Raw genomic sequence first — 57,671 nt, forward strand, 5'->3', positions numbered from 1 at the left:
GACGACAACGCCCGTGCGCTGCTGCTGACGGTCCTGCTCGAAGAACTCGGTCAGGAAAGTCCGGAAGTCCGCCGCGTCGCGACGACTTCGGCGGCGTTCCTCCAGGCGGCGTTCGACCGGGACCGAAGCCGGTTTCGAAACTTCATGAGTTTCGAACGGCGGTGGATGGAAGACGTCGGTTCGGAGGATTCGCACGGGCGGGCGCTGTGGGCTCTCGGAGCGTGCGTCGGACGGTCGAAACATGCCGACCTTCCCGACTGGGCCGCCTCGCTCTTCGAGCTCGCGTTACCCCCCATCGCGGAGATGACCTCCCCGCGCGCGTGGGCGTTCGGCCTGCTTGCGCTGCATGAATACGGACGTCGCTTCGGCGGGAATCGATTGGCCGGCGATGCCCGCGCGAGCCTGTCGGCACAGCTCCTCGATCTTTTCCGGCGAGCCTCATCCGCAGAATGGCCTTGGTTCGAAGAGGTGCTTTCGTACGACAATGCGCGACTTCCGCAGGCGCTCATCGCCACCGCCCGCGACAGCGACGACGCCGAGCTGCTGACGATCGGACTGGCCTCGCTCGAATGGCTCGTCAGCGTTCAGCGGGCGCCGCAGGGCCACTTCCGGGCGATCGGCTCGAACGGCTTCTATCGCCAGGGGGAAGAGCCCGCCCGCTTCGATCAGCAGCCGATCGAAGCCTGCGCGACGGTCGCCGCCTGTCTCGAAGCTTACCGGGCGACTGAAGACCGACGCTGGCTCGAAGAAGCTCGCTCGGCGTTCGAGTGGTTCCTCGGTCGCAACGATCTGGGCGTCGATCTCTACGATCCGACGACGGGAGGATGCTGCGACGGCCTCCACGAGGATCGCGTCAGCCGCAACCAGGGAGCGGAGTCGACTTTGGCGTTCCTGCTCTCGCTGGCCGAGATGAACCTGACCGAAAGCTCTCTCGCGGGTTTCGGTCGGGCGCGGTAGGTTGCCGTTTCCGGTTTCGACGTATCGAGGGATCGCACATGTCTGCCACGATGGCGAAAGCTGCCTGCATGAACGTCAAACGAACCGGAATCGTCCTCAAGCCGAACAACTCCCGGGTGGTTATCCGGCCGTTCGAGCCGACGAGCGAACAGCGCTTCGAGAAGATCATCGCCCGCGTCGGATCGCTTTCCGAAGACGAAGTTGAAGTCCAACTGGAAGGCGTGATGCGGGAATTCCGCGGCCGGCATCAGCGGACGCGCGAGTTCTTTCTGCGCCGCTTCGACCAGGTCCGCAAATACCTGCTGACCGATCATTCGCTCAGCGAGAGCCGTCGCCTGCTGATCGGTTCGTACTTCACTCAGGAATACGCCCTCGAATCGGCGGCGCTGTTCAACCCGTCGATGGTCTGGCACCCCGATCAGTCGGGCCTGCCGGCGGGGTCGCGCAGGTTCGTCATCAGCCTGCGGGCGACCGGCGAAGGACACATCTCGTCGATCGGGTTCCGCACGGGCGTCATCGACGTCGCGAACCAGATCCGGATGGACGAGCCGAGCCGGTTCGTGACCGCGCCCGACCTCGTGCCGAACGCGCTCTACGAAAAGGTTCTGTTCCATCGCAAGCTGGTCGAACTGGCGGTCAACGGCCCTCTGACGGAACAGATCCTCGCCGCGCTCGGGGAACACTTCACGCTCGGGGAACTGGAACAGACGCTGAAGAACGTGCTGCGTCACAATCGGTCGCGACAGCGGGAGTTCGAGCCGATCGCGCACACGATGGTGATGCTGGCGAAATCCAACTATGAGATCCGCTTCTCTCCCGATCTGAACTTCTCCGAGCGGATCATCTTCCCTTCGTCGCCCAGCGAAACGAACGGCATCGAGGATGCCCGGTTCGTCCAGTTCACGCACGACGACGGTCGCGTCTGCTACTACGCCACCTACACGGCGTACGACGGACGGGTGATCCTGCCGCAGATGCTGGAGACCGAAGACTTTCTCCATTTCAGCGTCGATACGCTGAACGGGCCGGAAGTCCGCAACAAGGGATTCGCCCTTTTTCCTCGGATGGTCAACGGCCAGTACGCGATGCTCTCGCGGCAGGACAACGAGAACATCTTCCTGATGTACTCCGACATGCCGCACTTCTGGTACACGAAGGAACTCGTCGCAAAGCCCACGTACCCGTGGGAGTACGTGCAACTCGGCAATTGCGGATCGCCGATCGAACTTCCGGAAGGCTGGCTCGTCCTGACGCACGGCGTCGGGCCGATGCGGAAATACGCGATCGGAGCGTTCCTGCTCGATCTCGAGGATCCCTCGCGCGTGATCGGACGCTTGCCCGTTCCGCTGCTCGAACCGGACGCCAACGAACGCGAAGGCTACGTGCCGAACGTCGTTTACAGTTGCGGAGCGGCCCTGCACGGGGACTCGCTCGTCATCCCGTACGCGATGTCGGACTACGCGAGCACGTTCGCGACGGTCGAACTCGACGAAGTTCTAGGCGCGATGGTACCTGCCTGATCAGCGTCGCGACGTCTAACGCTCCGCTTCGACGAGCGAATCGAGCAGCGCCCGCTGCGAAAACTCGGCGACCGCCGTACAAGCGTCGGCGGCGCCGTAATAGACGAGCAACGAGTCGCCGTTCCGGATCAGCCCGGTCGGGAAGACGACGTTCGGCACGAAGCCCGAAAGCTCGAAATCGGCTTCCGGTACGAGAAACGGCGCCTGCGATCGCGCCAGAATCTTCGTCGGATCCTGGGCGTCCAGCAGCATGGCGCCGCCGTAATAGGTCCCGACTTCGCCGGGCGCCGTCGGCTGTCGATTGCCGTGGTACAGGGCCAGCCAGCCGTCGCGAACCGGCACCGGCGGACATCCTCCGCCGACGCGTCCCGACTGCCAGTCGCTCCCCGTCATCGCCAGAGGAGCATGCGCTCCCCAGTGGATCAGATCGGGCGACCGGGCGATCCACATCTCCGGTCGCGTGAAGGGCGTTCCGCAGACCGGCCGATGCATGGCCGCGTAGGCCCCGCCGATCTTCTCCGGAAACAGGACCACATCCTTGTTCTCCGGACAGAAGACGATGCCATGCCGCTCGAATGTCTGGAAGTCGGTCGTCGATGCCAGCGCCGTCGCCGGACCGTGACGCGACACGGCGACGTACGTGACGTAGAACCGACCGTCTAACGGAGTGATCCGCGGATCCTCGACGCCGTACTCTTCGTACTCGGCCTGAGGCAGAAAGATCGGTTCGCCGATCTCCCGCACGCTCCGCCCGTCTCCGCAACGGACCACGCGCAGGTGCGACGTGAACGTCAGCCGAACCAGACCGTCGGCTTTTCGTTTCACGACGCGAGCGTCGATCGGTTCCAGGCTGTTCTCGGGCGTCCAGTCCACCGTCGCGTCGCCCGCCTCGGTCCAGCGAGGCAAACCGATGAAGCCGCTTCGTCGCTCGCGCGGTCGCTCGACGACGCGCACGAGCAGCAGGACTTCGCCGTTCACTCGCACGGCGCCGGGATTGAACACGCCGACGACTTCGAAGTCGTCTCGGGAGGGCGAAACGTCTTCGGGTCGCAGGAGGAGCCTGGTAAACAGTCGCGCGGTCATCGGCCCGCCGTTTCGCGATGCGCCAGCGCGTCGGCTGCGCATGCCATCGCCAGCGAGTCGCGTCCGTTGATCTCGCTCACGATCCGTACGTGATTTCGATCGCGGATCCAGGCGGCCTGGTCCTCCATCATCGAACGCAGCAGCCGACCGTAGAGGGGCGACTTCGCCTGGCCGTCGCCGTAGGAAAGTTCGACGGTCTGGTACGCGTCGATCTCCTTTCCGCGCGCTCGACAAGCGCGGTCCTTTCCGCCGTAGGATGCCGCGACGTCCAGCCGTGCCCCGGGGAACATGTCGCATAGCTCGCGAGTCTGGCGTTCGTCGACGAGCGCATGAATCCGAACGCGCGTCGGAACCCAGTCGAACAGCGTCACGTCGCCGCGCTCGAACACCAGCCTCAGCTCCTGGCGGTCCATGCGTCCGGCCTGCTGGAAACCGTGATAGAAGTCCGCCAGCGCTCCGCTCTCGTAGCGGACCGTGGCGTGTACAGCTTCCTCGATCTCGGTCCCGGGCCGCACGCCGACCTGCGCCGCGACCACGTTCCCTTGCCCGAGCCAGCCGCTGAACAAGTCGAAGAAATGAACGCCGTGCTCGACGAAGATGCCCCCGCTGGCGCTTCGATCCCAGAACCAGTGCTCCGGCGGAAGATTCTCGTCCGACGCGAGATTCAGGAAGCTGCCGTGCAGCGGTTCTCCGAGCGTTCGGGCGGCGATCAGTCGCGAAACGGCGCCGAACATCGGGTTGTACCGCTGCATCAGATTCGCGACGAGCAGCCGGTCGCGACGTCGCGCGACGGCGATCAGCTCGTCCGCCTGCTCGACGGTGAGCGCGAGCGGCTTCTCCACGATCACGTGCTTGCCCGCTTCCAGCACCGCGAGCGCCTGCGGGTAATGGAGAAACGGCGGCGTCGCGATATAGACCAGGTCGATGTCGTCGCGCTCGAGAAGGTCTTCCGCCTTCTCCGCATTTTCGACGCCGAAGCGCTCAGCCGCCGCCAGAGCCGCGGGACGATGCGTCGCGGCCATGCCCGCCATTCGCACGCCGGCGACCTGGGTGAAGTGCTGCAGGGCGAACAATCCGAATCCGCCGCAGCCGATCACTCCCAGCCGAATCGGTTCAACTTCCATGCGATAGCCTTAATGAGCGTAAATGCTCGAGAGAGCGGTCTTGTCAGCGGTCGCCGCGAGGTTGCGGCAGGGGCGGACGGCTTCCGCGGAGACCTACCCATTGCGGATTGCGACGCTTCGCAGACGATGGGCGCGCTGCTTCACGCGTCAAGAGAAGGACTGAATGGAATCGCACGACGACATCGCTATCTGCATCGCCGGCGTCGTGCGAATCATTCCGCCGCCCGGAGTCGAGAACCTAGATCGCGTAGCCGACGAACGGTCGCGAGAGCGCTACCTGAAGTGCGTGGACCTGTTCGTCGACCTGGTGTGGGGGAGGCTGGAGAACCGCGACGAAGCAGAAGCGGTTGAAACAGGAATCCGCCACTACTACGGAACGCCGCCGCTAGACTGGCCCGGCTCCGCAGCGTCTGAAGTTAGCGACCCTTACTCTCAAGTCGATCTGCTCCTGGCGGAGATCGTCGAACGGTCGCGGATCTTACGGGCTTGAACGACTGAAGCGTTTTGCACGCTGCGGGCGAGTCGACAGGGACGTGAGGTCGAGCGGACGGGTCGTCGAAAACCCGTTTGCCTCTCAATCCTCGAATCGATATTCGGTTCCTGCTCGCTTTTGAGCTTCGTACCACTCGAGCAGCGATCCCTGCAACCTGCCTTGCAGGTGCAGGTTGTAAGCCGCTCTCCGAAGTTGCCGCTCTGCGGTATCGATTCCTTTGAAATACGCGGCGAAGTCGTTGTCGCTCGGATACGGGGCGCTGCGGGGCACGTCCTGCGACATCTCCTTGATGAACTCCCGCACCCGGTCCGTCTGCTCGCTCACGTTCCCCTCCCTCGCGACTGACTGTCGGCGCTCGGCCGAACCGCCTTGTAGCGTCGCCTTCGCCTGACCGCAAAAGAGCCCGCGAAGAGCAGACCTCTTCGAACTCTAGCAGTCTGTGCTCGCCAACGATAGGAGCAAGTCGAGGAGTCGAAGCGTTCCGACCCGTTGAGGGCACGAAACGACACGTCTCTGATCGAAGGCTCAAGGCCAGCGCTTGCACGCCAGGAAGTGCCCGCATCGCCGTCGACACTCGCCCTCGACCTTCAACGTCGCCTTCAACGTCGCCTTCGCTGTCGCCGGACGTTCGCCCGCCGACTGGTGATCGGCGTAGACGAAGTAGTCGCCTCCGCGGGCGGCGCATCCTGCGACTTGCGCCCCGCCGCGATCAGCCCCAGCGTTGGAACCGCGAAGGGCGAAGCGGTCCCCAGCGAGCGGTCGACTTTGGGCGTACGAAGTCTGCGGGCGAGGGACACGGAAGAGCTCGGATTGGAGTGCGCTTGGAACGCGTCGCGGATGCATAGGGACGTCGAGACGCCTGACGGATTCTGGACGTCAGGACCGCGATGGGAAAGGAGTCACGTTGCGGCGAACGGCGACTTCCGGTCGTCGCGCTGGCTCGAGACGGCTAACCGGATGCCGATGGCTATCGCCGTAGCCAGTGCACGACGTCCGCGTCGCCGCCAGCGTCCTGGATTCTCGTCGAGCCGCTCCCGCACGCCTTCCGCCGCGACTTGCCGAGCCGATTCCGTGTTGTTCTGCAACAGCCAAAGGTTTATCAGTACGAAAAGCGTCCTTCCGTCGCGATCGAATAGCTGACGAATCGCGAGATCCGCACGATCATCGCCCTGCGCGGCGAGGGGCTGCGGCTTGTATCAGATGGCCGTCGCTATGCTGTCTGGACGTACGACGGTCCGGCTGCATCTGGGTAACATCCCCGGGAAACCCGGGCTGGTCTCGAGCGGGCAGCTACGGGAACGACTCTAGCGCGCGAAGCCGACTTTGTTCTGCGGGTAACGCGCATCGAGATTGTTCGTCCTGCGAACTTCGTCCTGGCCTACTCGCGTACAAATCGATTGAGACGTTCCGAACCTGCGAGTGGCGAGCCCGTATGCGATCGCAGAACTGCCACTTCCTTTGCGATAGACGGGCGACCCGCTTCCCCCGTCGCCGAGAAATGCGCCAAGCACGAATGAACCGCTTTCGATGACCGAAGTCGTGCCGACTTCGTGCGTGAGAGTCAAGCCGCCGGATACCGGATACCCGGCGGTATCCAGATCCCGTTTCAGCTCCGCGTCGTCAGCTGCTTTCAGTACGAATACTCGCTTTCCGATTCGCCGATACAACGAAGCGTCCTTGAGCACGATCCATGCAACGTCTTCATTCCACGAACCGCTCCACTTGGGATTGAGCGTGTACGCGATGGGCGTTTCGTACGTGCCTCCGATCGGCGATCCGTTTCGGAGACCGAAACCGACGAGTATCGTCCGGACGGCCGGTTTTCCTGCCGGCCTTAAGACGTGTGCGTTCGTGAGGACGATGCGCGGGGCGACGAGGTAACCAGTTCCCTGAGAATTCGTGCCGTCGACGTAGGTGATATGGACGTAGCAGATTCCGGAATAGGGCCATCGCGTCGGATCAGCGACGAGTCCCGTCGGCTCGAAGCCGAGGGCGTTCGCTAAAGTTCCCCAAGGAGCGCTTGACCGCTTCCAGGCAACGTCGGCGATCTGCCGCAACGTCGAAGAAAGTCTCTGCTCGATCGGCGGAGCGGCGATCGGGACGAGGTCCGCCCCAGAGTCTTCAGGGTCGGGCTCGTCGATCAAGAGATGGCACGCGGCGATCTCAAGCGAAGAAATCAGCAAGGACTCCGCTGCTTGGGCCCTGCTCGCGATGAGCATGACTAGGAGGCAGACGGCAATCGACCCTCGAAAGCCCCTATGCATCGTGCACTCTCCGATTATCTCTACTCGACCGACCTCGCTACATCGACCCGGACCACCTGACGAGGCGCGTCGCATCGAATTGTAGCGATACCTGGCGAGTGCCCGCTACGTCATTGCCGGTACGTGGTCGGGATGGACGGCGGCCGACTGTTCGGCGGGCGGCCGTACACTCCTTGAGCAACCGAGCTGCCTACCTCCGGTACGAGATGGAGCAGCTGCACGATCGGGTTATCGCGCTCAAGGACGTCGTACCCATAGAGCCGATGAGCGGAAAGCGGTGGTGGCGGTTCTGGACCGCGTAGTCACGCGTGCTTGAATCCCGATTTGAGGCTGGCATCGCGAGTAGAAGGATGTAGAAGGGCGGGCGCTCCGCATCGTCAGGCTTCGCCGTCACTTGGCAGGAAAGCACGCGATGGACGCGTTTCGAGTCGCTCCGGGGGGAAGATCGTCTTCGAGCGAGTAGGTCTCTCGGATCGCCCCTGCGGCATCGATCCGCAGCAGGCGACCCTCTTCCCACCCCCACAGGCCTTCGCCGTTCGAGGCCGCGCCCTGCAGCGATCGATCGAGATCCGGCAGCCGCTTGCCCGTCGCATCGAACCTTACGATCCGCCCCGCACGTTTCGAGTCGCCCTCGTAACGATCGACGCCGACCCACATCTCGTCGCCGACCTCCGCCAGCCAGCGATTCAGCTCGCGACCGTCGACGTCGCGTGCATAAGAGAGTTCGAGCGACGTCTCGATCCCGTCTTCGTCGCATCGCCGAACTCGTCGGTCGGTCGATCCGCCCGATCCGTACGACTGCTCGACCGCCCACGCGACGCCGCGACGATCGATCGATAGCTCAGAGTAGCGGGAACGTCCCTCGAACGAGGTCGGGTAGTTGGCGACCTCGTTCCCGTCACGATCGGTCGCCCTGAGGCGTTCGCCTGCGAACCAGATTCGACGTCCGTCCGGTTCGAACCTCAGCGCTGTCGCTCCGCCCGGTCGAGCGCTCTTCAGCCGACCTTCGAGATCGAAGACGAGCGTCCAACCTGCGGACTCGTCGATTCCTCCGACGGCGATCAGTAGGTCTCCAGTCTGGGGATCGACGTCGCACGCGGCGATGGAAGGGACGTTCAATGCGAAGAGTTTTCGCCCGGTGCGATCGAACGCCGTGCAGGTTGCGAAGTCGCCGAGGACGTAAAAGCGGTCGCGCCGCGCGTCGACGACCGCCGTCGCCGTCGAGCGCTCGACGGGCAGTTCGCGAATCGTCTTGCCGTCGGCCCCGACGAAAACGACCTTCGGGCCGTGATCGTCGAGTCCCTTTTCGCCGGTGTAGGCGGACGACATAGATACGATCGCGGCGACCTGCATCGTCGATGCGAATCCGGCGTCGTCGACGCTCGTCCGCCACGCGACGAACGGGTCGACGTTCGTCGTTTCGCGTTCGACCTCCGCGGCGACGATTGCCTCGATCGCGGCTGCGTCCGAGCCGCGGTACCGAACGACGCCGTCCGCTCCGACGACGAAGAGGGTCGGCGAGACGAGTAGGTCGAAAGCGTCGCGGAAAGGCCCCCCCTCGCTTCTTCCGGCGATCGTCCAGTCCCACCTGTTCGCCTCAGCCATCCGCTGCGCCGCTTCGACCATCGGGTCGGTGGCGATCGAAACGATCTGTAGTTCGACATCGGTCGGCAGCTTTTTGCGCAGCTCGGCGAGGGTCCGCATCGTCGCCTCCGACGCACCGTCGCCGGGGTCCCAGAAGTTGAGAACGAATGGCCTTCCAGCGAGGTCGACGCTCGATAGAACCGTCCCGTCGGAGCCTCGGACGGCGAATGGCGGCAGCACGTCGCCCGATTTGAGGAAATCAATCCACTCGCCGCGAATCGTCCCCAGGTCCTGCGGTTCGGCGGCTGCATCGGCATCGTTGGCGTCGACGTCGAACGGGCCGTGCTCGACCTTCCCGACGTACGGACCTCGTAGGCCTCCGTCGTCCCCGACGTCGCCCTGCAGTCGAACGCTCAGTTCGTACGTTCCGGTCGGAACGTCCTCGACGCGAAACGTCCCGTCGGGCGAAATCTCGAATCCGAAGCGACGGTAGGCCGGGTCGTCATACTCCACCTTCGACGAGGCGATCATGCCGAACCCCGACCGCTCCCAAGCATGCGGCATCGGCGGATCGGGCGGCAGCACGATTCGGCCGATGACCGGGCGTCCCTCGCCGCCGAGTTGCACGCGTTTCGCTTCGCCGCTCTTTAGCTCGACTTCACGCATCTGGCGAATGGTCGACACGCCCCCGCCGCCCTGGCGAGTGCGCATGACGGACGTGTTGACCGTTCCCTTTCCTTCGGGCACCCGTTCGAACACCGCAACGCCCTTCTCGTCCGTCGTCGCGTACTGGTAGCGGCCGGAGAACCCGAAAGCAAGTTGAGGATGTCCGTGCGATTGGAACGTAAGCCGCTCAAACGCCTTCGGTTCGGCCCCTGAAAGCGCAAGGACTTCCAGCCGCGCCCAGCCTCGAAGCCGGATCGGCTCGCCCCGGCGGACATCGACCAACGACGCGATGCCGTAGCCCGCGTCGCCCTCGACCTGCAGACCGCCTTCCGCATCCGGCAACGGGGGGTATTCGATTTCGAAGCGTCCGCCCTCGTCCGTGACTGCTTTCAACTGCGTCCAGCGAATAGGAACGGTATCGGCCGGGGACTTCGCAGCGGACGGCGGAAACGTCAACTGCACCGGGATGCCTGCAACCGCTTCGCCGTCGGGACCGAGCACGCGACCCGTAATAGTCTTCGATTCGGGCGCAGGCTCCGGCTTCTCGTTCGCTGGCTTCAGGCGGACCGCAAACGTCTCGTGATGGTTCCGAGGCGGCAGCGGTTCCGAGGTCCAAGGTTCGTAGCCTTCGGCTTCGATTAGCAAGGACATAGGGTCTTCGTCGTGAGAACTCGATAGCTCGAACCGACCATCCAGGCAAAACGACGATTGCCTCGGAAACCAGCGCGAATTTCCCGACCCCCGGTCGATTAGAACGCGGAACGTCGCAACGCTTTGCGGAATGGGTTCGCCGGTCGCGTCGTCAAGGACGGTTCCGTCGACGGTCAAGGCGCGCTCCAGCTTGATTTCGTAAGCGCCGTCATTCAGCGGAAGTTCGTCGAGAGCGACATCGCCGGCAGGCACGTGTCCCTTTCCGAACACGGTGACCGCGAGACCTCGTTCCGGTGCATCGTCCCAGGTCGCCTCGCCGGCGGCGTCGGTCAGGCCCCGCCATTGGGTAAGGCCGAATCCTTCGACTGAGGAAGAATGAACGATGCCGTCCTCCAGCGGCTCGCCGTCGCCGTCGAAGACGCGAACGCGAATCGACTTGCCAGTAGTCAATCGAAACTCGATCGGGTCGAGATCGTTCGGGCCGTTCGGGATCGGCGCCGTTTGGGCCGCGTAGCCGTCCAGCGAAGCGACCAGAGCCGCATTTTCTTGATAGCGCGGCCTAAGGCCGATCATGCGGAACTTGCCGTCCTGGTCCGTCGTCGTACCTGACCCGAAAAAGCCGCGACCCTGATTCGCGGAGATTTTCACGCCCGCAAGCGGCTGGCCGGTTGCCGCGTCTCGAACGACGCCCTCGGAGGCTCGACCGCGAGGCACGACCGTCCGCTGATCCTGCGTCGATTCGAGCGCGACGAAAGAAGCGCCGGTCGCCGAATCGGGTACGTCCACCGACAGCACGCATGGCTTATCCGACTTGGGAATGCCGTCGAACTCCCATCGTCCCTCGGCATCCGTCGTTCCCTCGCCGATTCGATAATGCGAACCGGTGGAGACGGTTTCCGCCGAGGTCGCGGCGATATGGAACGAGGCGTTCGCGACGGGGGTTCCGTCGTCGAACACGACCGTTCCGCCGACTTTCGTACCGGGCTTCAAGCGGACGACGCGGCTCTTCGGGAACGACGCCCGCGGCTGGGTATCGAGGTTCACGAAATGAGGCGCAAACCCCTTCTTGTGGGCCCAAAACCTGATCGAAGCGGAAGCGGCTTCCGGGTAGTCGAAACGGACCTTGCCCTCTTCGTTCGTCGACCGCTTGCGATCCGTTGTCGCACCGCCTCGGCCGTACGTCGACATAATCAGCGCACGAACCTCCGCTCCCGCGATCGGCGAATCGTCTTTCGCGTCTAAGACCACGACTTCGAGTTCGATCGGCGGTTCGGGTTCGTCAGCGGCGACCGTGCGCGTCGTAAGGGCGACGGCGAAGCCACCGATCGCGATGACCGCTAAGCCGACGACCGACGTCGCTAGCCAGCCTCGCCTGCCGAGGGCTGCGGCGCGAACGTCGGAGGCGATCAAGCGGACTCGCTCGACCACGTCCGCTCGACGTGCCATCGCCAGTCCCGGTCCGGGCGGCGTCTCGGCGACCCGGAGCGCGATCTGTGCGAGCGATCGACCGTAGTTTCCGCGGTCTCCGAGCGTCTCGGCTGCGACCAGGTCGCTCACGCGATCGCAGGCCTGACGATGAGCGGCCGGCGCCCGCCATACCAACGGATGGGGCCAAGCGACGCAGGCCGCCAGACGGATCGCCAGATCCCACCAGGCGTCGCGACCTGCGACATGAGCGAGTTCATGCGCGAGAGCGGCTTCCCGTTCGGCGTCCGACGTCTCTTCGGCCATCGCTCTCGGCAGGAGGATCGTCGGACGAACAGGATCGTAGAGAACCGGCGACGACACGTCGGAGGACGATCGCACTTCCGGCAGCGGCACGTGCAGCCGCTCGGCGAGGCGACTTGCCGCCGCGAGCGTGACGTCGGAAGCGACTTCGGAACGAGCGACGATTCGTCGCACACGAATGGCGCCCAGCGCCAGGCGCGCTAGACCCAGCGCCGCTCCCCCGACCCAGACGAGCATAGCGAGCTGCGGCCAGTAGAACCGAGGACTGACTTCGAGCGACGGCTCCGCTTCGGGAATCGATGACGGTTCTGCCGGGAGAGGAGCCGGACTGGCAGGGCTCGGATCGTCGAAAGGAAGACGATCCGCCTCGGCCATGTCGACGATCGGTGCAGTCGAGCCTCCGGTCGACGTCGCGTACGAGGGTCGCGATTCTCTTCCTTCCTCTGAAGATTCTTCTCCTTCTCCGCTCGGCGGATCAGCCGCCGCTACGACAGGCTGAGGTTCGACGTTCGCCGAGCGCACGATCTCCCAGCGATAGAGCGGGGGAACGAATGCCGCGGCGACGAGACCGCAGGCGGCCACCGAAGCGACTCGCCATAGACCCACGCGCCACCGCGGGTTGACGGTGCGTAAGCTGAAATCGGCGAGCCATGCGCCGGTTGCCAGAATTGTCAGCTTCAGGATCAGCGTCGCGAGCCACAGCAGGGACGGTTCCATTCGTCATCCTCTCGTAATCGTGGCAAGCGCGCGTCTGAACACCCGAGCCTTCGAACGGCGTCAGCCAGAGTCTCGATCGCTCTTCCGCGCGGACTTGCGAGCACGACGGTCCACGCTCTTCTTCGTCGGGGTCGTAGCAGGCGATCCCGCTGCAGCGCGAAGCTCGGAGAGGTCGGCTTCGCTGAGGCGCTCTGTCTCGACGAGACTGAGCAGCAACTGCTTCGTCGACCCGGCGAAGAAGGAATCGACGATCTCGCCGAGCATCGCGCGGAGCGCTCGCTTTCGAGGCGTCTTCGCGGAATAGAAGTAGACCTTGCCCTCCTTCCGCCGGGCGACGTGGCCCTTCTCCACGAGAATCGTGAGGTAGGACCGCAGCGCCGGGTCCTTGATCGGCTCGCCGTAGCGCTCTCGGATCTCGGCCGGCTTCAGCTCGCCGTGCTCCCACAGCGCCTGCATGACGCGTAATTCGCCCGGAGTGAAACGCATCGCGACCGCCTCCCGCCTTCGTGATGACTGAATGTGCAGAATCTACTGCAGGTAGAGCCGCCGCCGCAAGCGAAATCCGCAGAAGATTCTGCACGTCACTTCGTCACTTCCGCCTCCTCCCGTGTAACTACTTCGTGAGCCCTCCGCTCCTGGCAGCCTTCGGTCGTCCCACGTAGGTCGCTTTGCCCTAATTGGACGCTGCACGCATCGTCGGCTACGTTGCGAAGATCACGTCTCCAGCTTCCTGAGTTCGCTTTCGTCGATGTGCCAATGGACGACGACATGTCCTCTCCGGCGAAGCGTTCGACAGATGATGTCAGGCGAGCAAGGCAACCACGCAGCGTGTTCCCACGCTTTCGCCTGCGAACGTTATTCGCAGTTGGGTTGATCTTTAGCCTCGGCCTGGCGTGGGTCGGAAAGGGTCTCTATCGGGTTCGGCAGGAGGATGCGGCAATCACGTCGCTCAGCAGACCGGGCGGCGGCGTCTATCGGAGCCTTGGCGGTCGCAGTTGCCGGCCTTCGGAGACGTCGCCCTGAGCGAAGATCTCTCGACGCTCTTCGTCATCCCGCATCCTGCTGCTGGGCGGGGGTGGCGGATAACGGTTCTCGACGCCGACACCGGCGAACTCCTGACCGCCCTCGACGGCCACTTCGCGTCGCCGGTGCAGCTGGAGTACCGTGCTGACGTACAGCGGCTCTACAGCCTCGGCGCTGACCGGAACCTCATCGAGTGGGACGTCGCCCCCGCCGGCCTGACTGCCGCGAAGGAGCGAGAGAGGAAGCGATAAGGCGACTGGAGGAGTTGAAAGGCGAGAGGCGTTCAGACCGCTCGCGATCCAGTGGTACAGGATGAGCTAAGACTATGGCTTTCTGTCATTCTCGCTTGCTGCCTTCAATCCGGTCGGGGAGACGTCCCACTCCAACAGGTGGCGATCGCGTCCCACGCTGTAGAGCCGCTGGGCGTCGCGCCAGTACTTCAGTTGCAAGACCGGAGCGAAATGGCCGTCGAGAGCCGTAACGGCAGCGCCCGTCTTCAGGTCGAGAACATGAATTCGGTCATCTGGCTCGGCATTGTCGGGATGAGCGATGACGAACGCGTGATCCAGTTCGTCATCGAAGACGGCGTCGCCGAACGAAGGGAACTTGCACGGCCAACTCGGGGACCGCTCTTCCGCTCGTCCCTGCTCCGGGTCCACGACGACGGCGGTCCACCGGGGCTCGGTAGCCGTTCCAGACCGTGCCAGGAACGCCAGCCGTCCGTCCCGTACGAACTGGGGAAAATGACCGGGGGCGGGAAGTTCGATCGCTTCGCCTAGAGCGGCTTCGCGATAACTCTAGCGCAAGCTGACGAGCTTCGGTAGGTTGGGTTCCTTCTCGAACGGAGGGATCCGATGGCCGAAGCGTATTCGAAAGAGTTCCGGCGGGACGTCCTCGCGGCGTGCGATGCGGGGGAAGGAACGAGCGCCGTCGCGAAGCGCTTCGGCGCGTGCGAAGCGTGGGTTCGACGCGTCAAGCAGGTGCGCCGCGAGTCCGGCAAGGTCGAAGCGGCCAGGACTCGCGATCGGCGCCCCGATTGGGAGCCCTACAGCGACGACATCCGAAAGTTCGTCGCCGAGAATCCGGACGCCTACCTGCGCGAGATCGCCGCGGCCCTGCCTCGCAAGTTCGTGCTCTCGACGATCTGCACGGCTCTCAAGCGGTTGGGGCTGTCGCGAAAAAAAAGACGCTCGTCGCCAGCGAGCAGGCGCGGCCCGACGTCGCCGATGCCCGCGACGCGTGGCGGAAGGGCCAGTCCAGCCTCGACCCGCGAAGCCTCGTCTTTCTCGACGAAACTTGGGCGAAAACGAACATGACGCGGACGTACGCCCGGTCCGATCGCGGGACGCGAGCGCACGGTTCCGTCCCGCACGGCCACTGGAAGACGACGACCTTTCTGGCCGGCTTGCGGTCGACCGGCCTGGTCGCGCCGCTCGTCGTCGACGGGGCGATCAACGGCGAGCTGTTCGTCGCGTACGTGCGAACGCAGCTCGCGCCGGTTCTGCGAGAGGGCGACGTCGTGATCCTGGACAACCTCTCGAGCCATAAGCGGATCGAAGCCCGCGAGGCGATCGAAGCGGTCGGCGCGCGACTCTGGTTTCTGCCGCCGTACAGTCCCGACCTCAACCCGATCGAGATGGCCTTCTCGAAGCTGAAACGGATGATTCGCGACGCCGAAGCGCGAACCGTCGAAGGCCTGTGGCGCCTCTGCGGTCGCCTCGTCGATCGCTTCCGACCCGACGAATGCAGGAACTACATCGCCCACTGCGGATACCGCTACGATTAACGCGAAAGGGCTCTAGTTCTCTCGATGCCGCGTCGACGAAGACGAGATTCTTCTCGCCGTCCCACACGGCGAGTCGATCTCCGCCCGGCGAGAAGAGGAGTTGTCTCGCCGGAAACGGCGCCGTCACCGATCCCTGAACTTCCCCCGTCGCGGCATCCCAAAGCGTGATCGACCCCTCAGGTTCGTCGCGTGCCGCGGCTATTCGGTCGCCGGTCGGCGACATGGCGATGACGGATGGAAACGGCTCCGTCCCTTGCATGACGACCGGCTCCTGGTCCCCGGCCGCGTCGAAGCGGATGATTCGACGCACGCCGGATGGATCCGTTCCGACGGCGCCGAGCCGACGGTCGCTCGCGCTCGATAGAAACTGCAAATCATCGAGAGCGTCGGGAACGACGAACCCCGCGCTCGGCGCCATCGCCGCGACGTCGATCGCCTGGATCGAGCCGTTTCCGGAATCGATCAGGGCGATCCTTCCCGACGCGACGAGAACCATCGTCGGCGGCGCCGAGTCGCGGCGTTCGAAGTCGACTCGCCTCGCGCGTCGAACGTCGGGAGGGCCGTCGAGCTTGGCGTAAAAGTCGCGGATCGCTCGGTCGTTGGACCAGTCGATGTCTCGTCGTCGCTTAAGTTCCGGGTTGCGCGAAAAGAGCGTGCGGCGCTTGAGTTCCCATGCGAGAGAAAAATCGCCGCTCAGGAAGGCGAATACCTCCGCACGGACGTGTTCGCTCGGGTCGAAGTTCGGTCGATCGGCCAGGTACCGCGCTCCTCGTGCGAGCGTTTCCGGGGGAAACTCTCCTCGAAGCAGACGGGTTCCGTTGGCGTTCGCCTGCTTGTTGATGATGAAATTGAGAGCCTTCGTCCCTTCCGCGTCGCCGTAGTAATCCATCATCTCGGCGGCGAAGGCCCCTACGTCGCCAGGGCTTCCGTACCATTGCGGCAGGAGCGTGAACGTCATTTCCCAGAGAAGGGTATCGAAGTTCCGATCCCCTTCGAGTCCGGCGTAGAACGCCTCGCGAATCTCCTCGAGATCGTATCCTGCCGAGCGTCCGATCTGCATCTGTACGACGCGTACGTAATAGTCGTTCGGGCTCCGTTTCGCGGCTTCCTTAATCGCGGCGTCGGCGCGCGGAATGAGCTCCGCGTGCACGCGCCAGCCCTCTTCGGTTACGTCGCCTGCAAGTCCGTCGCCGCGAGCGTTCCACGCGAGGGCGTAGAGCGCGCCCGCTTCGATCGTCCAGGGGAACGACGAGTCCGGAAGCGTCTGCTTCCATTTCGCGATCGCCCGCTCCATCTCGTTCGTGCCGTCCGTCGGATCGAGCGGCTCGTTCTCGATCGCCTTCAGCTTCGCATCGCCCGCGACCTGGCTGATCTCCCCCGACGCGATCGCAGCCTTAACCCGCTTCGTCTCCTCCTCGCGTACGAGAGCGTCCGCCTTGCGCAATCGGCTCGAGAGATTGTTCATCGCATCGACGAAGTAGTGCGAGCTTTGGACGTCGTACGGGCCGGAACGCCGCAGATACGCGAGCACCTCGTCCAGGTCGCGAAGAAACTTGTCGTCGATCCGACCTTCGACGATGCGATCGAGGCGAACGAGCATCGACTCGCCGTAGTCGATCGCGTACGCAGGCGCGCGCTCTTCTTCGGCGGCGCCGGAAGGACGAAACCCTTCGACGGAATTTAGGTAGGCGCAGTCCTCCTCGGTCAGTCCGGCGACGATGTCGACGCGGTTCTCGTCATCGAGAACGACGCACGCCGTGCTGATGGCCTGTACCAGCCGCCCCTGCTTCGGAGTCGGATCGCTCAGGGTGCCCTTCTGCCAGAGCCGCCGTTCCCCCAACTTCGGCGGCTCGCGCCGCCCGGCGCGCTCGTAAGCTGCCAGCAATTGCGGCACGTCGCACTCCGGTAACGGTCGACTGCCTGCCACGAACCGATCGCGAAGCTGCGGCTCGAGGAGATGAAAGACGCCGCCCTCGGGTCCCAGCTGAACGGCGGAGTAGGTGGGACGCGACAATCGACCGTCGACGCCGGGGGGACGTCTCCAAAGCAAGACGAGCGTTCTGCCGTCGTAGGCGACCGCACGATCGAGATCGGGAATGAAACCCGTTCCAGGGACGGCCTTGAACGTTTCGTACGGCTTGCCGGGTTCTTCGATCCAGATCGCCTGCCGCATTCTCCAGGCGGCGAGGAACCGCGTACGGTCGTCCATCCGGTCGTCGAAACGCTCCAGGATCTTTCGCTGCGACTCGGGAGAGAGCGCCGCGAAGTCGTACCAAAGGTCTGGCAGGACGCCTCCGGGCAGGAGGAATAGGACGGCGCGGCCGTTGAATGCGATCGGAGAGCCGTCGAACGGCTGCGTCGGGCAGGATGGGTACTCCTTCGCGTCGCCGGAGGGAGTCCAACGTTCGATCGGCGCGTCGAACTGCGGACGCGGTCGTGCATCGAGCCAGGCTCGATCCTCCGGAAAGACCTCGGTCAGAGGCAGCATCGTGAAGGCGCCGTTCCAAACGTGTCGCAGAAATACGCGTTCCGCATCCCACGCGATCGCCTCCGCCCTTTTGTTGTCGAGCGGCGGCGTCGCCCACGCGCGAACGGTCCGCCTGCCCACGTCCTTGCCGATCGCGTCGAGATCCGAAGCGCGATACACGATCTTCTCGGATAATCGCATCCGCGGCGAGACGAAGCCCTGGACGGAATTGAGGTAGGCTGCGTCCTCTTCCGATAGTCCGAGCAAAAGGTCGAGCGTCCCGTCCTCCAGCAGGACGGAGCAGGTCCGATCGTTCCGCGACAGCAGGCGACCCTCGGTCGGCCCGACGGAACGCAAGAAACGCCCCGTCCAGAGTCGTCGCTCGCCGAGCGTCGCGGATTCGCCTCGTCCCTTCGACGCGAGAGCCTTCTTCGCCAGCAGCTCCGCCGAATCGAGCGGACGACTCTCTTCGTCGGAACGGCTCTGTAGCGTTTCGAGCATGCGACGATCGACGTCAGCATCCGACGCCGCGACCGCGACGAGCCGGAAGCCTGTCAGTCGTTCGATTTCGTCGGAATCCTCCTCGCCGATAAGACGAGCAGAATCTTTTTCGAGCAGGACCGATTCGCCGTCGAAGGCTACGGCGAAGGAGTCGCCGACCTGCAGCGGCGTTCCGTCGCGCTCCTGCCAGATCGCCTGACGCGTCACGCCGGCGGCGCGAATCCAGTCGTCCGCGTCCATCTCGAGGGCGCAGCAGCCCAGGAAGATCTTCCGCGTCCGAAGGTCGACCGCCACCGAGAGGACCGGATGGACGTGAATCGAATTCTGCGGAGTGGCGCAAATGGCGGCTCGTCCATTGAAGGCGACGGGACGCAGGTCGACCATTCCGACCGGCTGGTCGTCCCAAACGTTAGCGCTCGGAAGCGGCGTGATGCGTACGACGCGCGAATCATACGAGTGCAACTCGGCACTCGCGACGTACGCATCGTCTTCCGCAGTCAGGTTCTTCCGGTCGAAGCGAAGATAGTCGCCGTCGCGAATTTGCACGAAGGCGCTGTCATCGGTTCGTGAGACGAGGCGTGCCGAGCGCGCGTCTTCTGGAAAGGACGACCAGTCCCGCCAGGAATACGATTCAGGTAATTCGTCATAGACGCTGGTCTTGGCCATACTTCCAGCGCCGATCGACTCGTACCACTTCGTATCGGCGGCCGTCCCGGCGACGACCTCGACCGTGCCGTCAGCGAGCAGAATCACGCTGCCCGTCTCGTCGCGATAGATCCAACGACCTTCGACAGGATTGCCGCTACGACCGGTCGCTCCTTCGAAGCGACGCGGCTCCCCGACCGGAGCGGAAGTCAGGCGTTCCTTCCGCGCGAGCGCCCGAAGCAGCGACGGATCGACGTCGCCTGGAATGTAGCGAGCCTCGTCGACGAACTTCTCCAGCAGGAAGTCGCGCAGCTTCAGCGCCTTCGCGTCGGCCTCCGAGACGCGCATCGTGCGAAGCGCGCCGGGGAGACCGTCTGCCGTCCGCGGATCTTTGTACGCCAGCCAGAAGCCGTCGTACGCGATCGGCAAGGCTCCTGAGGGAAGGAGGTCGTCGAACTGGCCCTTCGGCAGGATGCTCGCCGCCGACGCAGGGTCGGCCGTCCAGAGCGCTTCATGCGTCGCCGCCGCGGCGAGGATGCGTTCCTCGGGAGAGAGTTCGTCGGCGTAGAGCTCCAGGAGCTTTTTGAGCGACGCCTCGTCCAGCATCGACGGAGGATGCCGCGTGTCGGAGATCCGATCGTTGCGGACCGCGACCAGGAACTGACGACCGTTGAACGCGATGACGCGCCCGCTGAAGCCGTTGACCGGCTGCGAGGGAATTTCCTTCGCGATCTCCGTCACGCCCCATCGCAGACGGTCTCGGGCGATCGGCGGGAGGGGCAGCGAGGCAAGGTAAGCTTTGTCCTGCGCCGAGAGCGTCTCGATCGGCTTGAAGACGTACGTTCTATCGGGCGTCTCCAACACGGAGTTGGTTCGGTCCCAAAATACCGCTCGCGCCCGAAAGCCGTCTTCGAACGGCGGGCCCCAGTATCGATACGGGCGCTCGTCCGGAGCGGCCGTCAGATTGGCGCTCATCGCCGCCGTCGCCAGGAGAGACAAGGTCCTTAGAAGCCGAATCAGCTTCCACCAACGCGAACGGGTCCGGAGCGGCAGTCGGACTGGACGAGCATCGCATCCGTCGACTTCTTGTGCGTTCATACGCGATCCAGCGACCAGAGAAGAAAGACGGTCCGTTCGAGAAGATCGTGCGTCTCAGAATAAGGTCGCCGTGCCGTTACAGGGTAGCGCTTCGGCGCCAGAAAGCTGTGAAACCGCGGCCTTGGTCTCGACTCGCACTCCACCGATCGGCGCTGTCTTCGGTCGCATCGAGGCGATGGCTGAGAGCGCCCCTAGCCACTTCGTCGCCGAAGACCCATCCGACGTCGGGGACGCTGTCGGCGAATCGCTCGACGAACAGCGCTACGTCCTCCGCATCCCGCCGCTCCTACTTCAGACCGCTCAGTTCCCGATCTAGAAGAGCATGTCGCTAGCAGCCCGTTGATTTTCGCCCTGCCTGCGCTATCCTCGCGTGATCTCGACGCGGGGGAGGAATCGCGATGGGCTTGGGCAAGCGGAAGCGGGAGACGCAGGGGACGTTCTGGGTTCCGACGGACAAGCTGGGGAGCGGTCCGCGAAACGTCTTCTACGACCGTCTGAACGGGCTGCTGGCCGAGATCGAATTCGACGGACGGCTCGAAGAGGCGGCCGCTCCGTACTACGAAACGACGGGGCGAAAGAGCCTGGCGCCGGGCGTCTACTTCCGGATGCTGTTCATCGGTTACTTCGAGGGGATCGACAGCCAGCGCGGCATCGCCTGGCGCTGCGACGACAGTCGCTCGCTGGCCCGTTTCCTGGGCTTCGGTCCCGGCGAGGAGACGCCGGACCATTCGACGCTCACGCTGACGCGAAACCGGCTGCCGCTGGAGATCCATCAGCTCGCGTTCGACCTGGTTCTCGGCCTCTGCCACGAGAAGGGTCTGCTCAAGGGCAAAACGCTCGGCGTCGACGCCAGCGATCTCGAAGCGAACGCTTCGATGAAGTCGATCGTCCGCCGGGAGAACGGCGACGACTGGCAGGAGTACGTTCGCAAGCTCTACGAAGCCGAAACGGGCGTAAGCGACCCGGACGACGAGGAGCTGCGCCGCTTCGACAGGAAGCGGAAGGACAAGAAGGTCTCCAACGACGAGTGGGTCAATCCGCACGATCCCGACGCTCGGATCGGGAAGATGAAGGACGGTCGCACGCATCTCAAGTACAAGGTCGAACACGCCGTCGATCTGGAGACGGACGTGATCGTCGCGGCGGAAGTCTACGAAGGGACCGCCGGCGACTGCCGGACGATCGAAGATACCGTGAACGCCGCGCGAACGAACCTGCGCGAGGCGGGCACGGGCTGCGACGTGGAAGAGGTCGCGGCGGACAAGGGCTATCACAGCGAAGAGTCGCTCGACCGGCTGCAGCACGAGACGCACGTGCGGACGTATATTCCGCAGCCGAAGCGAGCGAAGTCTCGGAAGCGAAAACGCAAGCCGCCGAGTCGTCAGGCGGCCTATCGTCGCAATCGCCGGAACGCGCGCGGACGTCGCGGTCGCAGGCTGCAGCGTCTACGAAGCGAGAAGGTCGAGCGGACGTTCGCGCACGTGCTCGAAACGGGCGGCGGCAGGAGAACCTGGCTTCGCGGGCTGGCCAAGATCCGCAAGCGCTACCTCGTCGCCGCCGTCGCTTACAACTTGGGACGGATCCTGCGCCAACTCCTCGGCGCCGGTAAGCCGAAACAGTTCGGAGAACTGGGAGCAGCGCTTTCCGCCGCGTTTGGGCTCTCCAGCTTCGCTGATTTCGCCGTCGGATCGCATCGAGCGATCTTAAGCATCTCGGTCGCCGTCCGGCTCCCGCTCCTGATGCCTCGACGCTCAGCGACCTTTTGAACGCTCAGGCTCTCGCGAACAGGGAAATCAACGGACTGCTAGGGAAGGAGTCTTCGTTGAAGCGGCGACACGCTTTCGCTCTATTGGCAACGTTGCACCGCTCGTATTTGCTGGAATAAATCATGGTTCGTCATTCGATCACGACCTCGCTCATCCTTCTCGCTGTGCTCGCTTACCCAGCAAAGGGGGCCGAGCCAGACGCTCCGATTCGGGTCGCGGTGACAGGGCGCGTCGTCGACGGGAACGGAACAGGCGCCGTCGGCGTCGCGGTGCGCGGGATCGCCTACGACGAGACCGTGCGGGCGACAAGCGCCGAGGACGGCTCCTTCACGATTCACGTCGAACGGGATCGCGTCGGGTCGCTGGCGATCGTCGCCGACGACGGTCCAGGCGATCGGATGGGCATCTACAGCTCGCGTACTCAGACGGCGAAAGATTTCGAGATTCCGTTGGAGATTCCGCTCCTTCCGGTTCAGCGACTGAGGGCCACGGTGCTCGACAGCGAAGGGGCGGCGGCGCCCGGGGTCGAGGTCGGCGCGATGGCTGATTACGTCGGCGTCGCGAGCGGTCTTTCCGACGCCGAAGGGAAGGTCATGCTGCGGATGCCGGCGGCGGGCGTGCTGCAGTTCGTCTACGCCTGGAAGCCGCAGGTCGGCTTCGACTATCGCACGGCGGCGGGTCAGGGGAATCGTCGCGCTCGACCTGAGTGGCTGGATGCAGGCGCGGTGCAGCTACAACTCGCCGAAACGAAGTCCGTCGACGTTCACATCGTCGACGAGCAGGGAGCTCCGATCGCAGGCGCCGAGGTTCGGCCCTGGACGCTGCAGAAGCCCGACGAACCGGACTACTTCAATCTCGGATTCATCCCGCATCTCTTCGACGTAACGACCGACGAGCGGGGCGTTGCCGAGTTTCGCGGTCTCCCAAGCTGGGGTGAGGAAGGGATCACCTTCTGGCCTACCGCGAAGGGCTTCGACCGGCCGCGGATCGAGTTCGTCGCCAGCGAGCATCCCGACGGAGCGGTGACGGGAACCCTGCGGCGGCTCGTGAGCGCGAGCGGACGGGCGACCTTCGCGGACGGCAGACCCGCAGCAGGGATTGAGATCCTCGCGGTGGGCCAAGGCTACGGTTTCGACCACGAGCGTAAGACCGTCTCGACGGATGCCGAGGGCGGCTTCAGGATGGATGTCGCTCCGGAAATGCTTTACGCGCTCGGGGTGAGGGATGACGAGTGGGCGGCTCCCCTGATCGACGGCATCGTGCTCCGAAGCGGAGCGCCGGCGACGGACCTGCACTTCCAGCTCGTGCGGGCGACGCGAGTGCACGGGGTCGTCACCGTCGGTCCTGACAAGGTTCCGGCAGCAGGCATCGGGGTCAGCCTCCAGCAGACGGGGCGGTCGCTACAGGCGCTTCGCGGCGATCCATTGCCGATCCCGCCGGGCCAGCGAAATCGCTGGATCGCTCCCTCGATCGGGCGCCATGCGACGACCGACGAACAAGGCCGGTACGAGTTCTTCGTCGGCCCAGGAACTCACTCGCTGCGCGGACCGTCCCAAGTCGCCCCCCAGACGATCGAGGTGGACGGTCAAGCCGACGTCCGGGTCGATCTCGCCGCGCCCCGTCCCGAAAGAGGTCCCTTCGCCGGAACGATCGTGACGGGAGATCCTCCTCAGCCAGTGGCCGGCGCGACGATCGAGGGGATTTATCGATCGACGGCCTCCGGGGGAAGGTTCAACGCCGAAGCGGACGAGAACGGACGCTTCGCATCGGAACGCAAACTCCATCCGATGACGCTCATCGCTCGCAGCTCCGACGGCAAGCTAGCGGGAGTGGTCGAAGTCGGAGCGGAGGACCCGGAGACGACCATCGTCATCGCGCCGCTGGCGTCCGCTGAAGGTCGACTTGTCGATAAGTCGACGGGAGCGGCGATGTCGGGAAAGCAGGTGCGATGGGCAAGGCGAGTCTACATCGGCGAACGGGGGGACAGTGCCTTTCAGGACGCGTGGGGCGCGACAGAGACGACCGACGAAGCAGGTCGTTTCCGCATGGAAGGTCTCGTCGTAGGTCAGCAGTACTCGCTGAGTCTCATCGCTGACGACGGAAGCGGGCGATTCCTTCCGATCCTTCCAAGCCACACGCCCCTGACGGCGGAAGAGAAGGATCTGGGCGACGTCGCCGCGGAGCCTCTCTACGTACCGCCCACGTTCGAGGAGCGAGTCGAGAAGCAACTCGCTTCGGACAAGACGCCCGTCGAACGCTACGACGCGGCCCTAGAGAAGGCGAACTCGCTACGACAGAACGTCGTGATCGTCTTCGTCGATCGCGAGAACCCGCTGACCGATGCATGGTTTCGGCTGCGTCTGGAGGACGACAAGGTTCGTATGGCGGCCTACGCCTTCCAGGTCCTCCACGTAGACGCGAAGAGGGAAGGAGCCTCGGCGCTCGCCGACCGACTCGGCGTGACGCTGGAGAACGGCGAACTTCCGTCATGGGCCTTCCGCGATGCGGCCGACCAGGAGGTGGAGCAAGGGTCTATTCCTCGCAGTGCGGCAGCCGTGTTCGACAGAGCCGCAGTACTCAACGTGCTCGCGGCTAACGCTCCCGAACCGCTTGACGCACGTACCCTACTCAAAGACGCGCTGGCCGAGGCGAAGGCTGCGAACAAGCGAATAATCTTGCAGGAGACCGCGACATGGTGCGGTCCCTGTCACATGCTGGCGCATTACCTGGAACGGCATCGCGCCGTGTGGGAGCAAGACTACCTCTGGGTGCGGATGGACCAGCGCTGGAACGGTAGCGACGAAGTCATGAACGGCATCAAGGAAGGTCCTCGCGGAGGCATTCCCTGGTTCGCCATTCTTGACAGCGAGGGCAAAGCGCTGGCTACGTCCGACGGTCCTGACGGCAACATCGGCTTCCCGAGCGAGCCCGCCAGCATCGAGCACTTCATGTCGATGCTCTCATCCACAAAGCAGCGGATCAGCGTTGAGCAACTGGACGAGTTGCGAAAGGATCTGGAGCCGAAGGAGTAGTCTCGGTCCGCGGCCATCAATCGAGACTCTCAGGTTCCTGAACGAGCGTCGGATCGTACACGATCCGGATGTTCTGTGCGTTCATCTCGGGATTGGCGCGCGCTGGGCGGAGGATCGGCTGGCCGGGCTGGGCTTTGTACGCCATGAGCGAAATCGGCTCGTCGGGCAAGTCGGTCAGCCGAAAGCGCCCGTCCTTGTCCGTTTCGGTCCAAGGCGGCGCGCCTCGCTGGGGTCGCGCCAAGTGCATGCCTGACGCCAGGCTTGCGCTGACGGAGAAGCCTGCGATCGGGTTGCCTTCGCGATCGACGACGACTCCCGCCAAGGTTTGCCCGCTGGTCTTCAGTTCCAAGTCGGGGAGATCGATCGTCTCTCCGTCTGGGACCCCCACGGTTTGGATATGCCCCCGTCCTAGAGCCCCGTCGCGGACTTCGGCGTTGCCCTGCGGTTCGACGTGCAGTTGGTACTTGTCGCCCTTGCGGAGGCCGCTGAGTCGATACTTCCCCTCGGCGTCGGTCGCGACCTGACTGAGAAGCTCCATTCGCAGGCCTCGCTCGACTTCCTTGCCGCGATGGAGACTGACCATCGCTCCCGCGACCGGACGCCCTCTCATCACGACGCGCCCGGCTACAGCGGTTCCCGCCGCCATTTTCAGGTCGACGTTCTTCGTCAGGGTCTGATCCCAAGGGTGATCTTTCGTCGGCAGGATCGTTTCTTCGGCGGAGCCCGAACCGGACCCGACGGCGACCCGCGTCGGAACGTAGGGCGATAGCGAGGTGAGGCGGTATCGGCCATCCGCATCCGTGACGGCCTGCGCTCGCCGATAAGGAGCCTCCTCGTTCATTCCGGTCACCTTCAGTCCCGGGGCCGGCATCCCCTGCTGGTCGAACACCTGCCCCTGCACGGTCATGCCGCGCGCGAGGTGCACCACGACTTCCTCAGGAACTTGGTCCCCGCTGACCGTAACGGTCGGGCGCTTCACCTTCGGGAGATTCTGAAGCGCGTAAACCGGCGGAACGAAATATCCGTCGACTTCTCGGAAAATCGAGAAACTGACTTCGCCCTCAAGCGTCGGAAGCTCAAACCGTCCGTCGACATCGCTGATGGCCATCGCGCCAGTGAAGCGAGGCGCCTGATCCTGCTCCCGGCGCGCTCCGCCCGAAACATAAACGCCGGCGATCGGTTTGCCCGTGTCGCGGTCGATGACTCTTCCGGTCGCCTTGCGCGTCTCGGGAAGCTTGATCTCGACGAGATCTCCGCCTTCGAGCCGCAGATCGATCGGCTGGATGAGTCCGACCCTGGGGAGCAGAGGGTCCGCGGAGTAGTACACATCGTGAAGTCCGGGAGCGTTCACCGCGAGAATCGCGATCCCCCCTTCCCCGAGCGCTGCCGAACCTCCGTAGTGACGCTCCGAATCGACGGCCATGACTCCGCCGTCAGTAACCGGGGCGCCTTCATGGTCCACAACTTTGATACGCGCCCAGGCGTTCTGCTTGACCGTCGCGCGGACCGGCGCGCGGTAAACCGGATGCCGTCCGTTCGCCGAATCGCGGTAACCTAAGTCGGTCGACGTGCCGTTCCCCGTGTCGATCAGGAAGAAAGCGCGGTGACCGGCGGCGCTTTCGCAGCGGACCGAGATGCGATAGTCCTGCGGCATGTGGTGCAGGACGAAGCGTCCCTCCCGAATCTCCCCGACGAACCGGAGTTCGGAGAGGATGGTGTTGAGATCGCCTGGGCCTTTGAGAGTCGGATCGAGATTATCGACCGCCTTGGTGAAGCCGATTGCCCTCAGTTCGCCCGCCTCCAGCGGAACGTCCTGCTCGTCCACCACGACGCCGGAAACGTCGGCTTCCTTATTAAGCTGAAACGCTATCTCCGGAGCGTCGAACGATGTGATCGTCTTCCAGTCGAGCGCGTACCCATCGGCCCAGGCGACGACGTTGAAACCTCCCGTGCCCTTGCGCAACTGTTCCAGACTTTCGACCAGGCGGGGCGGGACGCCGATGCCCTCGAAGCTGAAGCGGCCTTCAGCGTTCGTCGTCGTGCGAGCCAGCACGTCTCGGTTATGCGGCACCCCGAAGACGTACTGACTTCCCCCTAAGTCGGCGCGCAGGACGACGGAAGCTCCGGAAAGCGGTTCGCCGCTTTCGTTCTGCACAGTGCCGCTGACGGAAATCGCGGGCGCAATGGGAGAGGGTTCGCTGCTGATGACGACCGGCATCAGCTCAGCGTGTTCCTTCGCCCGTCCAAAGGCTGTAAATGCGAGCCCTATCGCGACCGCAATCGCCGAAACATGACCGAGAGCGAAGCGGCCGTTGACGCAAGGTCCAGCAGGGCGAGCAAGCGGCGAAGCAAGCATGATTCAATCCTTCGAAGCGGCGATGCGGTTTAGCGGCGAGGACGACGTGCTGCCTTCGGCCGACCGTCTCACGGAGACGCTGAAGGACGCTGGACGGCGTCCTTCACAGGAACCGTCAGGTCGTCGAGCGAAGCGCCGAGACGGACTCCGAACGAGGCGCCGCTTAGCAACTGATGGGGGATCCGGTCGGCGTCGATCGCGAGCGTTCGATCGCCGACGTGGATCTCGTACACTTCGGGCGGCAAACCGGTCGCCTCGAAACTGCCGTCCTTCTGAACCGGAACGCTGATCAGATCCCAGGCCGGTTCGCGCCCCAGCGTCAACTTCAGGTTCTCCGGCAAAGGCTGCCCGTCTGCTCGTTCCACCTTTCCACGAATGGACAGCGGCGCGGCGACCTCCAACGCGCCTAAGTCGCGAGTCTCGCCCGACGCGGGAACTGCGAAGGTCTTGGTCGTCAGGATGTGCGGGCTCTCCGTTTGCTTCGCTTCGCCGACCAGCGAGTAGATGCAGTAACGCTGGTCCGGCGGCAGATAACGGAACTCGAAACCACCCTCCTCGTCCGTCACCGCGCCGACAGCTTTGACGAAGATCCCCTGCCCGGCGCCTCGTTCGAGCTGAACGACTGCGACGCTCATGCCCGCGACCGGCTTGCCGCCCGAGACGAGCCTGCCGACGACGCCGGCTCCGGTTCGCGCTTCGATTGCAAGCGGCTCTTCGCCAGGTTCAAGGAGCGAGAACTGCTCTCCGCAGATTCCATGGTTCGTAATTTCGAGGTCTACCGCCTCGAAGTCAGCGGGCAGAACCATCGCGAAGTAGCCCTTCTCGTCCGTCACGATCGATTCGACGCCCTCCACCAGGCCCCACCAGCGTCCGCGCGCAGCCTTGGCGCCGAAAGGCTCGACCAGCGCGCCGACCACCGGCGCTCCGTTCTGGGTCACGATCCCAGAGACGACGCGGGCAGGATCGACATCCTTCGCCGCCTCGTCGAGAGCAAGCGATACGGGGCTGACCAGAGGATCGATCAGTTCCGTCTGCAGCGTGCGGAACCCTGGCTTGGCGACGACCAACCGAAACTTGAGGCTCGGGTCCAGATTCTCAAGGGAGAATCGACCCTCTTCGTCCGTCGTCGCGACCTTCGCGCAGTCGAGATAGCAACTGGGACAAAAGAGTCCGCGACCGATCCGCGGCGCAGCCGTCGAAATGTCGACGCGAACGCCTTCGAGCGCCTTACCGTCAGGTCCGGCAACGACGCCTTCTATAGTCGCGCGTCCGACGACCCCTTCTTCAGCTTTCGTCGCCGAGCAAACTACGAACGCCAGCGACAAGACCGCGAGAGTTCTGAGTGACATCGTCTTCGTCCTGTTTCTCGACACTGATGCGGATCGCCCACGGCCACAGCGCGTCCCCGTCGGCAGCGCCCTCCGAGGCATCGACTTAGCTGGTACGGGCCCGTTCGGATTACGTAGCCGTTCCGGCGCCGGTTCGCGTTCTTTAGAACGACTGGAAACCTCGGGGGCAACTTACTGCGCCCGGAATCACGATGGCCGTCGCCGATTCTCGCTGAGCCCTCTGCGCCTGGCGCCTAACTGTCGGAACGCTCGGCGAACCAACGGCTCAGCGACTTCAGCCTCCTTCGAGTTTCCCACCGAAAGACAGCCGTCATGGCGGGGTGTAACAGCCACCGAAGCCAGGAGGGACGAGCAGTAAAACGGTACTTGTACTCGACCGTCGATGAGCCGTTACCTAGATCATGATGCCGAATGGTCGCAGCGAAAGTTTCGAAGAACGCAGGACGATTCACTAGCTTCACGGCCGCGACGCGAGGCGGCCTGAAGGACACGTACTCGGTCTTTAACGCGATCCCGCCCAAGTACCAGCGGCCGGTACACACAGTCGTTGCATGAAGCTGAGCCTCGGACCAGCCGTCGCATAGGCCCGCGTGCTGCAAAAGCGTGTCCCACTCCAGGCGACGATCGTAGTCGTGCAGCAGGCGAAATACCTCGGCGCTCGGGGCGGGGACAGTGTCGTTTACGGACCCGTGGGGCATTGGAACGCTCCTTGCTCCAAGAACTCGAGCAGTAAGTTATTGCATCTGTCTCCGCAGGGACGTGGGACGAGGTCACCGAAACGGAAAATGGCTGCCGCGGATGCGACGACCGTTCGACCAGGTTGCTTCTCGCTTGAGTCGCTGGCTACGTCCGTTGGTGCGGACGGCAACATCAGCTTGCCTGGCGGACCGACTGCAGGGTCCGCGCTCGCAAACGTTCGAAGCGCCATCGAGTCTCGAACCCGTCGCCGTCCGCGACTGGGAGAGGACATCCCCGTGCGGCGCGCGAGGAAACAGGTCGGGTCAGGGTAGGTCGGCCTCGAACCTGGCCGACGTCCACTTGCCGCTTTCGACGCCGAAAATGGAGCAGCCGTTTTCCGCGCGGTAGATCGCCTTACCGCCTTGCACGGAAAGTCCAGACACCGAGATCGAACCCTCCGTACGGATTTCGACGGCAGCCCCCTTTGGAACAGCGAGCACGTCCCAGGTGCCGGTCTTCGAGCTGAACGCGTAGACTCTTTCCTCGACGACATGGAGGACCAAGCCGTCGACCATATAGGGCATCAGTACGCCGGCTGCCGACTTTTCCAGCTTCGTCGCCCGAAACCTACCGTTCCGATCGATGGCGACGAGCTCTTCGATCGCCTCGCCTGAAAGGTGAAAAGCCCCCGTGGCGCTCGAGCCGCTGCCCGCGAAAGCGTATCCGCCGCCGTCCACGATCGGACGGGCGACGATCTTATCCGGGAACTCGTGCCGATCCCATGAGCCGTCCTCCGACGAGTAGCCCAGGAAGACGTTCGAGTCCTTGCGGAACGCGATCACGAAGCTGCCGGAATCGATCGCGATGACTTCACTAGTCACCTCTTCTCGATCGGAAGCCTGCGAATCCTTCGGGGCAACCGGTGCCTCGGCGGCGCCCGTCGGAGACTGCGCGCTGCTCCATGCGGACGTCGCCGCGAAGCACACCGGCAGACATACCAAGGTTCTCAAAAACCGCATCGACATCGCGACCCTCTTCGTTTCTTCGCGGCGTAGCGATGCCGCGAGAGGCACGCCCCTTAAACATTCTTTCTTAGTGGCGCGATGATGGGATCGCAACGAAGTTTCGAATGAACGACTTCCGGTTCACTTGGCGTAGAATGACTCTACTCAACGCGAGGCGGGGATCCTGTGGACGAAGACGACAACCCTTGGAGTTCGACCCATGAATCGCACTAGAAAAATCTTGTTCGCATGCGGCGTAGTCGCGATTCTCGCGACAAGTTTCGCGTCATCGACACAAGCGTTCGGTGGACGGCATCGGAATCACGGCCGCAGCAATCCTGGCAGCGTCACGATCTACCCAAGTCGTTACGTCAGTCCCGGACCAGGCTCTACTCCGCCCCGCGCGAATCCATTCGGCTACGGCATCGGTTACGGAAAGCCCAGTATCGCCGTCAGGTTCTAGATAGCGACTTGGGCTTCAGGAACGAATCGGCGGCCCGCCGCTGCCGGCGTTCTATGGACCGGAGGCAATGCAGGCCGCGCCCGTATCGAGTTTCGTCGCAAAGGTCGCTAACGAAGGTCCGGTCTGCAGCGAGCCGCTGGCAGATCCGGAGGGGGATCTGGGGCTGTGTTTCCAGACCGCGAAGCCATTGCGGCATTCGGCAGACTCCGGCTATGACTGCCCCCGACGAAGACCGGCCTCCGCTCAATCCCGAGCCCGCGACCTGCTCGGCAACCATGGCGCTCAATCGGAGGTAGACGTCGAGCCAGATCCCGAACAGTCCGGCGTGCCGGAGGTCGACGCTGCGATGCTCACGTTTCATGACCCCGTCGAGTCGATGACGATGCACCGCTGGATGAATCGTTGGGCCGAACTCGGACTGAAGGAAAACATGTAGTCACCACGACGGGCATGCAGCCGTGTTAGTCAATCGCGAGTTGGCTGCGTCAGCTGGCCTATGAACTCGACTGGTCCGTCGAGATGGTGGCCCGCCACGCAGGCGGAAAGGAGATCGAGAACCGATCATTCGCTTATCCCCAGCTTGCCAGCCTCCTCGCCACGCACCCTATCAACGCTCAGTAGTTCCGACGCAGGGTTAGCGAATGCTGGGCTGTGAGCGGAGCCCAAGAGGGGGCGCGCTTATCGCAGTTCGCGAATTCAGGCGAAGCGATAGCGAGCGTCGAGCGGCTACTTCGCAAGTTCCCTCCGGTTCGCCAGCGAGCTTCGGCAGCAGCGCGTACGCCTCGCCCCGGGCGATCGCCTTGCCCAGCTCCAAGGTCGTATCGCTCCAGAGAGCGGCGGCCGGAGCGGAGCCGCGTTAGACGCTCTCCCATAGCGTGCGGAGCTTCAGCTCCCGCAGTTCGGCTTCCCGCTGCTCCGTCCCCAGCCGGAACTTGTGCTGCACCCGTTTGCCGGTCGGGGAGAGCTTCCACCCGAGTTGCCGCGAGAAGTACCCGTCAGCGTCTGGTTTCCCGAGTTTCTTGCGTCGCATCGCCATCGCCGTTCCGCCTCCTGGGAGAGGTGTCGGGCCACCTGTTATGGCCAACGGTACGCAGCGAATCGGACAGAAACCAGCGGCTATCGGACGCCTTATCGGACAAAGTATCGGACAGTTGCCTATTTTCGCGGTTTTGGAGAGCCTGATCGATAGCTCGAAATTGCCGCAAGTGCAATGAAAAAGGCCGCTTGCGAAAAAGTCGCAAGCGGCCCTGGATGTGGAGGCGGCAGGGCTGGCTTGATCTTGACCTATCAAGCTATGGCCGCAGTTGACGTTGCGTCCGCCGAGTCATCGCGCAATCGGACCGCAATCGTGCCTTATTGGACACATTTTCGTACCGTTTGTCGGACACGCTTTGAAGACAGTTGGTCTCTGCTGGAGCGGCTGTTAACTTGCCCGTCGCAGGTTCGAGCCCTCAGGGAAGCCTCTCGGATTGCCCTGAAATCCGCCTGTTAACTCGTTAACGCCCGGCATCTCTCGAAGCTGCCGGGCGTTTTCCGTTTAAACCCCGCTGCCGCAAAGCTTTGCGGCGATGTCTCTCGCTGAGGCCGACGTCTCTGGTTCGTACCCGTCTTGATCGGGGTGCGCTCCTGACCCTCAAGGTCGCGAGCGCCCCGAAGATTCGGGCTCGAACTCTCTTGATCTCCAGTTAATAGGCAGAACGAATTAACAGCCCAGATTGCCGGAAATGGGGAGATGGAGAAGGGCGAGAGAGGGGCTTTGACTGGGGAGTTACTGCTCCTCGCCTAGCGGATGCCCTTCTAGATCGGTAGCTGAGCGGTCTTGAAGTACGAGCGTCGGATACGGAGGTCGCGACGCTGACGGACGAGCGATTCGCCGGCGGCGTCGCCGACGTCGAAGAGATCGTCGGCGGCGAGATTCGCGAGGTCGGCACGCTTGGCGCAGCTCCAGACGGCTTCGACCGGATTGAGATCCGGCGCGTACGCCGGCAGCAGTTCGGGATCTAACCAGCGGGCGCCTTCGTCTTTCAGTAGGCGGATCGCCGAGCGATGGACGTTCAGCCGGTCCATCACGACGACCAGCGGCGTCTTGAGCGTTAGCCGCAGATGCCGCAGGAACCAGACGAACTCGGGCCTTCGGACGTTGCCGTCGTAGAACCGCCAGAAGAGGTTGATCCGCTTCCGCCTGGGCGAGAGCGTCACCGCTCCGATCGCCGAGAGCCGACGCTGCCTTCCGGATGCGCGGAAGATCGGCGTCTGGCCGCGCGGAGCCCAGGTCTTGCCGATCAGAGGACGGAGCAGAAAGTCGGTTTCGTCGACGAATACGACGGTCGCGCCGCGCCTGCGAGCCTTTTTTTGATGCGCGGCCAGTCGTGCGAACGCCAGCGAGCGATCGCCTGCTCGTCGCGCTGCGCCGCTCGGAACGCCGGCTTCTGCCTGGTGAAGCCGAGCTTCTTGAGCAACCGCCCGACGTGGCTGAAGTGATACGTGACGCCGAACCGCTCGCGGATGACCTTCACCAGTCGCGGCAGCGTCCAGAGCTCCGTCGCGAAGCCCGCGGCTCGCGGTCCTTCGCGGACGATCCGCGCTAGCTCACTCTTCTGCTCGACCGACAGCAAAGGCCGCCGCCCGAGATTCGGACGGGCCGCGAGGGCTTCGACGCCCCCGCGCGCCATCGCCCGCTTCCAACGCTTCACGCTCGATCGATCCACTCCGAATCGACGAGCGACTTCCGCGATCGACACCCCTTCCCCTAGGAGCCCGTTGATTTCCCGGTTCGCGGGCGGGCGTGGCGTCAGGCGGCCGAGCGACGGACGGCCGTGAGAAGCGCGAGCCGGACAGTGATCGAGATGCGAGTGATCGCTCGATGCGATCTGGCGGCGAAATGGGCGAAGCTGGAGAGTCGAAACGCGGCGGAAAGCTCCGCCTGCAGGTTTCCGAACTGCTTCGGCTTGCCCGCTCCGAGCAGTCGCCGCAGGATCCGTCCGAGGTTGTAGGCGACGGCGGCGACGAGATAGCGCTTGCGAATCTTCGCCAGGCCGCGAAGCCAGGTCCGTCTGGCGCCGCCGGTTTCGAGCACATGGGCGAAGGTCCGCTCGACCTTCTCGCTGCGAAGACGTTGCAGCCTGCGACCGCGGCGCCCGCGCGCGTTCCGGCGATTGCGACGATAGGCCGCCTGACGACGCGGCGGCTTCCGTTTTCGCTTCCGAGACTTCGCTTGCTTCGGCTGCGGGATATAGGTCCGCACGTGCGTCTCGTGCTGCAGCCGGTCGAGCGACTCTTCGCTGTGATAGCCCTTGTCCGCCGCGACCTCTGCCACGTCGCAGCCCGCCCGCGAACCGGGAAATCAACGGGCTCCTAGCTCAGCTGAGCTAGGGTACGGCCCTCTTTGAATCTGACGATCTATATCCTGCATGCGCTGAGTTACGAAAGGCCGTGGAACTAGCTACGGACTTCGGCTACATCGAGATCGAAGCGAAGGCCATTGAGCTGTTGGGTGCTGCACTGGAACGGCTTGGCGAATACGAAGAAGCGTTCGCCTCTTTCGGACGAGCCGCTGGCCTGAGAGAAGGCCTAGTACTACAGCCGCACTTGCTTCGTTTGGGAGTTTCGGCGGCGATAGTGACTGGCTTTGGCGGTCGCCTGGTGTCGTCGTCGCCATCGCGAGAAGGCGAGCAGATGCAGCGGATCGGGCGGAGCCGCCTGCAAGACGATAGCGACGAGCAGGCGCCGCACCTCCGGCACGGTCAGCGGAATCAGGTCGAGCCGCTTTTTTTCGAGCGACCGCGACGAGGCAGAGCCTTTTCGGGACGTGACTTACCCGACGAAGGCGCGTCGTTCGCTGCGGCGCGGATCGCCGCCAGCGTCGCGTGAGCGAGCATCGCGAGCGTGACGTGCCGCTGCCAGGCGTGCCACGCCCGAAACTCGTACTCGTCGAGGCCGACGAGCTGCTTCGCCTGCTCGAAGCATTCCTCGATCGCCCAGCGGCTGCCGGCGATCTCGATCAGCTTCGCGGGCGGCGTTCGCTGCGGAGCGTGGGTGAAGTAATACGCCAGATCGCTGGGATCGGCGAGCGAACGACGCACCAGGAGACCGCGGCGAAAGCCGTCGATCTCGTACGAATCCCAGTCGACGAAGGCCCAGTCGTAGAGTCGTTCGCCCTTCGCGCCAGGGCCGCAGGAGATCCTCCGCCAGGCTTCCGGCGGCACGCCCTCGACGTGCTTCGCGACCGCCTGCCGACGACCGCCGAGATAGAGATGCGTCGACGACGAAATCGCGACGACGTAACCGAACCGGCGGGCTTCGAGAAAGCGGCGAAAGCGACTGTCCGAGCCGTACGCCTCGTCCGCAGCGATCCATTTCGCGGCCAGACCTCCGTCCAGCGTGCGGGCCAGCATGCGCCTCGCCAGTTCCGGCTTCGTCGCGAACTCGACGTCGTCGGGGATCTTGGCTGCGCGGCAGCGTTCGCGATCGTCGGTCCAATTCTTGGGAAGGTAAAGTTCGCGATCGACGAGCGCGTGGCCGCGAGCGGACTTGTACGCGACGAAGACGCCGATCTGCTGGTTCTCGATGCGGCCCGCCGTGCCGGAGTACATCCGCCCGACCCCAGCGCTCTTCGTCCCCTTCTTCAGAAAGCCGGTCTCGTCGACGATCAGCACGCCCTCGTCGTCGCCGAGTCGCTCCGCGACGTACGTCCGCAGATCGTCGCGGACTTCGTCCGCGTTCCAGCGGGCGCGTCCGATGAAGTGTTGGAGGTTATCCGGCGTCGCGTCGCCGACGAACTCGGCCAGCTGCCAGCCGTTCTTGCGTTCGACGCTCGCCGTCAGCCCGCGCAAGTAAACGCCTGCGCGAGCTCGAATCTCCGATCTGCTGAACCTCGCCCCGATCGCTTCGGACACGCGGTCGAGTTCCGTCGCCCAGCTCCGCACGTCCGTTTCCGAAACGCCTGCGTCCATCGCTTCGCCCTCCTCCGTGAGAAGAGCAGCGTAAGAAAAAACGGGCTATTCTCGCAAGTGCGGCTGTAGTACTAGGATGCAGATCCGGTCCTGGGAAAGATCGACTGTCGATCGCCCGTCGTTCGTGCTGAACAAGATCCCGAGCTCGCGCGGGAAGCCGTCGAGCGAGATCAGACGGTTTTGACGGCTGAAGATGAAGTTGTCGGACCTCGGACGGTCGCCGAAGTCGAAGACGTCGGCGGATAAACCGCGCTTCGTCTTCCTGCAGATCGTCGAAAAGAAGATCCACGGCGCAACATTCGCGAACCAGTCGATCGCGATTTCTTCGCCTCGCCAGTAGGCGCTTCGTTCGTCGGAGCAGTCGACGAGAACGAGATCGAACTCCTGAAGGGCTTGAACCGTGGCGGCTTCGAGATCCGTTCCTTCTTCATCGAGAGTACGAGGATGTCTTCGGGCCGAACGTCCTGATCCTCGATCAGCCACCGCAGTCGCGCGAGCACGAGCGCGTTCTCCGCGAACTCGCCGTCGACGAACGTGACGCTCGGCGACATGCCCCTGCGCTTAGCGAACTTCACCGCGTACCGCTCGTCGACTGCCTCCAGCAGACCTTTCTCGACGAGCGTCGCCACGTCCCCGAACTCCTTCGTCGGTCGCTTCGCCTTGTCCTCGGCATACGTGCCGTAGAGGACATTGAACGCCGATTCGACGATCTCATGCGTGTTGCGGAAGCACTCGGTCACGACGAACGAGCGTCCGCCGACGACGTTCAGACCGAGCGAATGCCAGTTCGGGCGCTTGTGCCCGTACAGGTTCTGCGCGTCGTCGTAGAACACGAAGAGCCGTGGGTCCTCCTGGTCGCGGCAGAGAGTCGCGAGGATGCGGAAGTCATTTTCTGAGAAGTCCTGACCTTCGTCGCAGTAGATCGCATCGTACGCGTGCAGGTCGAAGACACGGGGATCGCGCATGCGCACCTCCCTTAGATCGCGTAGATACTGCTCGGCTCGCGCAGCGTCGTTGACGCCCTTCTGGAACACCTTCTGGTAGCGGCATAGTCCCCGCTGCGAGAGCTCCCACATAGGCGTGTTCAGCGAGACGACCTCAACGATCCCCTCGGGCAGGTTCGAGCCGGTTCTCTGCCGGTAGGCCGTCTCGACCTTCTTCTTCAGGAACGGAACGAGCGTGCGGTTGTAGCAAACTGCCAAGATCCGCGGCGTCCGCTCGTCGTCGAGACCGAGCGTCGGCTGAGCCGTCATTCGCTGGACCCGGCGGGCGAGGTTGTTGGCCAGCACGATCGTCTTGCCGCTCCCGGCGACGCCGCGGATCAATCGCGGACCGCGCTCCCAGTACTGAGCGGAGAGCTTCTGCTGTTCGTCGGAGAGCGTCTTGTAGGCCTCCGCGGCCTCATCGAACATCTCGCCGAACGTCGCTTCCCGAACTCGACGCGGCTTGCGCTCGGCTGGCGCAGGAAACAGGACGGACGTGTCGCCGAACGCCCGATAAACAGCTTCGATCTCTTCGGGCGGCCACGCATCGCCTTGCGATCGCCCTTCCAGGCGCTTTCGTCCGCTGGCGAGCAATGCGGCGGCTAGCTTTTCAACATCGCTTCCTAGGAGCAATTCCGGCGGACGGAAGGCCTGCTCGCCCCACTTCGCCGCCCACTCCGCACGGCTAATCCGCGGCATCGCCACGAAGTACCAGTAGCGAAACGAGGGATCGCGCCCCAGGAACCGCGCAGCGGCGTCCTTGACGTCGAACATCGCATTTCGCACTTGCGCGAACGGATTTCGACTGATGGCGCCGTTGGAGTAGCGAACGACGAATTGACCGCCGGGATCGATGCCGTCGATCTGGTCGAGGCCGAATCCCTTGACTTCGATCACCGAGATGCCGGAGACGGGACAGATCAGGACGATGTCCGGCGGGCGCGTCGTCGAACGAACGAGGCTCGGCTCGCAGAGGATCGTCGCATTCTCGTCCTGGACCGTTCGGACCAGCGTCGCGAGCGTCTGGCGGTGGGCATCGTTCGAAGCGTCTTCCCAACCGAAGACTCGGCACTTCGCCTGAGCTACGACGCCGGCGAGTTCGTCTCGATTCATCCTGATCTCCGTCTCGGACGCGTCCCTGTGCGTCCGTTCCTGCTGATGAAGCGAGCAGTAGAGCGGAGAGCGAAGTAGCATTCAACTCGCAGGCGGAGCGAGGGGAACGCGAAGCCAAGCTATAGCCACAAGCCGTTCGTGCGCAGTTTCGGCGCCCAGTGGGTCCGTGCTTCCAGACGCTCAGCCTCGCAGCACGCCGCGATTGCGACGAAGTCGAGCGAACGATCAGGGAAGCAGCTCGCGGCGTCGATGAAATTCCGGGATATCGAATGTCGACGCCCCATCGCCGCGCGATCCGAACACCAGCGAGACCGCGTACCCCGCGGCGGCTTCCGGGCTTCGCCGCTCGCGCAGCGAGCATCTGACGCATCGATGATCCATAGCCGCAGCTTCGGAAACGTGCTGAGCAGCATTTCCGCATCGACCTCCGCTCCGAGGAGGACGCCGAAGGCGGCGTCTTCGAGCGTCCGAAGTTCGTTCAATAGCCGCAGCTCCCTTTCCGACCGCGGCGTTTGGGTCCTTAGATAGCGCGGGTCTTCGTTGAACCACTGCAAAATCTCGCAGCGATAGTCGATCTGCACGCGAGGGTAGTAGTGCGGCCAAGTCGCCTTCACGACCGTTTGATCGTTCTCGTAGCCGTTCTCGCTCGCGAACTCTGTCAAGGCTCGAAAGTACTCCCGACAGAATGACGTCCTGCCGACGAAGGCCCCGCTGTTCAGCCAGCATCTGCCGTGCGAGTGCTTAGCGTCCGGCAAACTGCTCTCGAACATCACGAACTTCGGCAGCTCCGGCCAGCAGGCCGAGCCCGTCGCGTTGAAGAGAAGGTCGCACGCGAAGTGCGTGCGGAAGCGGCGTACGACCTCGTCGGGATGGTCGACCAGCAAGACGTCGCACGAGTCCAGACCGACGACGAACTCCGCGTCCGTCTTCTCAAGCGCCTCCGCCGTCATCGCCAGCTTGCGGGCGTTCGTCCAGTCTGGACTCTCATGTCGTAGCACGACGAATTCGCAGCCATGTCGAGCCGCACAGCGTTCCAGGAGTCCGTTCGGCTTCTCCGCCCGATCCGGTCCGTGCCACGTCAGAAAGATGGCCGACTCCTGCGAAGGACGCGATTCAGGCGCCTCCGCGAAGACTTCTTCCGCGAAGAACTTCCAGTTTTCGTGGAGCGGACCAGGACAATGCGCGACGATCGGCTCGGAGTCGAACAGCAGGTTCTTGAGCTTGATCACGCGGCGTTCCTCCGCGTCGCGACGAGTCGACGGAAAACGGCTTCGTACTCTTTAGCCATCCGACGGGCATACCCGAACGATTTCGCGTATTCCGAAGCGCTCTCCGCCACTCCTTGCGCCCAACGAGGATCGCCTTCGAGACGCGCGAGGGCTTTCGCGAGTTCGACGGGAGAACCGTCGACGATGATGCCGTTGACCCGGTCGTGAATCACCTCCGGCACGGCGCCGACCGGCGTCGCGACGACAGGCTTACCTGCGAACATCGCCTCGAGAAACACGAGCGCGAAGCCTTCCTGGACGGACGAGAGACTGAAGGCGTCGAATGCCTGGTAGTAGTCGCCGAGGTATCGGTCGACGAACCGAAAGGCGCAGCGGTTCGGTACCGTTCGGTTCGCTTCCTCCAGTAGCTGGGCCTGCATGGGCCCCCAGCCGATGAACAACCCCTTGAAACTCCGCGGCAAAAGTTCAAGCGCGCGAAGCAGCGTTTCGGGCCGTTTCTCCGGCGAGAACCGACCGACGTAGCCGACGACGAAGTCGTCGTCGCCGTAGCCGAACTCGGCCCTCACCTCGTATCTCGAACGGGTCGTAGCAAGCCGCGCCGTGTCGACGCCGTTCAGCACGACCGTGCTCGGAAAGTTCTGACACGTCGTTTCCAGCACGCGGCGGCTGACGGCGATCGCGTGATCGGTGAGGTGGGCGCTGTTGCGAAGCAAGTCCCGCGTCCAGTAACTATCGCCGTGAGCGAGGTAAATCACCACGGCCCGACGCTCGTCCGTCGGCTCGATCCAACCCTTGAGCTCCATGCCCCAGTACAGCAGGACATCGAACGTTCGGAGCGTCTCAGCGACGACCTCCCGACTCGCCGGAACGATCTCGCAGGCGAAATCGCGTGCGACCGACGGATCGACGGAGTTCGTGCCTGTGACGATGCAGCGTTCCAGCACGGCGACCTTCGGGTCGAGAAACTTCGCTAAGTCGATCAACTGCTGCTCGGCGCCCCCTCGAAACAAACAGGGTCCTAGGTGAGCGACGCGAAGCGGTCGCGGATCGACCGTCTTCGTCTCGTCCTTCGGCAAGGGCGGTGGTTCCTCGATCGGCACGGCTCCGCTCAACAGCGTGGGAGCCATGCCGATCGACGGCGCGAGCGCCGCCGCGCGGAGAACCGCAGGGTCGACCAGAAAGGAGGAGGAAACGTGCATCGGGCTGCTCATGGGTGCGCTTTCTTAGGAATTCGGGCAGATAGGCAGGCAAGGATGGACTGTTCATCGACCGGAAGCGACTCGACATTGAACGAAGGCGCGGCGCCACCTGCGGACCGGAGTTGAACGATCGCGAAACGGAGGCGGGGACTGTGGCGATCGGCGGGCCAGGCTGCGACAAGCGTTTTCCGAGAGCGGATGCTCATTCGCGAAACCGTGCGCCTGAGAAGGGGCGGACCGTTCGACTCGCATGCTCATCGACGGACGCCGGGACTACGGCTTAACTTCGACGACGTCGAACAAGTCGCGAAGGACGCCCGGCAGAGGTCCTTCCGCCGAACGACGTTCCCATCGATTGCCGCGGAGGTCGCAATGCTCCTCGACGGCGCCCAGTTGCTCAGGGGTCGCTTCGATGGCGTTGCAATCGCGGATGACGTTCTCGACCAGCGAAAACGGCGTACGCGCCGGATCCGTGCCCCAGAGGCCGATCCATGCGTTGCAGGACTCGAAGACGTTGTCCGAGATCACCGTCTGGTCCGCATGCGTTCCCGTCTCGCCGGGCAGGGAGTTCATGTTCAAACCGACATGGGCGCTGGCGAAACGGTTCTGTCGCACTTCGATCTTGCCAGGCATGAAGACCAGAGCGACGAGCGTGCCCCGCTCGTTCCCGACGAACTGATTTCCTTCGATCGACACGTTCCAAACCGGCCGCGTATCGTTCTGCAACCATAAGCACTGGCCGTCCGTCTCGGTCTCCACGTCGCAATCGACGATCTGCAGCGGCTCGGCGTCGGGCGCCGAATTGCAGTCGATGATCTGGATCGCCGCCTTGTTCCGGGTCGCAGTTTGGCGGATCTTCAGCTCGCGGAGCGTGATTCCTTCGCAGCCGGTCATACGGATCGCATGCGAATCGCCGTTCGTTTCGAACTCCAATCCTTCCACGGTCACGCCGCGGACGCCGACGAGGTCGACAATCGGCTTCGTCGGATCGAGCGGACGCAGGATGACATTTTCCGCGGACGCCGAAAGAGTGACCCCGTTCCAACGCTCCGCATCGTCCAACACGAGATTCAGGGGATACTCGCCCGCTTCGGCGAAGACGATGCTTCCGCCCGGCGGAACTGCGGCCAACGCCTGCTCGAAGGCGCGACCGTCCGCCATTTCAGACAGCGTTATTCGAACGGTGTCCGAGGGGCTGTCGGAAAAGTCTGACGCTGCGAACCGCCAAACGCCGAGCGACGCGAGCAGCACGCAGGCGACGGCGACGCCGGCGATCCGCCGTCCTACGAATCTGTAGCTGCCGGTTCCTACGCGAGTCGGGTCCGCTGGAGCGGCTTCCGGCCGTCGCAGACTTGCAAGAACTGAGCTCAGAGCCTCCGCCGCTTCGCCCGCCGAACCGTACCGATCCTTCCGATCCTTGGCGAGCAACTTATCGACGACTTGCGAGAGGCGGCTTGGCACATCGGGCCGAGCCTCGCACAGCGGTCGATGGGCCGCCGTGATGACGTGGTGGCCGGTCGCCGCTGCGGTCGGTCCGCGGAAAGGGGCTTCGCCGGCGATCGCCTCGTAGAGGAGCGAGCCGAGGCTGAACAAGTCGCTGCGCCGATCGAGCGGCTCGCCGAGCAGTTGCTCGGGCGACATGTAGGCCGTCGTTCCGAAAGTCGCGCCCGTCATCGACAGGTCCGAGCGCTCTTCGCCGATTCGGGCGAGGCCGAAGTCGCCGATCTTGTAAGTCTCGCGGCCGTTCTTCTCCACGAGGACGTTCGACGGTTTGACGTCGCGATGGACCACGCCTCGCTCATGAATCGCCGCGAGGCCTTGGGCGACCTGAAGCGCGGCTTCGACCGCTTCATCGATGGCGAGGGGAGGGCCCGCGTCGAGTCGATCCTTCAGCGTCCCGCCCTCGACGAACTCCATCGCCAGGTAGGGCATGCCGCAGTGCTCCGATACGGCATGCACGGTCACGACGTTCGGATGCTTGACCGCAGCGGCAGCGCGCGCCTCTCGCAGGAAACGCTGACGCGCCGACTCCTCCTCTCGAAGCTCCGGGGCCATCAGCTTGAGAGCCACCGGCCGACCTAGCGATACGTCGGTCGCCTTCCAGACCATTCCCATCCCGCCGCGGCCGAGATACTCCAGGATCTCGTACGAGCCGATTCGACCGAGCGAATCGGGGCGGCGGGAAGGCTCGAAGCGGATCTCGGGCGCCGTCGACGCAGAATCGCGACGGCCTATCCGCTCGCGCGGGGACAAGTCGCGAGTCGAATCGTCGGGCCCGGCCTCTGCATCGGAGGGGTTTCGGTCCGGCTCCGGTTCGTTCGCCATCCGGCGACATCCTCAAGCCTACGTGCATTAACCAACTCCGCGGAATTCCCGAAGGCCCCGCGGTTTCGCCTCTGCGTTCCTGCAGGGCTCGCTGTCGAACAACGGCCGAATTGTAACGACACAGCCGTCGCGGATGCATCCAGGGCTCTTGTCGCCGACAGAGCCGGCTCTTCGTTGCAGTCCCGATTTTCTGCCGCTTTCGATGTCGCACTTCCGCGAGGATCGGCGCTTAGAAGAACAGAGGACTTAAGCTCCGACCCACATCCCTCGCGACCATGCACGAGCCGTCTCGATCGCTCCGACCCGTCCGCATTCTGCGAATGCTGCGGCAGGGCGGCTGCTTCGCGCTGGCGGAACTGGCGGCGTCGTTCGGCGTCTGCGAGCGGACGGTGCAGCGCGATCTCTTGCTGTTGAAAAAAGCGGGGATCGGAATTCAGTTCGACGCCGGAACGAGGACGTACCGCGTCGTCAGCCTGGCGGAGGCGTCCCCGCCGCGAAGCGTTCAGAGCGAACAAGTCCGTCTTCTGGCGAGCGCGGCGAGAGCTTCGACGCTTTATGCTTCGCCGACTCGCCGGCCGGTGATCGAAGCTGCCATCGCGGGCCTTTTGAGCAGCGACGCAGCGCCGAATGACGTCGCGTTAGCGGGCGGTCCGACCGAGCGGTGCGACATGGTCTCGATTTCGGCGCCTCGTTCGATTCTTGCGGAGCTAGGTCGGCCTCTTGCGGATCGCCGCGCAGTGAAGACCAGGATCGAGGACGCGACGACCGGCTGGGAATGGCGGGTGACGCTCATTCCGCTTCAGCTCATGGTCGTCGGCGAAAGGCCGGCCGTTCTCGTCAAGGCGCCGCATACGGACACGTTGTTTCTGATCGACCCGGTCACGATTCTCGCGGCATCGCTGACGGAGGAGACGCACGAAGTCGAGGCGCCCTCTGAGCTCGAAATTACCCACGCTCAGCGGCTTTTCTAGTCGAGGCCCGAGCGTCGCTCGAAGAACGCGAGCGTCGCTCGATGAAGATTTGGCCAACTACCGTTCTATCGAGACAGGCGCCTCGTCGGGCCTACCTCCCTGAGTAAACTGCGGCTCGCACCCTCCCGAGCTGCAGCCGATGGATACTACGAGAGTCGACGCCCTCATCGAGCGATCCCGCCAGGGGGATCTGCGGTCGCGCGACGCGCTGCTCGTCCTCGCCAACGAGGAGATCGAGCGTCTCGCGCGAAAGAAGCTCTCCGCCTTCCCGATCGTGCATGCCTGGCACGATACGGCAGAGGTCGGCCAGATCGCGCTGATTCAGTTCCACCTGGCGCTGGACCAGGTCGAGCTCGCCGACTCGAAGCACTTCTACCGACTCGTGGCGATGAAGGTCCGGCAGACCCTGCTGCAGCTCAAACGCCAGATCTGCGGCCCGCAAGGCATCGCGACGAATCTGCAGCACGCGCTGATCGCCGAAGACTCGTCGGGGACGGGGTTCCTGGCTCCGGCGTCGGATACGCATGACCCGAGAAAGCTGGCCGAGTGGCTGGAGGTTCACGACGCGATCGCAGCGCTCCCCGAGGAAGACCGGCAGATTTTCGATCTGCTTTGGTACAACGAACTGAGCGCCGAAGCGGCAGCTGCCCTGCTCGGGATCAGCCCGCGGCAAGTGCATCGGCGTTGGCGGAGCGCGCTGATCCGGCTGGCCCGTGCCGTCAAGCGACTTTTCGAGTGACGCGGTAGCTCAGCCCGGTCCACCGAGGCGGAAGACTTTCGTCCAGAAGCCGAACGGGCGACTGAGCAGGCGCCTCGTCGTCAGCGCCCGTTCCACGGCGTCGGCCAGGACGGCGGCGGAGGCCGTGCGATCTTCCGGTCGTTCGCGACGCGCGGCGTCCGCGATGCGAGCCAGCTCCCGACGGACGGAGAAGCGGAGGGCCGAATTCAGTGCGACGGCGTGGGGACGATCTGCGGTCGATCCCTCGAACGCTGACGGGAGCGGAAGCCCGATGAGCCGGGCCAGGATCGCTCCCAGACCGTACACGTCCGTGTACGTGCCGATTGGCCGAGTCGGCTGGCCTCGCTCCGGGGCGACGTAGCAGGGCGTGCGAAGTTCGGCCGAAATCTGCCGCAGCGTCGCCGAGTGCGATAGTTCGAGGAGACTCAATTCGGGTCGCCGGTAGGCTCCCCGCTTGAAAGGCACGGCGGCCCCCCAGTCCAGCACGAGCGTCTCACCCTGGTCCCCCGCGAGGATGTTTTGGGGCTTCAAATCGCAGTGAAGGATACCGCGCTGATGGGCATGCTCGACCGTCCGCGCAGCAGCGATGAACGCGCCTAGCAGTCGCCGCCAGGCGGCTTCCGCTTCGGCGCCCGACGCGGCCAGCGTCTGGTCGAGTTCCTGCCGCATTGCCTCGAGCGTCTTGCCCCGCACATAGCGCATGACGAAGTACGGAACGCCCTCGGCCGTCGTACCGCTGCCTAACACCGAAGGGGCGCCGGGGTGGTCGAGCCTGGCGGCGATCTCCGCTTCGGATTTGATCCGCAGGACGGCGGCGGCGTGCGTCCAGTGGGAGGCTTTCACGACCACGTCGCGGTGCAGCGACTCGTCCCTCGCCAGGTAGACCCGCCCCTGGCCGCCTGAACCGAGCACCCGCACGATGCGGAGGGCAGTCCCGTAGGAAAGGGCCGGGGGAAAGACGCTTCCCTCCAGCGGCCCCAGCAGACGCTCCCCATGCTCCAGATCCTGGAGAGCCGCTTCGACCTCTCGTAGCAGGGAGGAGTCGTCGCGGCAGAGAGAGCGGAGATCCGGCGACTTCCCTTCGGCGAGCAGCAATTCCCGCTCGTCGAGGACGTCGTGCACGAGTTCGAACGGGTCCGCCATCGAGGGGCTTTCCGGCCGATCCAGGAATTCTTACCAGATGCCGCGTCCGCGGTTGTCAAAACCGGCGCTGATCATTGTAGCGGAGGCCCGGTCGCGAACGCGATTCGCGCAGGGCGGACGCGGAAACGCGTTCGGCATGCGGCGCTCGTTCCGCATGCCGAGATTCTCGAACCGGCTCGCGCGGGCCTCGCCCGCAGAGCCGGAGTCTTCGCGACTTGGTTGCATAGTCCCATTGGTTGAGTAACGCCCGGCTCGGTACTCCGAGCCGGGCTCCTTTCGTTTCGCTACCGCGCCGATGGGCCGACCCGCCGCTCGTCTTGAGCGGGATGGAAGTTCGTGCCAGATTTGTCAGACGCTGGCTTTACCCGGAGGAGGCGTTTCATGACCATATAGCCATGGCCGAACCGCTTCCTGTGGAAACGACTCCTTACGTAGACGATGAACTCCGCGCTCCGCTGGAGATCGTCTTCGATCGCCTGCTGCAAGCCAGCAGGAGCGATGCGGAGCTTCGTGCAGCGCTGCGAGCAGTCGCCAGTCTCGTGCATGCGCGTACGGAATCCTCGTTAGCCGACGGAAGCGCCACGCCTCCGATAAGCCGTTCGGAAATAACGCAGCAGGCGAAGCCAGTCGGCCAGGTAGCCGCCGGCCCGCCGCTTGCCGCTCGGATGAGACGTAGCGGCGAGACGCCGAACGCCGAGGTCGATGCGGATTCCGCAGTCGCGTCCTCGGAAACCGTTCCTCGTCCCGCATTGCCGCCCCTCACGCTCGGGCAAGGGACGGGACCGAGGACCGCGACCGGCGTCGAGTATCCGATGCAGTATGCGCCGCCCGAACCGCTCGGCGCGCGGGTCGATCTGGACCTCGTCGCGCGACGGTTGCGGATGAAGGCAGACGGCAGTCGCTGGGCCGCGGAGCGTCGAAGGTTGCTGGCCGAGGCGGCGGACTACGCCGCGCTGATCGAGCCGAACGATCGCGAGACCATCCGCCGGGCCAAAGAGATACCCGGCTGTTACTCATGGACCAACGGCCCGAACTCGCCGACGCCTGCCGACCTGTCGGTCTTCGATGTTCTGGCGAAGTGCTACGACAACTGCGCGGCCGCGGTTGAGTTAGTGCGACGCCTCGACGAGGCAGAGACATCTTCGCAGGATCCCGCGATGCAGCGGGCCTTTCACCTGCTGGCGGAGTCGCAATCGGCGCTTCGCGTGGCGGCGATGCGAGCGGACGGTCCTGAAGACTCGGATCAGTTCGAAGTCTTCCAGTGGCTGAAGACCAACACCCGCGACCGGGAGATCTACGTCTCGCGGCATATGCGGGTGAACGACCCGGCGGATCCTGCCGACCGCGACGAGCTCGGCGCTCGCATCGCGGCCTTCGACGAAGAACTGGGCGAGCGTCACGTTCAGTCGAAGAAACGCAAGAAGGCGCTCGGCAAGGTCAAGCACAAGGCGCAGCTCATCGCCGCGGGCGAAGGGGACGCCGAAGAGTCCTGGAACATCCTGCTCGATACGGTTCAGGAACTGATTGACGACGGAATGCCGCCGAGCAATCGCGAGCTGCGCGACTCGGTGATCGACATCGTGGAGTTGCTCCCTGAGTCGCTGAACGTGCAGGAAGGGTCGGCCTTCGACCGCGTGCTGCGGGAGATCGACCGCTTCCTGGCGGAGAACCCTGAGCGACTTCACCGTCCGCGAACCGGCGGATCAAATCGCCTGCCGTCTTCCGAAGCTTCCCGAACGAGAACGCCCGGATCTGACCTCCGTCGCGTCGGATGCGTTTGAGGAGACGATCGAACGCGCCGGGGATCTGCTGATTGCGGTTTCCCGACATCGTGGGCGTGTCGAGCGGCTTGCCGGCTCCATTGAGCAGTAGCGGAGCGTCGTTGCCGACGCCTGTCCTCCTGCGCCGCTTCTGAAGCGCCCATTCCAGCATCTGCACCGTCTGCGGAAACAGTATCCACTCGCCGTAGACGGCGTTCTTGCGACGCAGGCGTTTTATGAAAGAGTCCTCAGTCGTCGTCCCGAACCCGAGCAGCTCTGCGTGCTCAGGCGAGTGGGCCTCACGGATTCGTAATTCGCCGATCTCCAGCGTCGCGATCTCCTTCATCCCGAACCCGCAGTTCAGACCCAGCAGAAGGTAGAGACGCTCTTCGGGCGTCGCGTACTTGTTGAGGAGCCGCAGCTCGTCCAGTGAGAAGACCTGATTCTGCGCGAGGCCTCGCTGCCGTTCGCCCGGGTCGGCGGGCACCTTGAAGTCGATCTCGTAGAAGTCCTCCGGCCGCCGCCAAGCGAACTGCTGCGAGATGTGCAGCCAGGCGAAGAAACGCTTCAGCTCGCCGATGTAGTTCTGCGCCGATTTCACGGTGATCCGGGCGCCAGGGCCGGTCTTGGTCTTCTTGCGGGGACGGCGACGCCAGTAACCGAACATCGCCCGCACCTCCTCGAAGCCGAGCTCCGCCAGCGGCATGTCGCCGTGCCGTCCCTGCAGCGTCCGGACCTCCCGGACCTTCGTGCGACCTTTTTCGGTCAGACGGCCCAGGCCCTCGTCGAAGTACTCCTGCTCAATCCAGGCGACGTAGGCGTTCATCGCCTCGTGCAGCGAGCCGGCGACCGGTGCCTCGGACTTCGCGCTCCCCGCCCTGGGAGCGCCGTACGCGACCTGCGGCGTCGGTTCGCGGCAGGCGAATTCGAGCATGCGGGGCGGGACGGGGACGTAGGAGGCCTCCAGCGACTGACGATAGACCTCGGCGGGCGAGGGCGGAAACATCACTCCGGTAGTCAGCGTCATCATCGCCACGCCCGAACCGCGGGCGAAGGCCGCTTCGTCGGCGGGGCAGGCGCGGATCGCCGTCTGTTCCTGCTGGGCCCGACGCACGCGCAGGGCGTAGGCCCCGTCGGATTCTTCGGCCAGCTTCGGCAGCAGCGCGAACGCCTCGCCCCCGGCGATCGCTTTCGCGAGTTCCAACGTCGTGTCGCTCCAGAACGCGGCGGCCGGGGCGCTGCTCCGTTCCACGCTCTCCCAGAGCGTGCGGAGCTTCAGTTCGCGGAACTCCGCCTCGCGGAGCTCGGTACCCAGCCGGAACTTGTGCTGCACGCACTTTCCCGCGGGCGAGAGCTTCCAGCCGACCTGCCGGGCGTACTGGCCTCGCTCGTCGAGTTTCCAGACCGTCTTGCGTCGTGTGGCCATTGCGGGCGCTCCGAAGGGGGCAGATTCGGGTTCCGGACGGTCAACCGTACGCAGCGGATCGGACCGAAAACAGGGCCTGTCGGACCGCTTATCGGACCGCTTATCGGACCAGTTATCGGACCAGTTATCGGACCAGTTATCGGACCAGGGCCGGAATTCGCCTTTTTCGGCCACTCCAGTGAAGCACGTTCTTTCGGCGCAAAGCCAATGAAAAAGGCCGCTTGCGAAAAATTCGCAAGCGGCCCTGGATGTGGAGGCGGCGGGGATCGAACCCGCGTCCCGAGATATTTCCGCAAAAGCGTCTACGTGCGTAGCCGTCTGCTAGAAGTCTGATCGAACGGTCGCGCAGACGACCAAGCTTGCGTTCGATAGTCCGACGACGTTGTTTAGTCGCAAGCGTAGTCGACGTGACTTGCGACGAGCCGGTTCGGCGACCGATCTTCAGGAACTACCGGCAGAGTTCCCGAAGATCGGGGACACGTAACTTGTTAGTTACGCAGCCAGTGCGAAGTTTTCTTCGGCACTTGAGATTGTGGTCTGCTTTTTACGTGGCCTGCTGACCAACCACGGCACGCAACTTCTGCTTCAGGCTATCCGGTCGATTCCAATTCGCCCCCGGAAGGTCCTCGACCCGCAGCGTAAATCGCTACGGATGAAGCCCAGACCGTTCGATGCTTTCGCGAGCGAACGGTTACGCATTTTATCGGCAAAGCGTCCGGAGAGAAGCAGGCGGTCCTGACGAGGAAGCTGCCGGCGATCCGAAAACAGGCGTTCGGCGCCTGACGAAGAGGAACGACGCGGGACGCCGAGACCGACGTGGCCTCCTGCGAAGTCGTGACGCTCGAAGACTTTGCGTCCGTCGCAGCGACGCGTCGCCTCCCCTGCTGGCCGCCTTGATGGAATCGATCGCCGTCAGTACCATGCATCCTCTTCGCAGATCGGTTCGTGAACCGGCCTCGTGGAGAACCGCTCTAGACGAGCGGCAAAGTCTCGGGGTGTAGCGCAGCCTGGTTAGCGCGTTTGACTGGGGGTCAAAAGGTCGGGAGTTCGAATCTCCCCACCCCGACTGACGTCGAGATTCGATCTGTCGCCCATAACGACGGATCTCCAAAGCGGAGCGGCCTACTCTTCAGGCCTCTCCGCTTTTCTTATGCGCAGGAAGAGCGGACGCACACGCCGCGGATTTAAACTCGAGTCCGGTAAAGTATGTCTTCGCTGACCGAAGACCCGTTTGCCGAATCCGCGAGGTTCCGGGGCAGCGTGAAAGGTGAGGCGCCTGCAATGTCGGTCGACCGCATCCGTACGTACGCTGCCCTGTTGTCCCGGGCAGCCATCGCGGCGCTGGCTCTCGTCGCAAGCTTCGCGAGCGCCGAAGACGCACGACAGATCGGCGCTTCCGGGACGATCGGCTGCGGTCCAGAACCGAAACGCGTGAAGCGACTCGTCATCGACGAGCCCGGCGTCTACGAAGACTTCCTCGTCGACGGGGAGTGGGGCGAAAGCACGCTGGTGAAGATCCAGGCGAACGACGTCGTTCTCCGCCGGTGCGAGATCCGGCACGGCAAACGCAACGCCGTTACGGTGTATGCAGAGAACGTTCTGATCGAGGACTGTCGCATTCATCAGGCGCTGGCCGGTACGTTCGCCGAGCCGCGCGACGCCCACGGGATCACCGGCCGCCCGACGCGCCTCATCATACGCAACTGCGACATCGGTTTGGTTTCCGGAGACTGCCTCCAATTCGATCCGGGCCGCGGTCTGTGGGACGACGTGCTGATCGAAAACTGCACGCTCTGGACGGGACCGTTGCCCGAGGATGCGGTAGGTTTTCGGAAAGGCGAGCGACCGGGCGAAAACGCCGTCGACACGAAACAGCAGCTCGCGAATCGAAAACTGCGTGTTCCGCGATAACGAGATCTGTTTCCGGGTCCGCGGCGGCGAAGGCGAGCTGGGCGGCGCCGAGGTGACGGTGAGGAACTGCGCCGTCTACGATTCGCTCGTCGCTGTCAGAGCCGAGGACAAGACCGCCGACTTGAAGATCTCGCGACTCGGAATCGGAACGGGCGTGAAGCGAGCCCTGCAAACCGTCGGAGGTGAAATCGGACGCGGATACGAAAACGTGGGAGAGTATTCGCCGCCCGACTTCGAGCGTCTACTCTCCTCCGGCTTTCCTGAGTGAACCGACGGGAGCGTCGAGCATTCCGCCCTTCGCCAACCAAAACGCGGCGAACGTAGCGATCGTGACGGCAGCGCCGCCGGTCGCGTCGAAACGAGGCCCGTCGTCGACTCGAGCCCCTGCTAACCATCGGTTCTCGGCGATTAGGATGAGCCCTCGTCCTTCGGGCCGACGACGAGCCTTCCCTCTCTTGCAGGCGATTCGTGACTGCCGCCCTTCGTATGCCTGAAAGCCGATCTGCACTGGGAACGGCTTCGCGTCGTCCGTCGATTCTGAGGCAGAAGGTCGTCGTCGGGACGCACCACAAAACCGGAACGGTCTGGTTCCACGATATCTTCGCCGAGATCGCGCAAAGGTACGGCCTGCGATTCCGTGTCGACGAATCCGTCGAAGGCGTGCCGGAAGGTCCCTGGGACATCTTTCAGGACACGCATAGCCAGTTCGAGACGGCGAAGCTGGGCGACTTCCGCGGTCTGCACGTCATTCGCGATCCGCGCGACGTGATCGTCTCTGCCGCGTTCTACCATCAGAAGTCGCAGGAAAGCTGGCTGCACGAGCGGCAGGACTGCTACGGGGGCAAGACCTATCAGGAGTTGCTTAACTCCTACGCTTCGCTCGACGACAAGATCGCCTTCGAAATGGAGAACGCCTCGCGGCATACCGTCGAAGGGATGCAGGCGTTCGACTACTCCGATGCGCGCTTCCTGACCGTCAAGTTCGAGGAGATGTCGGTCGACTATCGCCTGGAACGGTTCGAGCAGGCGTTCGAATTTCTCGGCTTCAGCCCCGATTCGATCGGATGGTGCCTGACGGTCGCCTATCGAAACTCTCTCTTCTCCGGCGCCGCGACGTCGGGCCAGACCAAGGCGGGCCACGTACGCTCCGGCAAGTCGAAGCAGTGGCCGGAATTCTTCAAGCGCAAGCATCAGCGCCGCTTCGAACGGCTCTTCGGCGACGTCCTGGGCAGGCTCGGCTACGACGAGGACTGGAGCGCCGCCTCGGAAGCGGACAGCGCCGGCGGGTCCGCCTGAGGTTCACTCTTCCTCATCGGACGCGGACGGCTTATCGGTCGGCTCAGCGGAAGCGTCCGACGCGGGCGCTGCCGATTCGCTTCGGATCAGGTCGACGTCGAGGATGCCGACCCAGGCGGGCGAGTAGCGTCGCCAGTCCCACTTCGTCTCGAACGGCAGCCACGCGAGCTCTTCGTTCTCTTCGACTTCGAAGACGAAGCGACTCCCTTCCGGAGCTCGCGCGGCGAAGTCTTCGATCATCTCGATGAAGTCGGTCCGGCGCTGCTCCACCAGCGCATAAGGCGGACAGCAGAACCAGAGCCATGGTCCTTCCGCCGGATCGCCGGTCCGCTTCGCCCGTCGAAATGCGTCGGCGTTGCGGATGGTCGTCCGCTCGGCGATGCCAAGCTGCTCCGCGTTCTCGCCGAGCGTCTTCAGGGCCTCGTTCGACGTTTCGAAGAACTCCGCCCGCGCGGCGCCCCGGCTGATCGCTTCGATCCCCAGGGCTCCGGTGCCGGCGAAGAGATCGACGGCGACCGTCAGGGAATTGAGCTTCCCCAGAATGTTGAAGACCGATTCGCGGGTCCGGTCCTTCATCGGCCGCGTCGCCCGATCGCCGTAGTAGACGATCCGCCTCCCGCGGAGCGACCCGCCGACGATGCGCATGCGGCTTCGTTCCACCGGGCCGAGGTGCGCGGGTCGAGGTCGGGACGTGGGGCGTTTCTTGGCCATGAATCGGGGGGAAGGTGAATCGAACGCCGGGGAGTAGTTCGCGGCGCTGGGCGAAGATGCCGCCCGACGGGTAAGATTGTATCCGCGAGCGTCGCTTCCGAAGGGGCGCTCGCGGACGGTCTGGCCGATGCGCTCTCGCGTCGCTTCTTCCCTCAGGCGCTAATCTCGAACCGCTATGTCTTACCGACGTGCGCTTCTCGCCCTGTCGCTTTCGATTTTTGCCGGGCTTGGGCTAGCTCTTCGCTCCGCGCAGGCCCAGGAAGAGCCGGGCGCCGCCGCCCCTCCGGCTGCCGAATCGCCGGAGACGGGAGACGCTCCCGCCGCGGACGAACCGCCGGCCGAAGAAGGCGACCCCGCAGATACCCCGGAAACCGAGCCCCCGGCCGATCAGCCGGAGACCGATGCCCCGGCGTCGGACGCTCCCGCCGACGAAGCGCCTGCCGCGGACGCCCCGGCGGCCGACGCCGCGCCCGGCGAAGCTGCGGCGAAGTACCAGACGCTGCTCGCGGAATGGAAGGACGCGCTTGCGAAGCTGCGCAAGATCGACGTGGACTATACCCTGGCAGAGGAATCGGACCTGGCCGGTCTGGCCGAGCAGTGGAACGACGAACTCGCCCGGACGCGAACGTTGATCGGGCCGCTGCGGGCCGCCGCCGTCGCCGCCTATCGGGAAAGCCCGGGTCAGGATCGCGAACTCGAACAGTTCCTCGTGAAGCTGCTCGAGGACGACGCCAGGCGGGACAACCTCGAACAGGGTTACGAGATCGGCAAGCTGCTGATCGAGAACGGCGTCCGGACCGACACGACGCTGGCTGCTGCCGGCATCTCCGCCTACGGCGTCAATCAGTACGACGACGCCGAAAAGTTCCTGCAGCAAGCGCTGCAGATGGCGCCCTCCGGGGACCCGCAGAGCGAAGACCGGGAGAGCCTGACCGGACGAGCGCCCGAACTGCTCGCTTCGATTCCCAGCCAGCGCAAGCTCTGGGAAGAGGAGCAGTCCTTTCGTGCTAAAGAAGCCGAAGCCGACGATCTACCGCGGGTGAAGCTCGAAACGTCGAAGGGCCCGATCGTGGTCGAACTGTTCGAGAACGAGGCGCCGAACACCGTCGCCAACTTCGTGAGCCTGGTCGAAAAGGGGTTCTATGACGGGCTCACGTTCCATCGCGTCCTGCCCCACTTCGTCGCCCAGGGCGGCGATCCGCAGGGCGACGGATCGGGCGGACCGGGATACTCCATCGCCTGCGAATGGCCGAACGATCCCAACCGGATGCACTTCCGCGGCGTGCTCAGCATGGCGCATGCGGGTCGCGACACGGGCGGATCGCAGTTCTTTCTGACGATGCTGCCGACGCCCCATCTGAACGACCTGCACACGGTCTTCGGTCGCGTCATCGAAGGGGCGGAGGTTCTCGGCGAACTTCAGCGCGTCGATCCGCAGAACCCGACCGCCGGCAAGGAACCCGACCGCATCCTCAAGGCGACGGTCGAACGAAAACGCGACCACGCTTACGAACCGAAGACGCTGCCGGAACGGTAGTCGTTTTCGAGCCGTTCTTTTACGCACTCCTCCCGCTACGAACCTCCGACCCCTTCACGTCATGAAGACGACGCTTCGCTACGCCCTGACGCTGGGCCTGTCGCTCTCGTTCACCTGCTTCGCGGTCGCGCAAGAACCCGACGCGCCGGCGGATCCGGCCGCCCCGCAGCCGAGCGCCGCTCCGGATGCCCCTGCGGATCCGGCCGCTCCTGCGGCGACCGGACCCGTCGCCGCGTTCGACGCCGCGACGGCGGAGTGGCTGCAGCTCGACCAGGACCTGAACGCGGCGCTGGAGGAAGTCCGAACCACCCAAGGCGACGCTCGCGCGGCCGCGATCGACAAGTACAAGGCCGTCGTCGCGAAGCAGGAAGAGACGCTGCCGAAGATGGTCGCCGCTGCCGAGGCCGCGCTGGTCGCCGAGCCGGAAAACCTCGCCGCCAAGCGAATCCTGATCGGGTCGGTCGCTCATGACGTCCGCTCGGACGACAACGCTCCCGCGCTCGCCCAGGCGCAGAAGCTTATTCAGTCGGGTCTCGATCGCCCGGTCGTCTACGACCTCGCGGCGGCCGCGGCCTACGGCCTCGACCAGTTCGATCTCGCCGCCGATTACCTCGCGAAGGCGGGCCAGGCGGGGTTGCAGTTTGCCACGAACGTGGCGGACGACGTGCCGACCGCGCAGAAGCTATGGGCCGAGGAGCAGAAGATCCGCGAAGCGGAGGCCGCGAAGGACGATCTTCCCCGCGTGAAGATCGTCACCGACCAGGGCGAGATGATCATCGAGCTTTACGAAGATCAGGCGCCCAACACCGTCGCCAACTTCATCAGCCTGGTCGAGAAGAAGTTCTACGACGGCGTGACGTTCCATCGCGTGCTGCCGAACTTCATGGCCCAGGGGGGCGACCCGGACGGCACCGGCGGCGGCGGACCGGGCTACACCATCGCCTGCGAATGCTACCGTGACGACGCCCGGATGCACTTCGCCGACACGCTCAGCATGGCCCACGCCGGCAAGGACACGGGCGGGTCGCAGTTCTTCATCACCTTCCTGCGCACGCCCCATCTCGACAGCAAGCACACCGCCTTCGGACGCGTGATCGAAGGGAAGGAAGTTCTCGCCGAACTTCAGCGTCGCGATCCGAGCGCGCCGGGACTCAAGCCGGAACCGTCGAAGATCGTGAAGATGGAAGTCGTCCGCAAGCGCGATCACGCCTACGAACCGAAGACCGCGCCGGGACGCTGATCCCCAGGCGAACGAAACGGAGACCCGTTCGTTCAGTCGTTCGCCATCCGGTCGAGCAGCTTGCGAAGAACCTTCGCGAGCTGCGTCCGCTCGGTCGCGGAGAGTTCCGCGAACAGCCTGGCGCTCGCATGATCGGCGAGCGCCGTTTCTTTGCAGACGGACGCTCCCGCCGCCGTAAGCTGGATCAGCGTCGCCCGCCGGTCTTCCGGATGGGGCTGACGCACGACGAGCCCCTCCTGCTCGAGGCCGTCGACCAGTTTCGTGACGCTCCGCCCCGTCACGCCGAGCTGCGAGCCGATCTCCGACATCTTGCACGAGCCGCGGCATTGCAGCGTCATCAGCAGCCGCGCCCGCGCGGGCGTGGTGCCGGCCCGCTCCATCTCGGCGTACATTCGCCGGGAAAATGCTTTGCCGAACTCGGCGATTAGCGGGATAAGATCTTCAGGCTTCGTCATGGCGACACGATAGTCGTCGCCCGGGGATCGGTCGAGTTCTAAACGAGAGCGATTGACGGCAACTGTACCGGTCCTTATTGTACCGGTACACGATCGCTTCAGGGGTCTCGGGGGGAGTTCAGTCGTGAGCGAAATCGAATCCGTCGACGAAACGAATCCGCAGGTCGGGTCTTCGGCGAGCGCGCGGCCGCGGCGGTGGACGCCGCGACTCTGGCCAGCGCTGATCCTGCTCGCGCTCTACTGGGGCATGCGGCTGGGATCCGTGCTGCTGGAGCCGTCTCCGGCGATGTTCATGACCGTCTATTTCATGGGGCCGCTGGCCCTGACGGTCGGCATCCTCGCCTGGTGGCTCTTCGCCAGCCGGATCCCCTGGACCGACCGCCTGCTCGGCGCGTTCCTGTTTCTCGCCGCGGGCGGCGTCGCGATCGCGGTCTGCGGGAGCGACTTCCCCGTCATGGCGATGATCCTGTACGCCCTGCAGGCGGTGATTACCGTCTGGATCGGCTGGCTCGTCTTCAGCTTTCCCCTGGGCTGGTCGGCCGTGCGGCGACTCGGAACGTACGCGGCGATCGTGCTGGCGTGGGGAGCGGTTATGCTGCTTCGCGTCGACGGCATGGACGGAGAGTTCGTTGCGGACTTCAACTGGCGCTGGACCCCGACCGCCGAGCAGCAGTTGCTCGCCGAACTGAGTCAAACCTCCGCAAGCGGAACCGACGCTGACGGCGCTGAGGTCTCTGCCGCGCCGATGGTCGTCGGCCCCGGCGACTGGGCGGAGTTTCGCGGACCGAACCGCGACAGTCGCGTCGAGGGCGTCCGGATCGCGACCGACTGGAGCGCGAACCCGCCGAAAGAGGTCTGGCGCAAACGCGTCGGTCCCGGGTGGTCCTCTTTCTGCGTCGTGGGGAAGCGCTTCTTCACCCAGGAGCAGCGCGGCGAGGAAGAGTTCGTCGTCTGCTACGACTCGCGAACCGGCGCCGAGATCTGGACGCACGCAGACCCTGCTCGCTTCGAGGAACTGGTCGCCGGCCCCGGCCCTCGCGCGACGCCGACGTTCGTCGACGGCAAACTATTCGTGCAGGGCGCCAGCGGGATCGTGAACTGTCTCGATGCCGCCACGGGCGAGAAGATCTGGAGCCGAAACCTGGTCGAGGACGTGAAAGCGACCGTTCCCATGTGGGGCTTCTCCGCCTCTCCGCTGGTGAAGGACGGCCTGGTCACCGTCTTCGGCGGCGCCGAGGGCAAAGCAGTCGTCGCTTACGACGCCGCGACGGGCGACCTTCGCTGGAGCGGCGGCGACGGGCTTATGAGTTATTCGTCGACTCAACTTTCGAAGATCGACGGCGTCGAACAGCTTCTGATGACGACGAATCTCGGCCTGTTCTCGTTCGATCCGGTCTCCGGCAAGGAACTCTGGAAGCACGAATGGACCAGCGGCGACGCGGCCCGGATCGTACAGCCGGCGATCGTTGACGGCAGCGACGTGATCATCGGTACCGGGATGGGCATCGGCACGAGGCGGATTCATGTCTCTCAGGACAGCGCCGCCTTCACGACGACGGATGAAGTCTGGACCACGAAGCAGTTCAAGCCCTACTTCAACGACTTCGTCGTCTACGAGGGGGCGCTCTACGGATTCGACGGGGCCATCTTCTCCTGCGTCGATGCCGAGACGGGCGACGTGAACTGGAAGGAACGCGGCTACGGCAGCGGCCAGGTTCTGCTGCTC

The 57,671-nt window shown here is 64.2% G+C and carries 43 protein-coding genes, 1 tRNA gene, 1 other RNA gene and 1 pseudogene (2 of these 46 only partly in view); 21 read left to right on the forward strand and 25 right to left on the reverse strand.

The genetic code is table 11. The features are described from left to right. A protein-coding gene (locus SH602x_RS05420) for a glycosyltransferase (RefSeq protein ID WP_479475823.1) crosses the window boundary here: on the forward strand, positions 1-957 show its 3' portion. It extends 1,320 nt beyond the left edge of the window; only the last 957 of its 2,277 coding nucleotides appear in the window; the start codon falls outside the window, past its left edge; the stop codon is at positions 955-957. Positions 958-995: 38 nt separating this feature from the next. Continuing rightward, a complete protein-coding gene (locus SH602x_RS05425; protein WP_479475824.1) occupies positions 996-2,477 on the forward strand; it encodes a glycoside hydrolase family 130 protein in 1,482 nt (493 codons plus the stop codon). A 15-nt stretch (positions 2,478-2,492) separates the two neighbouring features. Here SH602x_RS05425 and SH602x_RS05430 read toward each other — a convergent pair whose 3' ends face one another. Both SH602x_RS05430 and SH602x_RS05435 read right to left on the reverse strand, forming a co-directional pair. Continuing rightward, on the reverse strand, positions 2,493-3,560 hold the full coding sequence (locus SH602x_RS05430) for a glycoside hydrolase family 130 protein (protein WP_479475825.1): 1,068 nt from the start codon (positions 3,558-3,560) through the stop codon (positions 2,493-2,495). Next, positions 3,557-4,684 (reverse strand): Gfo/Idh/MocA family protein, encoded by a 1,128-nt coding sequence (locus SH602x_RS05435; protein ID WP_479475826.1) that lies wholly within the window; start codon positions 4,682-4,684, stop codon positions 3,557-3,559. The genes SH602x_RS05430 and SH602x_RS05435 overlap by 4 nt, the downstream gene beginning before the upstream one ends. Positions 4,685-4,847: 163 nt before the next feature. Here SH602x_RS05435 and SH602x_RS05440 point away from each other — a divergent pair, with 163 nt between their 5' ends. After that, a complete protein-coding gene (locus tag SH602x_RS05440) occupies positions 4,848-5,174 on the forward strand; it encodes a hypothetical protein (protein WP_479475827.1) in 327 nt (108 codons plus the stop codon). A gap of 84 nt (positions 5,175-5,258) precedes the next feature. Here SH602x_RS05440 and SH602x_RS05445 read toward each other — a convergent pair whose 3' ends face one another. Both SH602x_RS05445 and SH602x_RS05450 read right to left on the reverse strand, forming a co-directional pair. After that, on the reverse strand, positions 5,259-5,501 hold the full coding sequence (locus tag SH602x_RS05445; RefSeq protein ID WP_479475828.1) for a hypothetical protein: 243 nt from the start codon (positions 5,499-5,501) through the stop codon (positions 5,259-5,261). A gap of 980 nt (positions 5,502-6,481) precedes the next feature. Further along, positions 6,482-7,234 carry a trypsin-like serine peptidase gene (locus SH602x_RS05450; RefSeq protein ID WP_479475829.1) on the reverse strand — a complete coding sequence of 251 codons (753 nt, stop codon included), beginning with the start codon at positions 7,232-7,234 and terminating at the stop codon, positions 6,482-6,484. A gap of 380 nt (positions 7,235-7,614) precedes the next feature. Here SH602x_RS05450 and SH602x_RS05455 point away from each other — a divergent pair, with 380 nt between their 5' ends. Then, positions 7,615-7,743, forward strand: coding sequence for a hypothetical protein (locus tag SH602x_RS05455; RefSeq protein WP_479475830.1), 129 nt, complete (start codon positions 7,615-7,617; stop codon positions 7,741-7,743). 88 nt (positions 7,744-7,831) lie between these two features. Here SH602x_RS05455 and SH602x_RS05460 read toward each other — a convergent pair whose 3' ends face one another. After that, the gene (locus tag SH602x_RS05460) at positions 7,832-12,787 is read right to left on the reverse strand and encodes a carboxypeptidase regulatory-like domain-containing protein (RefSeq protein WP_479475831.1); all 4,956 of its coding nucleotides are present in this window, start codon (positions 12,785-12,787) and stop codon (positions 7,832-7,834) included. 60 nt (positions 12,788-12,847) lie between these two features. Further along, the gene (locus SH602x_RS05465; RefSeq protein WP_479475832.1) at positions 12,848-13,273 is read right to left on the reverse strand and encodes a BlaI/MecI/CopY family transcriptional regulator; all 426 of its coding nucleotides are present in this window, start codon (positions 13,271-13,273) and stop codon (positions 12,848-12,850) included. 509 nt (positions 13,274-13,782) lie between these two features. Between SH602x_RS05465 and SH602x_RS05470 the strand changes: the two genes are divergently transcribed. From SH602x_RS05470 to SH602x_RS05500, 7 genes and pseudogenes are all read left to right on the forward strand, one after another. Continuing rightward, entirely contained in the window at positions 13,783-14,061 is a 279-nt protein-coding gene (locus tag SH602x_RS05470) for a hypothetical protein (protein WP_479475833.1), read from the forward strand. 258 nt (positions 14,062-14,319) lie between these two features. Then, positions 14,320-14,589: a hypothetical protein gene (locus tag SH602x_RS05475; protein WP_479475834.1), complete on the forward strand. Its 270-nt coding sequence runs from the start codon at positions 14,320-14,322 to the stop codon at positions 14,587-14,589. A 75-nt stretch (positions 14,590-14,664) separates the two neighbouring features. After that, a pseudogene (locus tag SH602x_RS05480) lies at positions 14,665-14,988 on the forward strand (IS630 transposase-related protein); the annotation flags it as partial. Continuing rightward, positions 14,955-15,596 carry an IS630 family transposase gene (locus SH602x_RS05485; RefSeq protein ID WP_479477093.1) on the forward strand — a complete coding sequence of 214 codons (642 nt, stop codon included), beginning with the start codon at positions 14,955-14,957 and terminating at the stop codon, positions 15,594-15,596. The pseudogene SH602x_RS05480 and the gene SH602x_RS05485, both read left to right, overlap by 34 nt. Positions 15,597-20,482: 4,886 nt before the next feature. Further along, on the forward strand, positions 20,483-20,623 hold the full coding sequence (locus SH602x_RS05490; RefSeq protein WP_479475835.1) for a hypothetical protein: 141 nt from the start codon (positions 20,483-20,485) through the stop codon (positions 20,621-20,623). A gap of 82 nt (positions 20,624-20,705) precedes the next feature. After that, positions 20,706-22,073, forward strand: a complete 1,368-nt coding sequence (locus SH602x_RS05495; RefSeq protein WP_479472661.1) for a transposase — start codon at positions 20,706-20,708, stop codon at positions 22,071-22,073. 122 nt (positions 22,074-22,195) lie between these two features. Continuing rightward, complete coding sequence (locus SH602x_RS05500) at positions 22,196-25,105, forward strand: hypothetical protein (RefSeq protein WP_479475836.1); 2,910 nt, start codon at positions 22,196-22,198, stop codon at positions 25,103-25,105. 16 nt (positions 25,106-25,121) lie between these two features. On the opposite strand, the gene SH602x_RS05505 is transcribed toward SH602x_RS05500, so the two are convergent. The 4 genes from SH602x_RS05505 to SH602x_RS05520 form a co-directional block, all read right to left on the reverse strand. Continuing rightward, complete coding sequence (locus SH602x_RS05505; protein ID WP_479475837.1) at positions 25,122-27,323, reverse strand: carboxypeptidase regulatory-like domain-containing protein; 2,202 nt, start codon at positions 27,321-27,323, stop codon at positions 25,122-25,124. Positions 27,324-27,529: 206 nt separating this feature from the next. Further along, on the reverse strand, positions 27,530-28,810 hold the full coding sequence (locus SH602x_RS05510; RefSeq protein WP_479475838.1) for a hypothetical protein: 1,281 nt from the start codon (positions 28,808-28,810) through the stop codon (positions 27,530-27,532). Positions 28,811-29,043: 233 nt separating this feature from the next. After that, positions 29,044-29,508, reverse strand: coding sequence for an SRPBCC family protein (locus tag SH602x_RS05515; RefSeq protein ID WP_479475839.1), 465 nt, complete (start codon positions 29,506-29,508; stop codon positions 29,044-29,046). A 303-nt stretch (positions 29,509-29,811) separates the two neighbouring features. Continuing rightward, positions 29,812-30,513 carry a hypothetical protein gene (locus SH602x_RS05520; protein ID WP_479475840.1) on the reverse strand — a complete coding sequence of 234 codons (702 nt, stop codon included), beginning with the start codon at positions 30,511-30,513 and terminating at the stop codon, positions 29,812-29,814. A gap of 509 nt (positions 30,514-31,022) precedes the next feature. On the opposite strand from SH602x_RS05520, the gene SH602x_RS05525 reads away from it, so the two are divergent. Further along, positions 31,023-31,391, forward strand: a complete 369-nt coding sequence (locus SH602x_RS05525) for a hypothetical protein (protein ID WP_479475841.1) — start codon at positions 31,023-31,025, stop codon at positions 31,389-31,391. Positions 31,392-31,811: 420 nt separating this feature from the next. Here the strand turns inward: SH602x_RS05525 and SH602x_RS05530 are convergent, their stop codons facing one another. The 9 genes from SH602x_RS05530 to SH602x_RS05570 all read right to left on the reverse strand — a co-directional run bounded on the left by SH602x_RS05530 (position 31,812) and on the right by SH602x_RS05570 (position 42,756). Beyond that, a complete protein-coding gene (locus SH602x_RS05530; RefSeq protein ID WP_479475842.1) occupies positions 31,812-31,985 on the reverse strand; it encodes a hypothetical protein in 174 nt (57 codons plus the stop codon). 767 nt (positions 31,986-32,752) lie between these two features. Next, entirely contained in the window at positions 32,753-33,337 is a 585-nt protein-coding gene (locus SH602x_RS05535) for an IS630 family transposase (protein ID WP_479477094.1), read from the reverse strand. Continuing rightward, entirely contained in the window at positions 33,238-33,825 is a 588-nt protein-coding gene (locus SH602x_RS05540; RefSeq protein ID WP_479477095.1) for an IS630 family transposase, read from the reverse strand. The genes SH602x_RS05535 and SH602x_RS05540 overlap by 100 nt, the downstream gene beginning before the upstream one ends. Continuing rightward, positions 33,747-34,271: a transposase gene (locus SH602x_RS05545; RefSeq protein ID WP_479475843.1), complete on the reverse strand. Its 525-nt coding sequence runs from the start codon at positions 34,269-34,271 to the stop codon at positions 33,747-33,749. Before SH602x_RS05545 ends, SH602x_RS05540 begins: the two co-directional genes overlap by 79 nt. 436 nt (positions 34,272-34,707) lie before the next feature. After that, positions 34,708-35,907 carry an IS701 family transposase gene (locus SH602x_RS05550; protein ID WP_479475844.1) on the reverse strand — a complete coding sequence of 400 codons (1,200 nt, stop codon included), beginning with the start codon at positions 35,905-35,907 and terminating at the stop codon, positions 34,708-34,710. Positions 35,908-36,077: 170 nt separating this feature from the next. Next, the gene (locus SH602x_RS05555) at positions 36,078-38,003 is read right to left on the reverse strand and encodes a DEAD/DEAH box helicase (RefSeq protein WP_479475845.1); all 1,926 of its coding nucleotides are present in this window, start codon (positions 38,001-38,003) and stop codon (positions 36,078-36,080) included. A 119-nt stretch (positions 38,004-38,122) separates the two neighbouring features. Continuing rightward, a complete protein-coding gene (locus tag SH602x_RS05560; protein WP_479475846.1) occupies positions 38,123-39,232 on the reverse strand; it encodes a glycosyltransferase domain-containing protein in 1,110 nt (369 codons plus the stop codon). Continuing rightward, a complete protein-coding gene (locus SH602x_RS05565) occupies positions 39,229-40,443 on the reverse strand; it encodes a glycosyltransferase family 4 protein (RefSeq protein ID WP_479475847.1) in 1,215 nt (404 codons plus the stop codon). The genes SH602x_RS05560 and SH602x_RS05565 overlap by 4 nt, the downstream gene beginning before the upstream one ends. 261 nt (positions 40,444-40,704) lie before the next feature. Next, a complete protein-coding gene (locus SH602x_RS05570; protein WP_479475848.1) occupies positions 40,705-42,756 on the reverse strand; it encodes a serine/threonine-protein kinase in 2,052 nt (683 codons plus the stop codon). A 275-nt stretch (positions 42,757-43,031) separates the two neighbouring features. On the opposite strand from SH602x_RS05570, the gene SH602x_RS05575 reads away from it, so the two are divergent. Beyond that, complete coding sequence (locus SH602x_RS05575) at positions 43,032-43,727, forward strand: DeoR family transcriptional regulator (protein WP_479475849.1); 696 nt, start codon at positions 43,032-43,034, stop codon at positions 43,725-43,727. A 139-nt stretch (positions 43,728-43,866) separates the two neighbouring features. Further along, complete coding sequence (locus tag SH602x_RS05580) at positions 43,867-44,466, forward strand: ECF-type sigma factor (protein WP_479475850.1); 600 nt, start codon at positions 43,867-43,869, stop codon at positions 44,464-44,466. A 9-nt stretch (positions 44,467-44,475) separates the two neighbouring features. On the opposite strand, the gene SH602x_RS05585 is transcribed toward SH602x_RS05580, so the two are convergent. The 4 genes from SH602x_RS05585 to ssrA form a co-directional block, all read right to left on the reverse strand. Beyond that, positions 44,476-45,609: a serine/threonine-protein kinase gene (locus SH602x_RS05585; protein WP_479475851.1), complete on the reverse strand. Its 1,134-nt coding sequence runs from the start codon at positions 45,607-45,609 to the stop codon at positions 44,476-44,478. Between the two features lie 1,109 nt (positions 45,610-46,718). Then, positions 46,719-47,054: a hypothetical protein gene (locus tag SH602x_RS05590; protein ID WP_479475852.1), complete on the reverse strand. Its 336-nt coding sequence runs from the start codon at positions 47,052-47,054 to the stop codon at positions 46,719-46,721. Between the two features lie 10 nt (positions 47,055-47,064). Beyond that, a complete protein-coding gene (locus SH602x_RS05595; RefSeq protein ID WP_479475853.1) occupies positions 47,065-48,795 on the reverse strand; it encodes a hypothetical protein in 1,731 nt (576 codons plus the stop codon). A gap of 248 nt (positions 48,796-49,043) precedes the next feature. Then, positions 49,044-49,412: a transfer-messenger RNA gene (gene ssrA, locus SH602x_RS05600) on the reverse strand. A 374-nt stretch (positions 49,413-49,786) separates the two neighbouring features. Between ssrA and SH602x_RS05605 the strand changes: the two genes are divergently transcribed. The 4 genes from SH602x_RS05605 to SH602x_RS05620 all read left to right on the forward strand — a co-directional run bounded on the left by SH602x_RS05605 (position 49,787) and on the right by SH602x_RS05620 (position 52,002). Continuing rightward, positions 49,787-49,861, forward strand: a tRNA-Pro gene (locus SH602x_RS05605). A gap of 215 nt (positions 49,862-50,076) precedes the next feature. Further along, positions 50,077-50,706 (forward strand): right-handed parallel beta-helix repeat-containing protein, encoded by a 630-nt coding sequence (locus SH602x_RS05610; RefSeq protein ID WP_479475854.1) that lies wholly within the window; start codon positions 50,077-50,079, stop codon positions 50,704-50,706. After that, positions 50,693-50,974 carry a hypothetical protein gene (locus SH602x_RS05615; protein WP_479475855.1) on the forward strand — a complete coding sequence of 94 codons (282 nt, stop codon included), beginning with the start codon at positions 50,693-50,695 and terminating at the stop codon, positions 50,972-50,974. The genes SH602x_RS05610 and SH602x_RS05615 overlap by 14 nt, the downstream gene beginning before the upstream one ends. 200 nt (positions 50,975-51,174) lie before the next feature. Beyond that, positions 51,175-52,002 carry a sulfotransferase domain-containing protein gene (locus SH602x_RS05620; protein WP_479475856.1) on the forward strand — a complete coding sequence of 276 codons (828 nt, stop codon included), beginning with the start codon at positions 51,175-51,177 and terminating at the stop codon, positions 52,000-52,002. A 3-nt stretch (positions 52,003-52,005) separates the two neighbouring features. Here the strand turns inward: SH602x_RS05620 and SH602x_RS05625 are convergent, their stop codons facing one another. Continuing rightward, on the reverse strand, positions 52,006-52,647 hold the full coding sequence (locus SH602x_RS05625; protein ID WP_479475857.1) for an RsmD family RNA methyltransferase: 642 nt from the start codon (positions 52,645-52,647) through the stop codon (positions 52,006-52,008). A 241-nt stretch (positions 52,648-52,888) separates the two neighbouring features. Between SH602x_RS05625 and SH602x_RS05630 the strand changes: the two genes are divergently transcribed. Together SH602x_RS05630 and SH602x_RS05635 are read left to right on the forward strand one after the other, a co-directional pair. Then, positions 52,889-54,250, forward strand: a complete 1,362-nt coding sequence (locus SH602x_RS05630) for a peptidylprolyl isomerase (RefSeq protein WP_479475858.1) — start codon at positions 52,889-52,891, stop codon at positions 54,248-54,250. 61 nt (positions 54,251-54,311) lie between these two features. Further along, positions 54,312-55,490 carry a peptidylprolyl isomerase gene (locus SH602x_RS05635; RefSeq protein ID WP_479475859.1) on the forward strand — a complete coding sequence of 393 codons (1,179 nt, stop codon included), beginning with the start codon at positions 54,312-54,314 and terminating at the stop codon, positions 55,488-55,490. A 32-nt stretch (positions 55,491-55,522) separates the two neighbouring features. Here the strand turns inward: SH602x_RS05635 and SH602x_RS05640 are convergent, their stop codons facing one another. Continuing rightward, positions 55,523-55,945, reverse strand: a complete 423-nt coding sequence (locus SH602x_RS05640) for a MarR family winged helix-turn-helix transcriptional regulator (protein WP_479475860.1) — start codon at positions 55,943-55,945, stop codon at positions 55,523-55,525. A gap of 124 nt (positions 55,946-56,069) precedes the next feature. On the opposite strand from SH602x_RS05640, the gene SH602x_RS05645 reads away from it, so the two are divergent. Continuing rightward, positions 56,070-57,671, forward strand: partial view of a PQQ-binding-like beta-propeller repeat protein gene (locus SH602x_RS05645; RefSeq protein ID WP_479475861.1) — the 5' portion only. Its footprint extends 240 nt past the window's final position; only the first 1,602 of its 1,842 coding nucleotides appear in the window; it begins with the start codon at positions 56,070-56,072; its stop codon lies off the right edge, out of view.

The organism is Lignipirellula cremea (assembly GCF_056501455.1).

Coding starts and splice junctions, on each gene's coding strand:
- SH602x_RS05425 (WP_479475824.1), top strand. CDS start 996: ATGTCTGCCACGATGGCGAAAGCTGCCTGCATGAACGTCAAACGAACC.
- SH602x_RS05430 (WP_479475825.1), bottom strand. CDS start 3,560: ATGACCGCGCGACTGTTTACCAGGCTCCTCCTGCGACCCGAAGACGTT.
- SH602x_RS05435 (WP_479475826.1), bottom strand. CDS start 4,684: ATGGAAGTTGAACCGATTCGGCTGGGAGTGATCGGCTGCGGCGGATTC.
- SH602x_RS05440 (WP_479475827.1), top strand. CDS start 4,848: ATGGAATCGCACGACGACATCGCTATCTGCATCGCCGGCGTCGTGCGA.
- SH602x_RS05460 (WP_479475831.1), bottom strand. CDS start 12,787: ATGGAACCGTCCCTGCTGTGGCTCGCGACGCTGATCCTGAAGCTGACA.
- SH602x_RS05465 (WP_479475832.1), bottom strand. CDS start 13,273: ATGCGTTTCACTCCGGGCGAATTACGCGTCATGCAGGCGCTGTGGGAG.
- SH602x_RS05475 (WP_479475834.1), top strand. CDS start 14,320: ATGAATTCGGTCATCTGGCTCGGCATTGTCGGGATGAGCGATGACGAA.
- SH602x_RS05490 (WP_479475835.1), top strand. CDS start 20,483: ATGGCTGAGAGCGCCCCTAGCCACTTCGTCGCCGAAGACCCATCCGAC.
- SH602x_RS05495 (WP_479472661.1), top strand. CDS start 20,706: ATGGGCTTGGGCAAGCGGAAGCGGGAGACGCAGGGGACGTTCTGGGTT.
- SH602x_RS05500 (WP_479475836.1), top strand. CDS start 22,196: ATGGTTCGTCATTCGATCACGACCTCGCTCATCCTTCTCGCTGTGCTC.
- SH602x_RS05505 (WP_479475837.1), bottom strand. CDS start 27,323: ATGCCGGTCGTCATCAGCAGCGAACCCTCTCCCATTGCGCCCGCGATT.
- SH602x_RS05510 (WP_479475838.1), bottom strand. CDS start 28,810: ATGTCACTCAGAACTCTCGCGGTCTTGTCGCTGGCGTTCGTAGTTTGC.
- SH602x_RS05515 (WP_479475839.1), bottom strand. CDS start 29,508: ATGCCCCACGGGTCCGTAAACGACACTGTCCCCGCCCCGAGCGCCGAG.
- SH602x_RS05520 (WP_479475840.1), bottom strand. CDS start 30,513: ATGTCGATGCGGTTTTTGAGAACCTTGGTATGTCTGCCGGTGTGCTTC.
- SH602x_RS05525 (WP_479475841.1), top strand. CDS start 31,023: ATGCAGGCCGCGCCCGTATCGAGTTTCGTCGCAAAGGTCGCTAACGAA.
- SH602x_RS05530 (WP_479475842.1), bottom strand. CDS start 31,985: ATGCGACGCAAGAAACTCGGGAAACCAGACGCTGACGGGTACTTCTCG.
- SH602x_RS05550 (WP_479475844.1), bottom strand. CDS start 35,907: ATGGACGCAGGCGTTTCGGAAACGGACGTGCGGAGCTGGGCGACGGAA.
- SH602x_RS05555 (WP_479475845.1), bottom strand. CDS start 38,003: ATGAATCGAGACGAACTCGCCGGCGTCGTAGCTCAGGCGAAGTGCCGA.
- SH602x_RS05565 (WP_479475847.1), bottom strand. CDS start 40,443: ATGAGCAGCCCGATGCACGTTTCCTCCTCCTTTCTGGTCGACCCTGCG.
- SH602x_RS05570 (WP_479475848.1), bottom strand. CDS start 42,756: ATGGCGAACGAACCGGAGCCGGACCGAAACCCCTCCGATGCAGAGGCC.
- SH602x_RS05575 (WP_479475849.1), top strand. CDS start 43,032: ATGCACGAGCCGTCTCGATCGCTCCGACCCGTCCGCATTCTGCGAATG.
- SH602x_RS05580 (WP_479475850.1), top strand. CDS start 43,867: ATGGATACTACGAGAGTCGACGCCCTCATCGAGCGATCCCGCCAGGGG.
- SH602x_RS05585 (WP_479475851.1), bottom strand. CDS start 45,609: ATGGCGGACCCGTTCGAACTCGTGCACGACGTCCTCGACGAGCGGGAA.
- SH602x_RS05595 (WP_479475853.1), bottom strand. CDS start 48,795: ATGGCCACACGACGCAAGACGGTCTGGAAACTCGACGAGCGAGGCCAG.
- SH602x_RS05610 (WP_479475854.1), top strand. CDS start 50,077: ATGTCGGTCGACCGCATCCGTACGTACGCTGCCCTGTTGTCCCGGGCA.
- SH602x_RS05625 (WP_479475857.1), bottom strand. CDS start 52,647: ATGCGCATCGTCGGCGGGTCGCTCCGCGGGAGGCGGATCGTCTACTAC.
- SH602x_RS05630 (WP_479475858.1), top strand. CDS start 52,889: ATGTCTTACCGACGTGCGCTTCTCGCCCTGTCGCTTTCGATTTTTGCC.
- SH602x_RS05635 (WP_479475859.1), top strand. CDS start 54,312: ATGAAGACGACGCTTCGCTACGCCCTGACGCTGGGCCTGTCGCTCTCG.
- SH602x_RS05640 (WP_479475860.1), bottom strand. CDS start 55,945: ATGACGAAGCCTGAAGATCTTATCCCGCTAATCGCCGAGTTCGGCAAA.